The organism is Arthrobacter livingstonensis (genome assembly GCF_003219815.1).
In the GTDB taxonomy this organism is placed as follows: Bacteria; Actinomycetota; Actinomycetes; order Actinomycetales; family Micrococcaceae; genus Specibacter; species Specibacter livingstonensis.
Window position 1 is genome coordinate 1 of the sequence record NZ_QJVD01000031.1, and the last position, 41,006, is coordinate 41,006.

At 62.8% G+C, this 41,006-nt stretch carries 36 protein-coding genes, 3 pseudogenes and 2 riboswitches; of the genes and pseudogenes, 24 read left to right on the forward strand and 15 right to left on the reverse strand.

What is annotated here, in order from left to right; translation table 11 throughout:
• The first annotated feature begins 706 nt into the window (after positions 1 to 706).
• From CVV68_RS23635 to CVV68_RS19665, 4 genes are read left to right on the forward strand one after another with little or no spacing between them, the layout of a single operon-like run.
• The gene (locus tag CVV68_RS23635; RefSeq protein ID WP_170133256.1) at positions 707 to 874 is read left to right on the forward strand and encodes a hypothetical protein; all 168 of its coding nucleotides are present in this window, start codon (positions 707 to 709) and stop codon (positions 872 to 874) included.
• Positions 871 to 1,578, forward strand: a complete 708-nt coding sequence (locus tag CVV68_RS19655; protein ID WP_110502697.1) for a cytochrome b N-terminal domain-containing protein — start codon at positions 871 to 873, stop codon at positions 1,576 to 1,578. The genes CVV68_RS23635 and CVV68_RS19655 overlap by 4 nt, the downstream gene beginning before the upstream one ends.
• On the forward strand, positions 1,575 to 2,528 hold the full coding sequence (locus CVV68_RS19660; RefSeq protein WP_245933668.1) for a hypothetical protein: 954 nt from the start codon (positions 1,575 to 1,577) through the stop codon (positions 2,526 to 2,528). The genes CVV68_RS19655 and CVV68_RS19660 overlap by 4 nt, the downstream gene beginning before the upstream one ends.
• Positions 2,529 to 2,569: 41 nt before the next feature.
• The gene (locus tag CVV68_RS19665; protein WP_110502699.1) at positions 2,570 to 3,292 is read left to right on the forward strand and encodes a VIT1/CCC1 transporter family protein; all 723 of its coding nucleotides are present in this window, start codon (positions 2,570 to 2,572) and stop codon (positions 3,290 to 3,292) included.
• 401 nt (positions 3,293 to 3,693) lie between these two features.
• Here CVV68_RS19665 and CVV68_RS19670 read toward each other — a convergent pair whose 3' ends face one another.
• The 4 genes from CVV68_RS19670 to CVV68_RS23640 form a co-directional block, all read right to left on the reverse strand.
• Complete coding sequence (locus CVV68_RS19670) at positions 3,694 to 3,999, reverse strand: XRE family transcriptional regulator (protein ID WP_110502700.1); 306 nt, start codon at positions 3,997 to 3,999, stop codon at positions 3,694 to 3,696.
• Positions 3,999 to 4,283: a type II toxin-antitoxin system RelE/ParE family toxin gene (locus tag CVV68_RS19675; protein WP_170133257.1), complete on the reverse strand. Its 285-nt coding sequence runs from the start codon at positions 4,281 to 4,283 to the stop codon at positions 3,999 to 4,001. Before CVV68_RS19675 ends, CVV68_RS19670 begins: the two co-directional genes overlap by 1 nt.
• A gap of 1,119 nt (positions 4,284 to 5,402) precedes the next feature.
• Positions 5,403 to 6,890 (reverse strand): aldehyde dehydrogenase family protein, encoded by a 1,488-nt coding sequence (locus CVV68_RS19680; protein WP_110502701.1) that lies wholly within the window; start codon positions 6,888 to 6,890, stop codon positions 5,403 to 5,405.
• A gap of 25 nt (positions 6,891 to 6,915) precedes the next feature.
• The gene (locus tag CVV68_RS23640) at positions 6,916 to 7,077 is read right to left on the reverse strand and encodes a hypothetical protein (RefSeq protein WP_170133258.1); all 162 of its coding nucleotides are present in this window, start codon (positions 7,075 to 7,077) and stop codon (positions 6,916 to 6,918) included.
• A gap of 417 nt (positions 7,078 to 7,494) precedes the next feature.
• On the opposite strand from CVV68_RS23640, the gene CVV68_RS19685 reads away from it, so the two are divergent.
• Positions 7,495 to 9,444 carry a primary-amine oxidase gene (locus CVV68_RS19685; protein ID WP_110502702.1) on the forward strand — a complete coding sequence of 650 codons (1,950 nt, stop codon included), beginning with the start codon at positions 7,495 to 7,497 and terminating at the stop codon, positions 9,442 to 9,444.
• A gap of 91 nt (positions 9,445 to 9,535) precedes the next feature.
• The gene (locus CVV68_RS19690; protein ID WP_110502703.1) at positions 9,536 to 10,141 is read left to right on the forward strand and encodes a TetR/AcrR family transcriptional regulator; all 606 of its coding nucleotides are present in this window, start codon (positions 9,536 to 9,538) and stop codon (positions 10,139 to 10,141) included.
• On the opposite strand, the gene CVV68_RS19695 is transcribed toward CVV68_RS19690, so the two are convergent.
• Complete coding sequence (locus tag CVV68_RS19695; protein ID WP_110502704.1) at positions 10,134 to 11,060, reverse strand: LysR family transcriptional regulator; 927 nt, start codon at positions 11,058 to 11,060, stop codon at positions 10,134 to 10,136. The genes CVV68_RS19690 and CVV68_RS19695 overlap by 8 nt on opposite strands.
• Positions 11,061 to 11,215: 155 nt before the next feature.
• Here CVV68_RS19695 and CVV68_RS19700 point away from each other — a divergent pair, with 155 nt between their 5' ends.
• From CVV68_RS19700 to CVV68_RS19735, 8 genes and pseudogenes are all read left to right on the forward strand, one after another.
• Complete coding sequence (locus CVV68_RS19700) at positions 11,216 to 11,629, forward strand: RidA family protein (protein WP_110502705.1); 414 nt, start codon at positions 11,216 to 11,218, stop codon at positions 11,627 to 11,629.
• A gap of 2 nt (positions 11,630 to 11,631) precedes the next feature.
• Entirely contained in the window at positions 11,632 to 12,303 is a 672-nt protein-coding gene (locus CVV68_RS19705; protein WP_110502706.1) for a DUF1028 domain-containing protein, read from the forward strand.
• Positions 12,293 to 13,483: a M20 family metallopeptidase gene (locus CVV68_RS19710; protein ID WP_110502707.1), complete on the forward strand. Its 1,191-nt coding sequence runs from the start codon at positions 12,293 to 12,295 to the stop codon at positions 13,481 to 13,483. The genes CVV68_RS19705 and CVV68_RS19710 overlap by 11 nt, the downstream gene beginning before the upstream one ends.
• An 11-nt stretch (positions 13,484 to 13,494) precedes the next feature.
• Positions 13,495 to 14,952, forward strand: coding sequence for an aspartate ammonia-lyase (locus CVV68_RS19715; protein WP_110502708.1), 1,458 nt, complete (start codon positions 13,495 to 13,497; stop codon positions 14,950 to 14,952).
• Between the two features lie 274 nt (positions 14,953 to 15,226).
• Positions 15,227 to 16,558, forward strand: coding sequence for a flavin-containing monooxygenase (locus CVV68_RS19720; RefSeq protein ID WP_110502709.1), 1,332 nt, complete (start codon positions 15,227 to 15,229; stop codon positions 16,556 to 16,558).
• A 234-nt stretch (positions 16,559 to 16,792) separates the two neighbouring features.
• Positions 16,793 to 17,464 (forward strand): DUF5134 domain-containing protein, encoded by a 672-nt coding sequence (locus CVV68_RS19725; protein ID WP_170133260.1) that lies wholly within the window; start codon positions 16,793 to 16,795, stop codon positions 17,462 to 17,464.
• Positions 17,465 to 17,720: 256 nt separating this feature from the next.
• Positions 17,721 to 19,253, forward strand: coding sequence for an APC family permease (locus CVV68_RS19730; RefSeq protein ID WP_211320922.1), 1,533 nt, complete (start codon positions 17,721 to 17,723; stop codon positions 19,251 to 19,253).
• Between the two features lie 121 nt (positions 19,254 to 19,374).
• Positions 19,375 to 19,611: pseudogene (locus tag CVV68_RS19735) on the forward strand (NAD(+)--rifampin ADP-ribosyltransferase); the annotation flags it as partial.
• Positions 19,612 to 20,045: 434 nt separating this feature from the next.
• On the opposite strand, the gene CVV68_RS19740 reads toward CVV68_RS19735, so the two are convergent.
• Both CVV68_RS19740 and aspT read right to left on the reverse strand, forming a co-directional pair.
• On the reverse strand, positions 20,046 to 21,641 hold the full coding sequence (locus tag CVV68_RS19740) for a bifunctional aspartate transaminase/aspartate 4-decarboxylase (protein ID WP_110502711.1): 1,596 nt from the start codon (positions 21,639 to 21,641) through the stop codon (positions 20,046 to 20,048).
• Between the two features lie 22 nt (positions 21,642 to 21,663).
• A complete protein-coding gene (gene aspT, locus CVV68_RS19745; RefSeq protein ID WP_110502712.1) occupies positions 21,664 to 23,373 on the reverse strand; it encodes an aspartate-alanine antiporter in 1,710 nt (569 codons plus the stop codon).
• A 778-nt stretch (positions 23,374 to 24,151) separates the two neighbouring features.
• Between aspT and CVV68_RS25110 the strand changes: the two are divergent.
• A pseudogene (locus CVV68_RS25110) lies at positions 24,152 to 24,286 on the forward strand (IS30 family transposase); the annotation flags it as partial.
• On the opposite strand, the gene CVV68_RS19750 reads toward CVV68_RS25110, so the two are convergent.
• The 4 genes from CVV68_RS19750 to CVV68_RS23645 form a co-directional block, all read right to left on the reverse strand.
• Positions 24,286 to 25,146, reverse strand: a complete 861-nt coding sequence (locus tag CVV68_RS19750; protein WP_110502713.1) for an SDR family oxidoreductase — start codon at positions 25,144 to 25,146, stop codon at positions 24,286 to 24,288. The pseudogene CVV68_RS25110 and the gene CVV68_RS19750 overlap by 1 nt on opposite strands.
• 207 nt (positions 25,147 to 25,353) lie before the next feature.
• A complete protein-coding gene (locus CVV68_RS19755) occupies positions 25,354 to 26,517 on the reverse strand; it encodes an Aq_097 family APC-type transporter (protein WP_110502714.1) in 1,164 nt (387 codons plus the stop codon).
• 1,008 nt (positions 26,518 to 27,525) lie between these two features.
• Complete coding sequence (locus tag CVV68_RS25150) at positions 27,526 to 27,936, reverse strand: DUF8462 domain-containing protein (RefSeq protein WP_497707314.1); 411 nt, start codon at positions 27,934 to 27,936, stop codon at positions 27,526 to 27,528.
• Entirely contained in the window at positions 27,933 to 28,094 is a 162-nt protein-coding gene (locus CVV68_RS23645; protein ID WP_170133261.1) for a hypothetical protein, read from the reverse strand. Before CVV68_RS23645 ends, CVV68_RS25150 begins: the two co-directional genes overlap by 4 nt.
• 327 nt (positions 28,095 to 28,421) lie before the next feature.
• Between CVV68_RS23645 and CVV68_RS19760 the strand changes: the two genes are divergently transcribed.
• The 6 genes from CVV68_RS19760 to crcB all read left to right on the forward strand — a co-directional run bounded on the left by CVV68_RS19760 (position 28,422) and on the right by crcB (position 32,815).
• Entirely contained in the window at positions 28,422 to 29,120 is a 699-nt protein-coding gene (locus tag CVV68_RS19760; protein WP_110502715.1) for a hypothetical protein, read from the forward strand.
• 59 nt (positions 29,121 to 29,179) lie between these two features.
• Positions 29,180 to 29,258, forward strand: a riboswitch (Fluoride riboswitch).
• A gap of 20 nt (positions 29,259 to 29,278) precedes the next feature.
• Complete coding sequence (locus CVV68_RS19765; protein WP_110502716.1) at positions 29,279 to 30,031, forward strand: 2,3-bisphosphoglycerate-dependent phosphoglycerate mutase; 753 nt, start codon at positions 29,279 to 29,281, stop codon at positions 30,029 to 30,031.
• Positions 30,032 to 30,050: 19 nt separating this feature from the next.
• The gene (gene eno, locus CVV68_RS19770; protein ID WP_110502717.1) at positions 30,051 to 31,346 is read left to right on the forward strand and encodes a phosphopyruvate hydratase; all 1,296 of its coding nucleotides are present in this window, start codon (positions 30,051 to 30,053) and stop codon (positions 31,344 to 31,346) included.
• Positions 31,339 to 31,884 carry a universal stress protein gene (locus CVV68_RS19775; RefSeq protein ID WP_245933669.1) on the forward strand — a complete coding sequence of 182 codons (546 nt, stop codon included), beginning with the start codon at positions 31,339 to 31,341 and terminating at the stop codon, positions 31,882 to 31,884. Before eno ends, CVV68_RS19775 begins: the two co-directional genes overlap by 8 nt.
• Positions 31,884 to 32,450, forward strand: a complete 567-nt coding sequence (locus tag CVV68_RS19780) for a fluoride efflux transporter FluC (protein WP_110502718.1) — start codon at positions 31,884 to 31,886, stop codon at positions 32,448 to 32,450. The genes CVV68_RS19775 and CVV68_RS19780 overlap by 1 nt, the downstream gene beginning before the upstream one ends.
• The gene (gene crcB, locus CVV68_RS19785; RefSeq protein WP_110502719.1) at positions 32,447 to 32,815 is read left to right on the forward strand and encodes a fluoride efflux transporter CrcB; all 369 of its coding nucleotides are present in this window, start codon (positions 32,447 to 32,449) and stop codon (positions 32,813 to 32,815) included. Before CVV68_RS19780 ends, crcB begins: the two co-directional genes overlap by 4 nt.
• A 26-nt stretch (positions 32,816 to 32,841) precedes the next feature.
• Here crcB and CVV68_RS19790 read toward each other — a convergent pair whose 3' ends face one another.
• Both CVV68_RS19790 and CVV68_RS19795 read right to left on the reverse strand, forming a co-directional pair.
• Positions 32,842 to 34,128: an MFS transporter gene (locus CVV68_RS19790; RefSeq protein ID WP_110502720.1), complete on the reverse strand. Its 1,287-nt coding sequence runs from the start codon at positions 34,126 to 34,128 to the stop codon at positions 32,842 to 32,844.
• A gap of 213 nt (positions 34,129 to 34,341) precedes the next feature.
• Complete coding sequence (locus CVV68_RS19795) at positions 34,342 to 34,890, reverse strand: inorganic diphosphatase (RefSeq protein WP_110502721.1); 549 nt, start codon at positions 34,888 to 34,890, stop codon at positions 34,342 to 34,344.
• A gap of 162 nt (positions 34,891 to 35,052) precedes the next feature.
• Positions 35,053 to 35,133: riboswitch (Fluoride riboswitch) on the reverse strand.
• Between the two features lie 622 nt (positions 35,134 to 35,755).
• On the opposite strand from CVV68_RS19795, the gene CVV68_RS19805 reads away from it, so the two are divergent.
• The 3 genes from CVV68_RS19805 (at position 35,756) to CVV68_RS19815 (ending at position 39,839) form a co-directional block, all read left to right on the forward strand.
• On the forward strand, positions 35,756 to 36,553 hold the full coding sequence (locus CVV68_RS19805; RefSeq protein WP_110502723.1) for a hypothetical protein: 798 nt from the start codon (positions 35,756 to 35,758) through the stop codon (positions 36,551 to 36,553).
• Positions 36,554 to 36,693: 140 nt separating this feature from the next.
• Positions 36,694 to 38,253, forward strand: coding sequence for a MutS-related protein (locus tag CVV68_RS19810; protein ID WP_211320924.1), 1,560 nt, complete (start codon positions 36,694 to 36,696; stop codon positions 38,251 to 38,253).
• Positions 38,250 to 39,839: a MutS-related protein gene (locus CVV68_RS19815; RefSeq protein ID WP_211320925.1), complete on the forward strand. Its 1,590-nt coding sequence runs from the start codon at positions 38,250 to 38,252 to the stop codon at positions 39,837 to 39,839. Before CVV68_RS19810 ends, CVV68_RS19815 begins: the two co-directional genes overlap by 4 nt.
• Before the next feature lie 197 nt (positions 39,840 to 40,036).
• Here CVV68_RS19815 and CVV68_RS19820 read toward each other — a convergent pair whose 3' ends face one another.
• Positions 40,037 to 40,396 carry a hypothetical protein gene (locus tag CVV68_RS19820; protein ID WP_110502725.1) on the reverse strand — a complete coding sequence of 120 codons (360 nt, stop codon included), beginning with the start codon at positions 40,394 to 40,396 and terminating at the stop codon, positions 40,037 to 40,039.
• A gap of 474 nt (positions 40,397 to 40,870) precedes the next feature.
• Positions 40,871 to 41,006 (reverse strand): annotated as a pseudogene (locus CVV68_RS19825) (IS110 family transposase); the annotation flags it as partial.

Genomic DNA, 41,006 nt, shown 5'->3' on the forward strand with positions numbered 1-41,006 from the left:
CTACAATTATTGGTATAAAAGTGGCCCTTTCCCCGGGATCCAGCGAGAAACCGGGGAAAGAGCCTACGTAACTTCAGTTTAGCCTCCCGTTGTCGTCACGTTTTTCAACTGGCGGACGTGAAATCCCTGAAAATCCGAGGTTTTCCCAAGTCTGGACACATTGAGACAGCGATCGACAAGAATTGGCCCTCCGATTGCCCAACTCCCGACATTGAGCACCGCCAGCCGAGCGAGTAGCTCCCCTGATACTGCGGCGAGTCCAGTCCGGTTTGGCTTCCTCCCGTTCAACCAGACTCAATAAATATTCCGTAGGGGAACCTGCGATGGACTCCTGGCAGAGCCCATCTACTGACCATCTTTTCCCCACCATTTCCGCTCCATAACCATTCGTGACACACCCCTGGCTGGCAGGTCTCCTTTGCGGGATCCGGTGGCCTATGACTCTGCAAAACTCCGGGGCCAAAACCCGCGACCTGGCCTAGGGTGACCCGACTGGTTGGTGGCTCCTAGGCCTACCGGTGGCCCCTCGAGAGTTTCGACCAATGCGACTGCGCCCCCGTCATGGGGCATCGCCTCTCCCCCTGGCTAGATGCGGGGCGCCCTCCCGAACAGGGCACAAAGACTCTAACGACACCCGCACGCGAAAGACATATCATATAAGTAGAACTAAAGCAACTTTTCCGCAATCGCCAGAATGGAGAATCACATGGGTGGCTTGCTCAGCGCTGCTTCATCCTCGATCAACCCTGGAATCTATCTTGGTTGGGGCGATGTGACCATTCAGTTGGGTAACTTGATCGTCATTGTGGTGATGCTCGTCCTGTTCGGCTTAGCGCTGGTGCTGCCATTTCCCGGAGGACGGGAAAGGAAATGAGCACCCACCAGAACCCCTCGCCAGATCCGGAAGTGGAAGGGACCGGGGCCTACACATGGACCGGGAAATCCCGCCGCTGGTTCCTGAAGCATCTTCCCCCGGACAAACTGTTGCCGGAGGACCAACCGAGCTACGTCGCCTCCTGGGCCTACGTCTTCGGCATGGGCGCCGTTGCCGGGCTGATCTTCATCATCGCCTCCGGTGTGGTCCTCAGCCTCAACGGGCCCCAGTGGTACCACGTCTCCTCGTTGGGCCACTTCACCAACAGTGTTCATTTGTGGAGTGTTGAACTGTTCTTCATGTTCCTGGTGGTCCACCTGTGGATCAAGTTCTGGATGGCGGCATGGCGCGGCGGACGGGTGCTGACCTGGATCACCGGCATGGTGGCGTTCCTCGTTTCCGTGATCACGGCATTTACAGGCTATCTATTGCAAACCAACTTTGACTCGCAATGGATTGCCTTCCAAGCCAAGGACGCCCTGAACGCCGTCGGCGTCGGGGCCTGGTTCAACGTGGCCAACCTGGGCCAAATCTTCATGTGGCACATCATGCTCCTCCCCCTGGCCGTCGGCGCCGTCGTCGCACTGCACGTCGTGTTGGTGCGAGCCCACGGCGTGGTTCCTCCCTTGGATGCGGCCGAAACCGACGCCCAGCTGCGCGACGCCACCACCGGTGGTACTGACACGGAGGTGAAACAGCCATGACCAGGATCCCATCCCCGATGTCGTGGCGGAAAGGCGACAATATCGCGGGCAGGCCCTGGCGGGGACGTGTCCGCGACTACGATCTCTTCAAGGAGCTCACCATCGGCCTCGTCGTCGTTGGCCTGCTGGTGATCGGCCTCTCGGCAATTTTCAGTTCCCCGGACGACCCGGGAGTGACACTGAAATCATGGGCAACGGCGGCGCCCTCGGACTTCGTCGCCACGGCCACTGCAGAATTGGGCGGGACCAGCGACACAGCAGGCTACGGCCCACCCTACAACGCGACGCCCGATGCCACACAAAAGCTTGGGTTCATCGACCTGCAGGCCCTCTCCGGGGTGCGCCTTCCGATTGATACGGCCAACGACTTCGTCATCAATCCACTCAAGACCCTGCCCAGCCCGCCGCCGGCCCTGGCTGTCTGGGCAGCCGCCACCGCCGATCAACAGGCAAAATGGGCCGCCGATTACACCACCGCACTGGCCGCCGCACCCAACGGCGACCCGGCACACGTCGCCGGCGGCAACTACGGACCCGTCCCCGCCTTGACATTGGCGTTGCTGGCCATGGCCGGCAACGGAAATCTTGACGGAGTCCTTCAAAATGGGGGGCAGCCGTACAATTTGGACTACACACCCACCATCTTATTCCTCGGCGACGGCGGCTATTTTCCCAACCTGGCCACCACAGCGCACCTGACGGGAGACCAATGGGGGGTAATGAATGAAACAGGGAACACCCCGGGGCAGTCCTGGCTGTGGCTCTTCTCGTTCTTCTACCAGATCCAGCCGTTCAAGTCCTCACCCAACGCCGACATCCTCGTGGTCTCCGTCATGCTGCTCCTCTCGCTGGCGCTGACCGTGCTGCCGTTCATTCCAGGGCTGCGTTCGATTCCCCGCAAGATCCCCGTCCACCGCCTCATCTGGAAGGACTACTATGGCCAACGGTGAGCTCGGGGCCCGGGGCGCGCCAATACTGATAGCTTGGGCCCATGACCAGCGTCCCGGGAGCCCACGGCAATGAACCACACACAGCCAACATCGCAGGACGGCTGAACTGGCTGCGGGCCGCGGTTTTGGGGGCGAACGACGGCATCGTCTCCGTCGCGGCAACCGTCGTCGGAGTTGCCGGCGTGACCAACGCCCCCGCGCCCATCCTGGTTGCCGGAATCGCGGCCGTGGTGGGCGGCGCCGTTTCCATGGCCTTGGGCGAATACGTGTCGGTGAGCAGCCAACGCGACAGCCAGCGTGCCTTGATCGAGAAGGAACGCCGTGAGCTGGCCGATGACCCGGATGCCGAATTGGCCGAACTCACCGGCCTCTACCTGGCCAAGGGCCTGAGTCCCGCCACGGCCGAGCAGGTGGCCCTGGAGCTCACCGGGCACGATGCCCTGTCCGCCCACCTCTCGGCCGAACTCAACATCGACCAGGACGAGGAGGCCAATCCCTGGCAGGCCGCGTACGCGTCGGCGGCGTCGTTTGCCGTCGGGGCGCTCCTGCCCCTGCTTGCCATCATGTTGCCGCCTGCCGAGTGGCGGATTCCGGTGACGTTCGTGGCCGTCCTGATCGCCCTTGCGTTGACCGGGACCCTGAGCGCCGCGATCGGGGGCAGCTCCAAGACCACATCGGCAACACGCCTTGTCATTGGCGGCGCCCTGGCCTTGGCGGCTACCTATGGAATCGGCAGCGCACTCGGGGCAAGCGGGATCATTTAGCGACTGGTGGTCGACAACTGCACCGTCAGGCTGAGCGCCAGCGGAACTGCACAGTTTGACCGCATCGCGGGCCGACTCGGCGTCCCGCGGGCCGATCGCCACCTTGGTGCGGTCGCCGTTGCGGGCCTGCCTGGCCAAGGGATATCCCCAGTCGTCGCGGGCCAACAGTCCTGGCAAAAATCGGGTACACTGCCCCCGTGGCACCTGATCTAGTTGATGTGGAGTGTTTGGCTCGTGCCGTCCTCCCCTCCCGGACCCTATACGGGGCGGATCTGGCCACGGCTTCAGTCGTTGGCCACGGTAGGTTGATCCCTGTCAGCGAGTACGCTCCCAGGCGAAAATGCTGGGGCTCCGGTTGCACCGGTAACTCTGGGGCTCACCCGCACCTGACAATCGCAAATTTAGGCGATTTGGATGCGTTCGTCCCCGAGCTCGACTTCGATGTGCAACGTGCCACCAATGGCCTCGACATATTTGCGCAGCGTGTCGACCTGGGTGCGGTCGATGTCACTGTGCTCGATCCGTGAGACCCGGTTCTGGGTGACCTGCAGGCGACCGGCGAGCTGGACCTGGGTCAGCTCGGATGCCTCGCGGAGTTCACGCAGGCGGTAGGCCCGGACCTCATCGAGCATCCGCTTCTTATGCCCCTCCACGACCGCCCGGTCAACGGGACGCTTCGCCAGCATCTCCTCCATGGACATTGCCATCACGGTTCTCCCTTCAAAGTCTTCAAGTGGCCGTCGAATTGGTCATCGGCGTTCGGAATGTTTTTCGTGTACCACTTTGACCAGTTCCCGGGCTTGTCCCCGGCCACCAGAAAAATCGCCTGGCGCTGCGGATCAAAGGCAAACAACACCCGCATCTCCGACGGGCCACTGGACCCTGGCCGCAGTTCCTTCATGTTCTTGTGTCTTAACCGGACAACCGTATCCACCAGGGAACGGCCAAGCTGCGGCCCACGCTCAGCCAACAACTCCAGGGCGACAACCATTTGCCCACGCATAAGAGTCGTCATTCAGAACGGACAGCCACGCTTCAACCAAACCCACATCGACGTTCCACATCACCACCACAATACAACACCTAAGGTATATAACTCAAGGGTTGTAACAAGCCGTCGCGGTCCTCGACTTGTTGAACCCGTAGCAAACCAAACGCTCGCACTTTCTCGGCCCCGCACTCATTCCAAGGTTCGCAGTTTGGCTCAGGAAAACCATCCATATTCAGGCCCGCGGGGATGGAGAGTTAGCGGCAAATAGCCATCAAATTAAGGTAGGTAATGCTCCAATCACCGAACAAAAGGTCACCCATTTGCAAGTTTCCCAACCGCAGCTGGCCGTTTGCCGGCCGGACCAAAATCACGCCCCTAACAACGAAGTGCGTTGACACACGGCGGCAGTCCTTTCACAACCGGTGGCATGCCGTCCACGATGTCGATGAACCTGCAAACGGCCATAAGGCAGAGGGCCCGGCGCTACGCTGCAGAGCCTCGTCACGTTTTTGCTCACGTTTTTGAACGAAAACCCATGGCAGTCCTTGGTATGTCAACGGGGCACTGTTGTCCCGCGCTCCCCCGGAAACTAGCAGTATTTGATGGGGAACGGAGGCTGTGGCATGAGAGTCCTCAGTTTCTCTTGGCCGTCGGTTCGAGTCCGGCCCGGGGCACAATGCAGTCCTGACCAGCGGTTATGTCTCCAGATCCGGTCCAGTAAGTGCTGAAATTGCCGTAAGTCACATTTTAGTCATCTCATTCGGTAAAATTTTCTTGAACCTGCACTCATCTATTTGAAGACAGCCAACTCATCTTTGTCGACGACCGGACCCAAAAAGTGGCCAGATTCCGCCGTTTCTACGGGCCCGGGCGACTCGGTGGTGTAGCTGCCATAAATCGGCCCTCCGATCGCCGTACTCACGGAACTGACCGACTTCGCGACTTAAGAAATACACCGTACGTCCGGACCTGTTCCGTCAGTGCGTCTGCAAATTCGTTTGCGGAGACGTGGCGTCTTCATATGTGACTACCCCTTGGTCCCACATGTTGAGACGCGACCACTGCTAAAAGGATTTTGCAGACGCCCTGTCAGAGGGCAGGGGCCTCATGCGCCGCACTTTAGCCGAACTGGATCCAGGTTGTCTTGGTGGCAGTGTAGTTATCAAACGCCTGCAGTGACAGGTCTCGGCCGAATCCCGATTGTTTGAAGCCACCAAACGGCGTGGTGTTGCCCACCGCGTCGACGGTGTTCACGGACACCGTGCCTGCGACCAATTCCGAGGCAACCCGGTGGGCCCGCGACAGATCCGAGGTCCACACGGAGGCGGCCAGCCCGTAGGCGGTGTCATTGGCCATGCTGACCGCCTCCTCCTCGGTATCAAAGGGCTGTAGGACGGCGACGGGTCCGAAAATTTCCTCCCGGTGCACGTCGTGACCGGAATCCAGGCCACCGAGCAAGGTGGGCTCAAGGTAGGCATCCGACCCCCGAATGTCCAGCCTCTGCCCGCCGAAGAGCACCGCCCCCTCACGGCGGCCACGATGGATCCACGCCTCGACCGAATCTGCGTGTGCCGTGGAGATCAGGGAGCCGTTGCCTGCCAGCCCGGCCAGCGGATCTGCCGGGGCGTAGGCTTGCGCTGCTTCAGCCAGCAACGACAGGAACTCGTCGTGGACGGAGCGCTGGACCAGGATGCGCGAGTTGGCCGAGCAGACCTGCCCTTGGTTGTAGAAGGCGCCAAACGCCGCCTTTTCGGCCGCAAGGGCCAGGTCCGCGGTATCGGCAAAGACCAGGTTAGAGCTCTTTCCCCCGGCTTCGAGGCTCAGGCGTTTGAGATTGCTGCGCCCGGATGCCTCCAGCAGGGTTCGCGAAACAGCAGTAGAACCCGTGAACGCAAGGGCATCGACATCCATGTGAAGTGCCAACCCCGCCCCGACCTCCCGCCCTGAACCGGTGACGATGTTCAGCACGCCGGCGGGCATCCCGGCCTGGGCCGCGAGTTCGGCAGCGCGCAGTATGCTCAACGAGGTTTGCTCGGCGGGCTTGAGCACCACCGAGTTTCCCGCCGCCAAGGCGGGAGCCAGCTTCCACATGGCTATTTCCAAGGGAAAGTTCCACGGAACGATGGCGGCCACCACACCCAGGGCCTCACGGGTCACCATGGCCGTGGCGCCCCTTGGCACGGCCGGCAGTTCCCCCGACAGTTTGTCGATCGCTTCGGCGTACCAGCGCAGCGTGGCTATCGCACCGGGGACATCCACCGTCGAGGTTTCCAGGATTGGCTTACCGCTGTCCAGGCACTCGAGAAGTGCCAGCTCCTCTGCGTGTGCTTCCAGTAGGCCCGCCCAGGCCAGCAGCACCGTCTTCCGGGCTTCGGCTCCCGAGCGGGACCAGGACGGAAAGGCGCTTCGGGCCGCAGCGACCGCCGCCTCGACGTCCGCCGTGCCACAGGCACTGAGCTGCGCCAGCTCGCGTCCGTCGATGGGGCTCGACGTAATTCGCAGTGAACCGGATGCGGCGCCCCGCCGCTGCCCGTTAACGAAAGCGCGGCCATCGATCTGCAGGGCATCGGCCCGGGCATCCCAGGCGGAAAGGGTTTGGTTGGTCATTTTCTGCTCCATTGCTTGGAAGTGGTTAGTGGACCGGGACCTGGGCTATGCCCAGGGAAATGGAAAGGTTGATGCGCATTACAGCAGATGCCAGGGACAGGGCCACCAGCTCCACGGCGATCAGCACAAGCATGGCTGCCACGGCTGCCGGCGCCGGCAGCCGTGGCGACAGCGGTGCCGGAACCATGGCGCGATTTTCCCGGCAAGACGATCCAACCCATGTGGACCAGGGCCAACGTCGCCGACATGGCCATCAAGTGACGGGTCGACTTTTCCACGCCGCCTGTGGTGGCACCAAGATGCGGCAGGCATGTCAGGCACGACAACGCCATGCCCCCAAGGCGGCCACCATGGCGGCTTGGCCCCCAGCGCCATCAGCACGTGCACCATGGCTGCGGTGACGGCAGTGCAGCCCAGCAGCCAAAGCAGGAGGGGAATTGCGCCCGTCGCTGGAACTTGGTTGCATTCCATTCCTCGCCACGCCTTCCCGCGCCCATTTCAGCGACGTTTCCCAGGCACCCTTTACGAGTTGCGGTGACTTGGGTAACATCAAACTTGTTGATTGAACAGTTGTATCATCAAAACCGCAATTTGAGGAAGCCCCATGACACTCCAGACCGACCGCCGGGCCACGCAGACCACACATCCGCTGGACCAGTTGACCACCGAGGACTTCGATGCCGTGCGCTCCGTGCTGGAGCAGGAAGGTCTCGTTCCGGACACCACCCGGTTCGCCTATGTGGGCCTACTGGAACCGTCCAAGGACGAGTTGTACCCGACACCGGGACCGGGCACCGACCGCCGCGTGCGGGTCATGCTGTGGGACGCGGCACTCTCCCGCTCCCTGGACGTCGCCCTTTCCCTGACGAGCAAGTCCGTGCTCAGACAGATCGAACTGGACCCCTCAGTCGACGGTCAGCTTCCGGTGTTGCTGGAGGAGTTTGACCTCATCGAGGAAATCCTCGCCGCGGACGAGGGCTGGATCGCCTCGTTGGCCTCCCGCGGCCTCACCACCGCCCAGGTCCGGGTAGCCCCGCTCTCCGCCGGGGTCTTTGAATACGAAAACGAGACCGGCAAGCGCCTGCTGCGCGGGCTGGGCTTCCGCCAGGATCACCCCGGGGACCATGCCTGGGCCCACCCGATTGACGGACTCGTGGCGTTCGTTGACGTGGAGAACCGTCGGGTCAGCCACCTGCTCGACGACGGACCGGTCCCAGTCCCGGAGGTCAACGGGAACTATACCGACCCGGCCATCCACGGGGAACTACGCACCGATCTGAAGCCCATAGAGGTCATCCAGCCCGAGGGCGCCAGCTTCACCATCGAGGGCAACCACCTCTCCTGGCTCGGCTGGGACCTGCGCGTGGGCTTCGACGCCCGCGAGGGCCTGGTCCTGCACCAGCTGCACCACACGCTCAACGGAAACCGTCGTCCAATCATGCACCGCGCGGCCATCTCCGAGATGGTGGTCCCCTACGGCGATCCCGCCCCCTACCGCAGCTGGCAGAATTACTTCGACTCCGGGGAGTACCTTGTCGGCCGTGACGCAAACTCACTTAAGCTCGGTTGCGATTGCCTGGGCGAAATCACCTACCTCTCCCCTGTAGTCGCCGATGACTTCGGCCATCCCCGCACGATCCCCAACGGCATCTGCATCCACGAAGAGGATGCAGGGATCGCTTGGAAGCACACCGACGAATGGGCCAACTCCAACGAGGTACGTCGCAACCGCCGCCTCGTTGTCTCCTTCTTTACCACGGTCGGCAACTACGACTACGGCTTTTACTGGTACCTCTATCTCGATGGCACCATCGAATTCGAGGCCAAGGCAACCGGTATTGTCTTCACTGCGGCGTTGCCGTACAAGGGCTATGAATACGCCTCGGAGATCGCGCCAGGACTTGGCGCCCCCTACCACCAGCACCTCTTCAGCGCGCGCATGGACATGATGATCGACGGCAACTCCAACCGCGTGGAGGAACTCGACCTGGTACGCCTGCCCAAGAGCCCGGGCAACCCACACGGGAACGCCTTCACCCAGAAGCGGACCGTGCTGGAGTCCGAGCAACAGGCCATCCGTGACGCGGACGGCACGGTTGGCCGGATCTGGCACATCAGCAACCCGGAGTCGCTGAACAAGATGGACCAGCCCGTCGGCTATACGCTGTACCCGGAAAACTCGCCGACGTTGGCCATGGCCGATGACTCATCCATCGCCTCCCGCGCAGCTTTCGCCCGACACCACCTGTGGGTGACGAAATTCGCCGAGGACGAGCTCTACGCGGCCGGGGACTTCGTCAACCAGCACCCCGGCGGAGCAGGCCTTCCTGCCTTTGCCGCCCAGGACCGCAACGTCAACGGCGAGGACATCGTGGTGTGGCACTCGTTTGGACTCACCCACTTCCCCCGGCCCGAGGACTGGCCGATCATGCCGGTGGACACCACCGGGTTCAAGCTCAAACCCCACGGCTTCTTTGACGAGAACCCCACGCTCAACCTCCCCGCGTCCACGGCAGGGCATTGCAGCCCGACCGGCTGCCACGACGAGAACTGACGCGGGGAACCAAAACCGCGGTGATACAGTGGCGGCGGGCAGGATCCTTGGATCCTGCCCGCCGCGCGTCCCATTAAGGAAGAAGAAACACATGCCCCGCTTGGTTGACCATGCCGAACGCCGCAGCTCCATCATTGAAACGACGTGGCAGGTCATTGCGGACCGGGGAATCGAAAACGCCAGCATGCGCGACATCGCCCGTGAATGCGGCTACGCCGCCCCTGGGATCCTGGCCCACTACTTCCCCAATAAGACAGCCCTGCTGCTGGCTTCCTACGAACTGATCTGCCAGCGGACCAATGAGCGCATCGCCGAATCCACTGTGGGCAAACGCGGACTCACGGCCCTGCGATCACTGTGCATGGAGATTATTCCCGCCGAAGACCTGACCACGGTGGAAGCCAAGGTTGCCGTGTCCTTCTGGCAGCGGGCACAAAGTGATGAAGCCCTCCGCCGGGTGGGCCGGGACGCCCTTTCGCATTGGCATGCGGAGATCATGGGCTGCCTGGCCGAGGCACAGACCGACACGCCGACAGGCAGACCCGCGGATCCGGACTTGTTTACCGACGAACTGCTGAACACCATGATGGGGCTGCACATCACGGCGATGCTTGATCCGTACGCCATGAGCGGTTCACGCCAGCGCAGGTTGATCGAAACGATGCTCCGGCGAGTCTGCGTTTCGGACGCTAGCTAGGTGTCCGGGACGCGGCGGCGGACAAGCCGGCCACCTGTTGGCGGACGGCCTGTCCCACCGCCCGGATTCTTGCCGTGGGACGTTGGGTGCGCAAACGGGCGATCACTGTCTGCAGTTCAGGTACATCACCCTTGATGGCTACGGGCGCGACGGTCCCGCCGTCGTAGGTGAAATCGTGCTGGGGGCGCTGGTGCAGGATGGAATAACCATGGCCGTTGGCCACAAAGGTGCGCACCGTCTCATAGCTGCCGGATTGGAAGCACACGTTCGGCTCCACTCCGGCGTTGGTGAGGATTGAGAGCATCAGTTCCTTGGTGTGGGGAAGGTCCAGCAAAACAAACGGCTCGTTACGCATCTCTGTCAGCGCCACTTCCGCCCGGTGCGCAAAACGATGGTTCGGCGGCAACGCCAAATAGGGGCGCGCAGCGTGCACGGCCGTGGCGGCGATATCGTCCGGAAGCCCCAGGTCGTAGCACAACGCCACGTCCACCTGTCCGCTGAGCAGGGCCGCCGAACAGCCTGCGGCATCGGCCTCAACCACCTCCAGCTCCAAATTCGGGTGGTCGGCCCGCAACCTGACGAGCAGGCCCGGCAATAGAAACGGCGCGAGAGTGCTAAAACACGCCAGCCGCACGTTTCCGGCGATCGTGGTCTGCTCCCCTCTGGCGTGCTCGACAGCTTCTTCCACGTGGGCGAGAACAGCCTGGGCGTCGCGCAGGAACAACTCGCCGGCGGGTGTCAGCACCAGGCCCTTGGAGCGTTGTCGGATGAAGAACTGTGAGCCGATCTGGCGTTCGAGCTGCGCGACCGCGCTGGACACCGCCGATTGGGCAACGTTCAAGCGCTCGGCGGCACCGGTCATCGACAGCCGTGCGGCGGCCTCACTGAAATACCTCAGCTGGGTGAGCGTGACATCCATGCACCGAGCCTACGGCATTGCATCTGCAAAACAGATGTTTTAGTTCGAAAAAAACTGTTCGACAGATTTGGCTGCCCGTTGGATGCTGGAAGCATACGCCGCATTGAACCGGCTGGTTCCTTCCAGACCACACTGCCACAGCTAAGGACGATCTCATGAAACACACCCGTATCCGTGCCTTCAACACCAAGGACACCTACCCCGAACAAAACCTGGACAACGATCTTTGCCAGGCCGTCGTCGCCGGCGGCGTGGTCTACCTGCGGGGCCAGATCGGGCAGGACCTGGACACCCGCGAGTCCGTGGGCATCGGCGACGTGGAGGCGCAGGCCGAAAAAGCCATGGCCAACATCAAGATGCTGCTCGAGGAGGCCGGAGGCACCCTCGAGGACATAGTCAAGGTGACCGTCTACCTTATCGACCCGCGTTACCGCGAGGCCGTGTACCGGACCATGGGCCGCTGGCTCAAGGGCGTTTTCCCCGTCTCCACCGGCTTGGTTGTCACCGCGCTGGCCCGTCCCGAGTGGCTCGTTGAAATCGACGCCACCGCCGTCCTTTCGCAGGAGTGACCATGACGTTCTGTATTGTCGGCACCGACGGGAACGGCCGTTTCGGCATGGCTGTTTCATCATCCTCCCCGGCCGTAGCGGCGAGGTGCGTCCACCTGCGTGACGGCGTGGGGGCCGTCAGCTCTCAAAACATCACCGACCCGCGGCTGGGCACCGCCCTGCTTGACCGGCTGGAAGCCGGCGACAACGCACAGCAGGCCCTGGACGCCGTGGTCGCCACGGCCGATAACATTGATTTCCGCCAACTCGTGGTGCTCGACTCCCGCGGAGGTTCGGCCGTGTACAGCGGTTCGAGGACCCTGGGGGTCTTTGGGCAGGGCAGCGGTCCCTCATGCGTAGGGGCCGGCAACATGTTAGCGGACGCCGGGGTGCTGCAGGCGGCCTGTTCCGCGTTTGAGACCGCCAGCGGCGAACTTGAGGTGCGACTCCTGGCCGGGCTGAAAGGGGCCATGGCCGCAGGCGGTGAGGCAGGGCCCGTGCACTCGGCAGGCCTGTCGGTAGTTTCCGGGCACGGGTGGCGCGACACCGACGTGCGCGTGGACTGGCACGATGATCCGATTGCCGAGCTGGGCAGGGTGATCGAGGTCTGGATGCCGCAGCGCGACGCCTACGTGACCCGTGGGCTAGATCCTCTCGTCTCCGAGGGCTACGGGGTGCCCGGCGATGAGCGATAGCCTCCCCCCGGGATCGGCTCCCTTCCGCGCCGGCCCCGAAACGGCGATCGAGCGCGTCCTTAACTCCGTCCGGGCCGAACACAGCGCCCTGGTAGATTACTCCGAGACCCTCCATGCCAATCCCGAACTCGGCTGGGAAGAACACCGGGCAGCAGCCTGGACAGCCGAGTTCCTGGAAGCCCGCGGCTTCGCCGTCGAACGTGGCTACCTCGGATTCCCCACCGCCATTCGTGCCATACTCGGCTCGGGCAGCCGGCGGATCGGCCTCATGGCCGAATACGACGCGCTCCCCGGACTCGGGCACGCCTGTGGCCACAACATCATTTCCGCTGCCTCTGTCGGTGCGGCGTGTGCATTGGCCGGTTTCGCCGCCGAATACGACCTGAGCATCGAGCTCTACGGAACCCCTGCCGAGGAAGGAGGGGGCGGCAAGATCGAATTGCTCAAGCGAGGGGCCTTTGTGGGCCTGGACCTGGCCATGATGGTTCATCCCAGCCCCGTCGACTCGGCAGTGGCGAACCCTTTTGCCGTCGCCCACCAGCATGTCGAGTACCGAGGCAAGTCCGCCCACGCAGCGGCCTACCCAGACCATGGGGTCAACGCCAACGATGCCTTCCTCATCGCGCAGATGGCCATCGGCCTGCTGCGTCAGCAGCTGCCGAAGGAAACCCGCGTCCACGGCGTCCAGACGCGCGGAGGAGAAGCACCCAATGCAATCCCCGAGACCACCCAGGGCCGCTGGTACGTCAGAGCCGAAACCCTCGCCGAACTGGCGCCACTGAACGAGCGGGTAAACAAGTGCTTTGAGGCGGGCGCCCTGGCCACCGGGTGCGCACTGGAGATCACCGCCGAATCCGAACCCTACTCCGAGTTCCGCACCGATGATCGAGCCCTGGGCATCTACACGCAGCATGCCGTGGCACTGGGGCGCACCTTCGACGCCCCGCCCGAGCAAGCCACTATGAACCGCGCCTCAACCGACATGGGCAACGTCTCGCAGATCGTTCCGTCGATCCACCCCTACATAGGTCTCGGCTGTTTCCCGGCAGCCAACCACCAGCCTGAATTCGCCGCCCACTGCATCGGCGACTCGGCCAACCTGGCCATACACGACGGGGCAGCCGCCCTGGCACTTACCGCACTGGACTACGTCGGGTTCCCCGAAGCCCGCATGGAATGAGTGAACAGAACATGGACAACCAAACATTTGCCGCCACCGACGAGGCGGGTCAGACGGGCCCGTCGGTCCGCCTCGAGCGGGACTCCCTAGGCGAGCGCGAGGTGCCCGCCGCCGCCTACTGGGGCATCAGCACGCTGCGTGCCGTAGAGAACTTCCCCATTAGCGGCCGCCCGGTGGGAAGCATGCGCTCGCTGCTCTGGGCCTTTGGATCGATCAAGTGTGCAGCCGCCAGGGCCAACGCCACACTTGGCCTCCTCGACGCAGAGCGCGGGCTGGCCATCCAAGCGGCCGCGCTGGAAGTCCGCGACGGGGTCTTCGACGCAGAATTCCCCGTCGACCGGATCCAGGGCGGGGCCGGCACCAGCACCAATATGAACGTCAACGAAGTCATTGCCAACCGCGCACTGGAGATCCTCGGGTTCAAAAAGGGCGATTACGCGCAACTGGATCCCATCGACCATGTCAACCGCGGCCAAAGCACGAATGACATCTATCCCACGGCGGTCAAGATCTCACTTCAGTCCGCGCTGATGGACTACTGCCGCGAGCACCAGCTATTGATCGATTCCTTCGCTGCCAAGGGCAGCCAGTTCGCAGGGATCGTCAAGGTCGGGCGTACCCAGCTCCAGGATGCCGTCCCCATGACCCTGGGGCAGGAATTCGGCGCGTTCGCCGAGACGCTGTGCGAAGACTTGGCACGCATGAACGAACTCACCCCCCACCTCAAGGAGATCAACCTCGGGGCGACGGCCATCGGAACAGGCATCACTGCCCATCCGGAATACCGCTCGCGCGTCACACTCGAGCTGAATGAGCTGACGGGCCTCGGGCTGGTCTCCGCCCACAACCTGGTCGAGGCGACATCCGACACTGGTGTGTTCATGCTGCTTTCCGGTGTACTCAAGCGTTCGGCCGTTAAGCTCTCAAAGATCTGCAACGACCTGCGACTGCTCTCCTCCGGACCCCAGGCGGGCTTCAACGAAATTTTCCTGCCAGCCGTTCAAGCCGGATCATCCATCATGCCGGGAAAGGTGAACCCGGTGATTCCGGAAGTCGTTAACCAAGTGGCTTTCAAGGTGGTGGGCGCCGATGCAACGGTCACGATGGCCGTGGAGGCTGGACAGCTGCAATTGAACGCGTTCGAACCTGTCATGGCCGACTGCCTGCTCGAATCCATGGAGTGGTTGACCTCAGCCTGCCGGACGCTGCGCACCAAGTGTATTGACGGAATCGAGGCCAATGAGCCGGTATTGGCCCGACGCATGGCCGAATCCGTCAGCGTCGTGACCGGGTTGGCACCATTCATCGGCTACACGCACGCCGCCGCGTTGGCCAAGGAATCCTTGGCTACCGGCCGCGGCATCAGGGAACTCGTGATCGCGCAAGGGCTCCTTGAGGCGGACCGCCTCGATGCCCTCCTCTCGCCCTCCACCCTGGCAGGGGTCCCAGTCCCGACCCCTGCGCGATAGCGCAGAGCCGCTTGGGCGGACTCGATGGGGAATCACATGGCGTCGTTGATTTCCTGTCGACACGGTGCTGGCGATGGGAGTGGGTCGGCAACGCCAATCTTCATCTGAATAATCGATGCAATTGACCGCTAACGAATGTTTGAAAGATGATCGAAAATGCGGTTTTGTAAAGGTATTCCGATGGACGAATATCCTCCCCACCGGGGAGCCACCCCTAGCACCCACAGGTGCATAGTCACGTTGGAGCAGAGTATCTACAGCAATGGAGGTCGGCATGTCGAAGCAAGAGACTGAAGTCGTAATCGTCGGCGCGGGCCAGGCCGGAGTGGCAATGAGCGAGCACCTGAGTGCCCGCGGCATCCCCCACCTCGTCCTGGAGCGGGACCGTATTGCCGAACGGTGGCGCACCGGACGGTGGGACTCCCTGGTGGCCAACGGTCCGGCCTGGCACGATCGCTTTCCCGGCTTGGAATTTGACGATGTCAACCCCGAAGGGTTCGCACCCAAGGAACGGGTGGCGGACTACTTCGCGGCATACGCCGAGAAGTTCGACGCTCCCATCCATTGCGGCGTCGAGGTGAAGAAGGTACGCAGGAACGACGACAGACCTGGTTTCCAGGTGGACACCTCCGAAGGCACCATCAATGCCCGATATGTTGTCGCAGCAACGGGGCCGTTCCAGCAACCGGTGATTCCCCCAGTCGTCGGCGGAGACACAGAACTCCTGCAGATGCACTCCAGCTCCTACCGAAACCCGCAACAGCTTTCCGAAGGCGGGGTGCTGGTCGTGGGCGCCGGATCATCTGGCGTGCAGATCGCCGAAGAACTGCGGCGGTCAGGCCGCCAGGTCTTTCTCTCCGTCGGTCCACACGACCGTCCCCCGAGGCACTACCGCGGCCAAGACTTCTGCTGGTGGCTTGGCGTCCTGGACAAGTGGTCTGCGGTCGCACCCCCCAGTGGTGCAGAACACGTCACCATTGCCGTCAGTGGCGCCAATGGCGGCCATACCGTGGACTTCCGAGCCCTCGCTGCAAACGGCATCAGGCTGGTCGGACGGACCAATTCGTTTGACAACGGAACCATGCATTTCGCGTCGGACCTTGCACGAAACATCGCCAACGGCGATGCGAACTACTTGTCCGTACTTGATGAAGCCGACGCGTACATCGCGCGAAACGGCCTGGATTTCCCGGAAGAACCCCAGGCCCGCGACCTCGGTGCTGAACCGCAGGACGTGACGAGCCTGATCAGTGAGCTCGATCTCGCTGCCGCCGGCGTCACGACGATCATCTGGGCAACGGGCTTTGCGGTCGACTACAGCTGGCTCGACGTTGATGTCGTTGACGCCAACGGCCGGCCCCGGCACCAGCGAGGCGTCTCGCCGGAGAGCGGCATCTACTTCCTGGGATTGCCGTGGCAGTCACACCGTGGATCGAGCTTCATCTGGGGCGTCTGGCACGACGCCAAGTACCTGGCCGAGCAAATCGTGATTCAGCGCGGCTACCTTGCCCAACTTGGTGACCAACAATGGAACGCACACCACGCTGCCCAGGACAGCGCCATCGATTTCCTTGAGGAAAAACTCTCAGACGTCCAAGCGGTGTAAGAGTCGGGATGGTCAACCGCATCCTCAGCGGCATCAAAAACTCCCAACGCTTCCGGACCCCCAGGGCTTCTCAATTCTTCCGGGACAACGGACGAACAGGACACCTTGGACGACATGAACCTGAGCGTGGAAAGGATCAATCCTTTGACGGGAGGTCCCCGGCCCTGCTCTCCAAAGCAGCATCGGGGACCTCCCGCACTTCACCCCCAACCCCTTAGCGGAAGCATGATCCACGTGTTTAATATCCCGGCAATAACCTGGACCCTCACGGCCGTACTGCTCCTCAGCGGCAGCCACCACCTCCAGCAGGCCGGCAGGTCTCCCCGACGCACGGAACAGATCAATAACAGCCTTCATGCCGTCATGCACCTACTGATGGCCGCCATGTTGTGGCATCTGGCCCGTTCGACCGCGCTGGCTCAAATCACGGTCCTCGCCGGCGCGGCATTGTGGTTTGTCATTCAGGCAGTCGCCCTGCCAGAGTTCAAATTCCTTTGCGCGGAAGGCCCCGGCCGACTCAAATGCATATATCACGGCCTTACCATGGCCGGCGCCGCAGCGATGATCGCCATGACGGGTCCAATATCCACCGGAGTCGGAAGGGCTCCCACCGACGCCATGGCCACAATGGCCGGAATGTCCATGTCTCACGGCTATCACGCAATGACAGACCCAGCCAAAACTAGAACCACAAGCATCGGCCACTCCCCCAACTTGGCCATCTTGCTGACAGCAGTCTTCACAGCAGCAGCCATCATTTTCATCACCCTGCTACTACGAACCCGGACCACACAAACCACCCACCACAATACCGCCGCGCCCAAACTCTCCAAACACGCAGGACACGCACTCGAAGCACTCGGCGCCGCCGTCATGGCATTCATGTTCGCCACCATGATGGCATAAAAACTGGGTCACCGGACGCGCGCCACCGAACCTGCCACAGTGACCGCCGCCTTGGCGGCACTGTCGACACAGGCTTCGGACCCTCGGTATTCGACCCAACACTGCGGGTGAATCAAGAGCAATTTCAAGGGAGACTCTTACCCCTTTTCATCTGATTTGCCGATGCACACTATCTCATTCATGTATTTGCGTGATATGAATCACGTCTTTAGTCTTGGTTTAGCCGCAAAGCGGTTCGCCCGAAAGGAAGCCCCCCATGATGCAAGACCAGCACGCCTCCGCGCTCGCCCAGGAACAGAGCAAACACCTGCAAAAGTCGCTCGGTCGACTCGATATTCTCTTGCTGGTCGTTTCGGCCGTCATCTCCATCGAGGTTCTGGGCCAGGTTTCCGGTTTCGGTGTTGAGACCTTCACCTGGACCTTGGTGATGGCCATAACGTTCTTGATTCCCTACGGTCTTATCTTCGCCGAAGTCGGCGGGACATTCACTGACGAAGGCGGCATCTACGTCTGGACAAAGCTGGCCTTCGGACGCGTCGCGGCAGCCGTGGCGGCCCTCTTAACCTGGGTGACGCAGCCGGTATGGGTGGGTGGCGCCATGTCATTCGTAGCCGTCGAGACATGGTCTACCTACGTGTCGCCGGTTGCCGCCGGCAGCGTGTCGGACTATGTGTTCAAGCTTGCCTTCATCTGGATCACAGTGGGATCGGCCGTTATCAGCCTCAAACGCGGCAAATGGCTGCCAGGGCTCGGCGCCATCCTCAAGATCGCCTTCCTGGCATTCTTCCTCATCGTCACGTCCATCTACGGTTTCCAGCACGGATTCAACCGCCTGAGCCTGAGCTCATTCTCCCCAACCATGGCAGGCTTCCTTGGCGTGACCCCACTACTCCTGTTTTCCTTCCTCGGTTTTGAATCGGGCAACAGCGCCGCCGGAGAGATGAAGAATCCCGGCCGCGACGTGCCCATCTCCGTGGCCCGATCTGCCATCATCGCCGCCGCCAGCTACCTGCTCCCCATCCTGGCCATTCTCTTGGTCGTCCCGCTGGATAAGATCACCGGCATCAACGGTCTGTTCGGTGCGGTGTCCACCGTATACACGATCTTCGGTTCGGCTCAGCACACAATGCTTGGAGTCTCTGCCGTCGTCTTTTGCTTCGTGCTGGTTTCACAGGGCGGTGCTTGGATGATCATCAGCGACCGGATGCAGGCCATGGCAGCTGCCGATGGCTCATTCTTCGGCGGCTTCTTTGGCCGCTTCCACCCAAAGCTAGGAACACCGGTGCGAGTCAACGCACTCTCCGGGATCGTTGCAACCGTCTTCATGCTCGCAGCCATGCAGCTCACAGGCAGCAGTGCCGCACTGTTTCAAGTGGTACTCACCATTGCCATCTCCACATACCTCCTCAGCTACCTGCTCGCCATCCCTGCCGCCGTCAGGCTGCGCACGAAGTTCCCGACCATGCCCCGGCCCTTCAAGGTACCCGTATCCGATCTCGGGTTCCGGATCCTCGGAGTCATCTGCTTTGCATGGGTGCTGCTCGGCTCCTGGGTAGCTATCTTCCCAGGAACTATGGAGGCCACACTCGGCATCGATTACAACTTCAAAAACATCTGGGGCGTCTCACAACTGACCTTCGAACTATTTACAGTCGGCACACTCCTGTGCATCCTGGCCCTAGGGCTCATCGGCTACGCTTTCGGAGGACGGGTTCGCCGCGGGGAAGTCATCACAGACGGCGAACTACCAACCGTTGGACTTGCCGAAATGACATCGGAAACTAACTGACAACGCCTGCTATCGATGCATCAGACGCGTAGACGGGTACGACTCTATTCACGTCGCTCGACAGTATGCTCGCATCCGCTAACACTGATTTCACCCAACTGACCAGCGAAGGCTCGCGGCCGGTGACGGCGCCCCGGGCGTCTATGCCGTCGAGCCGACCGGAGCGTTCGAGGACGACCCGAACGTGACCGACAAGAAGTTCCCCGGCGCCCCCGCCCGGTCATACCGCAGCCCTGTGCCTCTCGGGGTGGTTGGCGAAGTCATCGATTGGACACGCCTGACACCCGATGCACTACAGGCATGGCAAGAACGAATGGCCGCCCTCCGCGCGGCCGATATAGGAGAAATCATCAACTGACGAGAATCACCGCTTCTTCAAGCGCACAGAACACGAACAATCCAATCCCGGCACCGTGACAAGTCCCGTGGAAGGAAGATTCCCTTACTGAAGGACCAGCAGCCGTGCGAACCGCGATTTACTCTCCATACCCGGCCATGGCCAATAGCTGGATGGGTCAATCGAATTCATGTCGGTTGTGGTTCTCTGTATCCAAGTCAAAACGATCCCCGCGAAAGCCGGAGACGGGTCATCCGCCCGCCAGCGCGAGGCGGATGTGAAACGCAGCTAGAAACGTCTCACAGGGCGGATTCGTCTCACATATTAAGACGCTGAATTCTCACAAAAGACTTTGCAATCGCCCTGCGGCATTATTGCCGTGAGCCGCATGCCCACCCTGTTACGTACGGGACCGCTCAGTTCGCGGTCGGGCGTGAAATGCTCGTCGATATGGGTCAGTCAGACGTGTGGGTGAACGTGTCATGGTACTCGTCTACGATACGTCGGGTCGCTGCACCAATCGCTCGATACTCGTGGTCAGTGAGATTGGCTAGGGAGACCCGGGCGGAGGTATCCACAACCTCGAAACCTCTGCCGGGTAGAAGTACCACCCCCGTCTCGTCTGCGAGGCGAAAGAGAAATTCGGTGCCCAGACCTTGTTTGATGAACCAGGCCTCAAAGTCGGCGCCGTAGAGCTGACCTCCCAGCTCCTGAAGGTCGATCAGGCTGTAATAGTTCACATCGTCGGGTTCGAACGCAGCAGTTACACCCATGCTGCGGTAGAGGGTCTGGTAACGCTGGCGGATGAGTTGTTTGGCCGCAGTCTTGTAGTGACCCAGACGGTCCATCAGCCCGTTGAGGGCCAAGAGGCCCATCTGGAACTGCTGTGGGGTCGATAGCCCCGCGGTGTGGTTTAGGGCGACAGCACGGCTGTCGCTGACCAAACGGTCGATGAACGCGAGCTTGTCAGGCTCGGCGGTCAACGACGCGTATCGCATGCGCAATCGCGTTTTCTCGGCCTCCGGCTGAGCCGACAGGATTTCGTCGATGATGTTGCTGGTGTGTAGGGCTATGGTGCCTAACCGCCAGCCGGTAGCCCCGAAGAATTTGGAAAATGAGTAAACAAGGAGCGTGTTGCGCGGTAAGACGGCGAACAGCGAAACGAAGTCGTCTGCGAATGTGCCGTAAACGTCATCCGTCACGATTATGAGATCCGGGCGCTGTTTGGTCACCAACTCGGTGAGTTGATCGAGCCCGGCAGTAGAGATCTTCGACGACGGCGGATTGCTCGGATTCACCACACAGAAAACCTTGACCTCGGGATCAAGAAGTTTATCGATTTCGCTCTGTGGCAGCTGCCAGTCGGCGGTTCGCTCCATACGAATGTCGACGATCTCAAGTCCGTACTCCGCCAGCACTGGGATCTCCAAATAGGGAGAGAAGATGGGAGTTGCAATAGCAATCTTCTCTCCCGGGTGGATCAGTCCGTTGACCGCAAGGCTTTGGAAGATGTAAGCCATCGCGGCCGTACCGCCCTCGGTAGCGAAGAGGGAGAAGTCGCCGTCGGACTTGATCGGCCCGAACATCTCGTGCATCAGATAAGCCTTAACGATCTCTTCCACGTGACGGAGCATCCGCGGCGGGGTCGGATAGGTGCATCCCAGGAATGCGCCGACCATCTCGAAAAGGAATTCGTCACCGTCGAGGCCAAGCTGGTCTTTGACGTAGGAGAGCGCCGACCGCAGGAACGTGATCCCCGGGCTGTGATCCTGGTGGGCGGCGAAGGCTTCGAAACGCTGCACGATGCCGTCCTGTTCGGGCAGCCCGCCGAAGCCGCTATCGAGATAGGAGTACGACCGTTCGGATTCCCTCATGGAAAATTCACCCAGTGCGAGAAAGGCAAAACGCGGAAGAGTGGCAAGAAAGTTGGGATTTCCGCGACCCGCATTGAGCATCAAACGCTGCGCGTCAGAGGAGGCAACTGAGATGAGTTTGTCTTTCAGCTCGAATGGGCTGAGATTGTTGAGGCTGGAGTAGTCCTGCGTGGTCATTGAAGTCCCTTTCTGGGAATGGTTACGCGGAGGAATTTTTGGTGATGATCCCGATGATTACCGGACCCCAGAGGGTGAGGAACACATTGGCAACGGCGTAGGTAATGGTGAAGGAGACCACTGGGGTCGAGTTTCCGGCCTTCTCCAAGAGCGCCGCGAACGCCGGGTTTGAGCTTCGACCTCCGGCCACACACGCCAGCGCTTCGATCGGGTTGCGGATCCGAAGCACGTAGTAGGAGAAGAAGAAAGTCAGGATCGGTGGGATCAAGGTGACGCCTACCCCGAGGAGGAACAGTGTGATTCCGTGCTGCTGGATTGCCACGAGGGCCTGCGGGCCAGCCGTGATTCCAACGATTCCCACAAACACGGCAAGCCCGAAGTCCCGCAGAAAATTGGAGGCGCCAATGGGTAGGGCTGCGTACCGGGGGTGCACGCTTCGTAGCCATCCGAACAACAGGCCGGCGAAGAGGCATCCGACGCCGCTTCCGAGGGAGATTGGTACACCCCACAGTTTGAATGTGATTAGCCCGAGCAGCAGACCGATCGTCATTCCGATGCCGAAGAAGATGAAATCGGCCATGGCGGCCGCACTGATCTTGTAGCCGAGTTTGGACTGGACTCGATCTAGGTCGGTGGGACGGCCCACGAAATGGAGCTCATCGCCTCGGTCAAAAGTGACCTTGTCCAGCAGTGGCAAGTCTTTGCCCATCCGCAAAGCCTTCGTCAGGTAGACACCATGGCGCGTATCCACATTGACATGCTCGTGAATTTCGCTTAGCGACCGGGATGTCAATGCTTTGTTCGTGAGAATGATCTCTCGGGATTCTTCGACCAATCGGAATCCGGTCGGTGCTGGCACTTCGTCACCGAGAAGTGTTCCGCCCACTTTCATCGCTTCAGGTGTTCCAGAGAGCGCGACAACGTCACCGGCTTGGAGAACCGTTTCGTTGGTGAAGGAAATGGCTTCTCCGGAGCGCACAACCGCGTCCACGGCGGCATCGGAGAGAGCCACGTCCAGTTGGAGAGTGGTTTTCCTAGTCGAGCCCTGTGCCTCACTGATACCGAAAAATCGCGTCACCACGGGACGGACAGCGTTGAATTGTCCGGGCTCGAGTTCGGCATGACCGCCGGACATCGCGGCCGCGAGCTTTACCGCTTCCGCCCGAACATTCCAACGTTTGATCGCGGGCAGGAACCAAGTCACCAAAAGGATCGGTCCGAGCGATCCGAAGATATAGGTGACGGCGTACCCGACGGCAACATTGGTCTGCATCGTCTTGGTTACAGCGGACGACAGCCCGAGGTGCGATATGGCATTTCCGGCCGTGCCAATGATCGCGGACTGGGTCAGCCCGCCGCTGGCAAGACCGGCGGCCAACCCACGATCCAGACCGAACATCCACGCACCGACAAGCACGGTGATCAGCCCCACCACAGTCATCACGACGGCGGACACAAGTTGGTTGAGAGAACGACGGTTCAGGGCGTGGACGAACTGCGGTCCGCCCTGGAAACCGACGGCGTAGATGAACAGGGCGAAGAAGATTGTTTTGATGCCAGGGTCTATAGAGACTCCGATTTGGCCGATGACCACACCCACCAGAAGTGTTCCGGCGATCCCACCAAGAACAAAACTACCGATACGAATTTTACCAATTAGGTAACCTAGAGCGAGTGTGATGAACAACGCCAAGAGTGGTTCGGCGGTGAAGAGACCGTTGAGAATGCTCATCGAACTGTCCCCGCGATTGCTGGCAGTATCGGGCCTTCGCTGAGCCGGAACTTTGACAGCACGAACGTAAATGGTTTGGTCGGTGTCGTCATGAGCGACGCCTCGTTTCTATTGGTCCTCAGCTGGCGGTGAGATTGGCGGAGAGGCAGCGGCGGCCACCATGCAAGGGAACTGCTGGCTTGTTCATTGTTGGAAGAACCCGACCAGGCGGGCTCCGGAGTATTGTACCTGGCCCCGAGGTTCGGTTCCTGAGCTTCCCTCAGACCGTCAAAGTCCACCGTTGATTGAGATGGCTGTTGACCCGACGGCCGAATACCACCGTTGGGCTTTTGGCCCAGAACTGCTGTGCAGACAGAGGCTTCTATCAACGCCGAGGTATCCACTCGTTGCGTGGGGAAGGCTGATGAGAGGTTCACGGCCCTGTCGGCCGCTTCTCGTAACCCGTCCTGTACACCGAGGGAGCGAATCGGGGCATTCATGCGTGGTTACCGCTGACGATCTTGTCATCTACTCCCTTTAGACACATTTTTCCCACTCTTAGAACATCTGGTGGCCATATGACTGGCAGCAATTTCAAGGCTGGACCTGTATCGCCCCGAAATACAGGGGCGAAAGACCCTAAAATTGATAGAGACAATGTGAGCTCCGGGTACCTTGGTGGCTTGTATCTCTTCGCGGTTGGTGGGAATCCGCGGTTCGTGCCGTAGCAAGTTAGGTGCCCGTGAATCGTCCCGTAAGAAGAACCTTGGGTTCCTGCAGTGACTGCAACACTTGGCGAATGGGTGTTGACTTGGGAAAATATTCAATAATGTACCGGGCCGATCTTTTGCAGGTCTTTTGGGCCGGGATGCAGGCGCGCGATTTCATCACCAATGGAGTGGTTCCTCTGAATACCAGTAGGCGCACAGAGCGTTAGTGCACTGCCCTCAGGAATGGCTCGATCCGCCGTTCTCCTGTCGGGGTGCCGACGGCATCGACTTTCAGTGATTCGAGGAAGAACCGTGTGAGATTGCTCAGGCGCGGAGAACTTCGATCGGCCGCCCATTGGAGTGGTCGCAGGATCGCCGGCCGGATGCGCAGAATACGCTGACGGCGAGCTGCGACCCTGAAGGCAAGTTCTTCGAGTTCACGGTAGCTGAGGATGTCGGGACCGCCGACGTCCCAGCTCATCGACGGTTCACCAAGATGTTCAACGATGAATTCGGCGAGATCAGCGCCATGGATGGGGTTGATCTTCGCGGCGCCGTCACCGAGGGTGAATCCGAACCCTCGCCTGGCCATAAGCAGGAAATCGGTGACATCAGAGAAGTAGCCGGAGGGGTTGACGATCTGAGCTGCTACACGGCTGCGGCGCAGCGTTTCCGAAAAAGCATGCTTGGAACGCATGGTCACGGACGTGCCGCTCTCGGCGTGCAAGACGTTGACGTAGAGGAAGGAAGCCGCCCCATGGCGCTCTGCGTCCTCGAGTAAACGCAGATTGCCAAGGAAGTCAATATCCCACGGACTCGCGTTCTGCCGGGTGACTCCCAGAGCCGAGACGACGCGGTCGGCACCCTCGCAGGTATCCATCAGCGTCGAGGAGTCCGTATAGTCAACGATTCTCCACTCGGCAACGTGGCCACGCAACGACGGCGCACCAAACGCACCCATGGCTTCCGCCCGATCCCTCGAGCGAACCAGGGCACGCACCCGATAACCTCGCAAGTCCAGCGCCTCGACGACATGTCGTCCGACATAGCCGGTGGCTCCCGCGACAACGATCCTCCCGCTCATAGATCTCACCTTTCCCGTAGTGACTGGTGCACAATTTGATTCTGCGCTTCAGGAAATGTCACGTCCACCCGCCCACATCCTCTCCACACCTACGACCAACAGTGGATGAGACACTGAAACCAATCAGGTGGTGCCGAAGTCTCGCATCGGTGGCGTTCCACAAGGACACCTTCCATGGGACGACACTTCTGTAGATGGGGTACCTCCCTAACTGGCGGGTAGCGCGAAGAGCGTGATCGCGAGGAGGATGAAGGCGAGCAAGGCGAAGCCAGACTTCCGGAAGAACCCCGAGGATGTCCGGAACGCGATGGTGGCCTCAACGGCGTAGTACGCGGCGAAAGCTCGGGAGGCGATCGTGACCAGGGTGAAGGTGGGAACGGTGGCCGCGATGGCGATCGCCGCCACCCCGCTGATCAGATAGGGTCGGGAGCCCGTAAACCAGCTGCCCAGACCGGTCAGATTGCCTCGGGCCGCTTCGGTGTCGGCGATGGCCGCACTGAATTGGCTTAGAACGGCGGAGAGGACCAGGGGAAGCGCCAGCCACGGTGCGATGCGGTCGGTGATGTTCAGCAGTGTGGTGTCCGGACCCGCAGCGGTGCCGAGCCCCATGACGGGGGTCGCAACGGCGACGAACCCGATATAAATCGACGCGGACACCAACTGCGCGGCCCGTGACGCCCGCACACGCGTGACGGCATCATAGCGGTTGCCGAGGTAGCGTACGGTTTCAAACCCTTGAACGGTGATCACCAGACCACCCAGAATCAATAGGGCTTCCAGTGGACCGGCCGGTGGCAGCGGTGGAAGCTTAAGACCCGAGGTGCCGAGCAGGACACCGTCATGAAAGAGCAGGACACCTCCAAGGACCGTGGTGAGCCCGAGCACCGCAACCAACGAGATCCGGTCGAGCCGGTCAAGGCCCTTGAACCCACGGAAGATGCCGATTGCGATGATCAACGCGACAGAAACACAGGCGATGACCGGTTCTAGGATCGCCGAACCACCGGGAATGAAGAAGCCCACCATGTACTGCGCCATGATTCGCAGGTAGAGGGCAACGGAGATAACGTACGCGATGACGATCACCGCATCCGCCAGCCTGCCCAGTCGCCCGGTCATCGCATTGAGGGTGCCGTCCTTCTTCTGCTGCCCAACCACGGTGACATTGTGTCGGATAACGGTGCCCACAAGCCACGCGAACGCACAGATCCCGATCGCACCGAAGACGGCAAAGGCGCCAAGCGCCCGCTCGAGAATGGGCACGATGATCAGAAGGCCCGAGCCAAGAATGGACGCCAATGGGGTCACGGTGACGGTGGCAACTCCGCGGAGCGTGGCCCATTTGCTCGATGGAGCAACGGCCTCAGACACTGTCTGTCAATCGGTAGAGAGGTCTCATCGACGCTCCAGCGCCCGCCACCACCGCTGATGGCCGGTCCGCCAGAGGTGGAGCAGACAGCCGCCGGCTGGACAAGTGAGTTGTGCGAGGAATTGAATCTCGGTTCTTGCGACCAGGGCCCCATCGACTTCATCGAGGCCCGTCCGCTTCCACCAAAACTGACTACCGGATTCACTAGTCATAGCATTCTTCTCTCACTGGCAGACGGCTTAACCATGGACCCACTCACCAGAAGAGCTCAGACGGGAGGCAAGCCCCTACTTCCTGGAAGCCTACGCCCAGATGGTCTCACCCGAGGGCGGAATCCCGACCGAGCACAGAATCCTGCGCTCCCGCATGCGTAAACGCCCTGCAAGACGTGCTGTCATTCCGCAAGCCTGTCCCAAACCGGACGTGCCAAGCCCAGACATGCACCTTTGATTTAGCAGTTCGCGGAGCGTCCATTGACCCCGTCCGGTGACTCGTTCGAGGAGGGGGCTCCATCAGGCACGTTTCTAGACACGGGCTGATTCGCATTCCGGAAAACCTTTTTTGAGTTCGCAGTTTGACCCCTCAAAACGATCGCAGTTCCTACCGCCAGTGCTCCGTTAGCCGTCTTGCGAACACGATGATTGACCGACTTTTCCATCCACTCCCTTGGGCAAAACGTCGCCAAAAGGCGTACGACGTGGAATGCACAGGCAGTCTGGCGAACCAGAGCGAAACAATCCCCGGAACAATGACGTCTGCTAAAGCAATACGACCGTCTCTCGGCAGACGGTGGCATGCCACCAGACATGTCGATGCTCCTGCAAACGGCCAGCAAGGAGATGCTTCGGCCATCCATGGCAGATCCACGTCACGTTCTAATCACGTTTTTCAACGAAACGCTCACCAATCTTTGACATGCCAAGAGAGCACCGTTGTCCCGCACTCCCCCTGAAACTCATCTTTTACCCATCTTTTTCAACAAAATCTTCTTCAAATTTTGCTCATCATTTTCACGAGAACGCACTCATCACTTTCCGTGCAGGCCAGGGGCTTCCCGGAGCAGGCAACCGGTCGGCCGCGGCAGGAAACGTCCATGGGACTACGACCAGGCGAGCAAATAACAGGACACCATACTTTCGCTCACGACTGCGGCGCAGGAGTTCACGGTTTGGTACGCAAGCCCAGCGCAGGCCGGGGACGGCGAAATCCACCCCGCCGTGTCCTGCAGGTTCGATGAGTCCTTCAGCGAGGAGTTTGGTGTGGTAGTTGGCCACGAGGCTTGAGTTGGCCCCGAGACGCCAGCCGCTATCACCGACTGTCGCCGCGTCGTCGCCTTCGACCATCGCATAAAGGAATTCTAGAGTCTCTGGTTGATGAAATGGACAACGCCGCCCCAATGCCTGAAACTGCCGGTCCCTCACCGAAAAATGCTGACCTCGGTGGCCGGCTCCGTCACGACGGTTATGAAGAGCACAAACAGCAGGATCGGCGCAACCCGGTCCACCATCGCCGTGCCGTCGGCCAGGACCGCGAGGGCGCCGACTGCCAGCGAAACCGCTCCCCTAATCGCCAACCGCATACAAGGAATCCATTCCCGGCAGTCGAGAAGGACACGCGGCGTAGAGTTAAAAGCGTTCATGGTCCTCCGGTGGTGTTCCAGCGCGTCCTGAACGCTCCGTGCTTGGTTGCTGCGACGATTGGAGGAGTGTGCTTATGTCTGTCCATAGCCTTCCTTCGGTCCCGGCTGGCGATTTTTTGTCCCCCAGGGCTCTGCATGGGCATCCGGGCTCCGTGGCCCATGACTAGGCGGGCGGCCCCTGCGTCCGGCCGGCCGGTCCATTTGGATCCCCTTTCAGAGCTCCTCCCGATTGGGCCGTTGCGTTTGACGGTGGAGGAGGTTCGGCAGTTGTGGTCCTTTGTACACGGGGACATCATGGACGGCGGTACGCGCCAATACCTGCGGGCATCTTTGGGGCTGTGTCCGCGCCATGCGTGGGGTCATGCCGTGGTGGAGATCGAGTTGTGGCAGGCGGGCGCCGGCGCGCGTGGCGGCCACCAGCCCTTTGATATTTCGGTCCTGAATGAGGACTTGTTGGAGTATGCGGCTGGTGAACTGCGCAAGCCGTTGTCGTGGCTCCATCCAGGCATGGCGCACCAGCCGGCGGCTTCCCGATCGTGTCGGATCTGCGGCGAACTGGCCGGTCCGCTCCCGGAAGGGCTGCGGATGGGGTACGCGAACTCCAACAGTAACGCCCTCGCTCTTGAGGCAAACGAACTGGCGTTCACCACCGCGTGGTGCCGTGAAACGTCCAGCACCTGGTTTTCCAGGGCGTGCCCGCGATGCCTGGGAAACGACGGCGCGGACCCTCTTGCGCTGTGTCGGCGGCATCTGGCGGCCGGCGGTCCCGTTTCCCGGGCGACGGGCCATGCCATCGCCGATCGCCTCCTGGAACTCAGGCAGCGCTTGTTGCGGCTGCTTGATTCGATGACCGACCACGGGAAGCCGGCCACGGCCGCAGAAAATGCGGCGTGGGTGGAGGCGCTGGGCTGGTTCGCCGGTTGGGCCCTGCCACTGTATCTGACCAGCAGCAACCCCGGCTCCTGAGTTGCCGGCCGACACCTCTGGCGTCATGTCATGGCGTGGCTGATGGTGGTGCCTGTAGAGTCGGCCTTGGTGATGGATCCCGCCGGGACCGAGTTATCGGTCCGAACCGCCACAGTGGCTGATGGTTCCTACCTTTGAGGGATGAAGGTAGGTGGGCCATGCCCGGTTTTGGAACACTGGTCCTTCTGCGGCACGGCGAAAGCGTCCTGAACGCCGCGGGCCGTTTCACCGGACTCCTGGACCCGCCGCTCACCGCCCGGGGCCGCTGCGAGGCCAAGGACGCCGCACGCCTTCTTGCCGAGGCCGGCCTTCTCCCGACGGCAATCTTTTCCTCGACGCTGGTGCGTGCCACCGAGACGGCGGACATTGTGGCCCGGACCCTCGGAATGGCCCAACAGCCTGTGCGGCTGTGGAAGCTCAACGAGCGCAATTACGGCTCCCTGACCGGGCGGTCCAAGGCCGAGCTGCGGACCGAATTCGGGGAAGACGTGCTGCATTGTTGGCGCCGCACCCTCTACGGGACGCCCCCGACCATGGATCAGCTCGCACTGGGGAAGCTGCGCAGAAGTCCCGCCCTCGCAGGGGTCCCCGCCGGAGCCGTGCTGGCCAGCGAGTCCCTCATCGCCGTGTCCAAGAGGGTCGGGGAAGTGTGGCTGCACGTGCTGCGCCCGCTGGTGTTGGAAGGCGAGACAGTGTTGTGTGTCGGGCACGGCAACTCCCTACGCGCCCTGTGCTTCCTGCTGGATGAACTCAGTGAGGCCGAGGTCGAAGCCTTGAACATCCCGACCGGACAGCCGCTGCTGTACCGCTTTGATGGCTGGGCCCTGCCCTTCCTTCGCGGTGGGCGTTATCTGAATCCGCTGGCCGCGCGGACCGCTGCCGAACAAGTCGCCGCCGAGGGCGGCACCTAAAAGATGAATGGAGCACCTCATGAGTGAGCTGCGCATTACCGCCATCCGGGCCCTGCAAATCCTGGACTCCCGCGGCTACCCGACCCTGCGCGTGCAATTGGAGATCGATACAGGTGCCGTGTTTGAAGCCTCCGCCCCGTCCGGGGCCTCCACCGGCGCCCACGAGGCCGTTGAACTGCGCGACGGCGGCACGCCCTTCTCCGGGCGCGGCGTCACCGGGGCCCTCGCTTCCGTGACCGGGGAGATCAGCAATCTGCTGACTTCCCGGCCCTGGGTGTCGCAGCGTGAGCTGGATGAGGCGCTGTGCGCCCTGGACGGGACGGGGAACAAGTCACGGTTGGGAGCCAACGCCCTGGTGGCCGTCTCCATGGCCGCAGCCCGGGGATTCGCCGCCGGGACCGGGCACTCCCTGCATACATGGATCTCCCAAGCCCTCGGGCGTGCCGAACGGCTTCCGGTCCCACATTTCAACGTCCTCAATGGCGGCCAGCACGCCGCCAACGCCCTGGCCTTCCAGGAATTCATGATCGCCCCCGTCGGAGCCGCGACCTACCCGCAGGCGCTGGAGTGGGGTGCCGATATTTACCATGCACTGGCCGCCACACTTCGCACGCGTGGCCTGGCGACCGGGCTGGGCGACGAGGGAGGCTACGCCCCGGAGATCTCCTCACCCGAGGAAGCCCTGGACCTGATCGTCTCCGGCATTGACGCCGCCGGGCACCGTCCCGGCATCAGCGAGGTCGCCATTGCCCTGGACCCGGCCGCGAATTCCTTTTTCCAGGACGGCAGCTACCACCTCAACGGCCGCCACTACACCCCGTCCCAGATGGTCAGCTACTACGGCAAGCTCCTGGACAACTATCCGATCCGCAGCCTGGAGGACCCCCTGGCCGAGGACGACGCCGAATCCTGGCCCGAGCTTGTCTCCGCCTTGGGCGGCCGGGCGCAAATTGTCGGCGATGACCTCTTCGTCACCCAGGCGGCCCGCGTCACGGCAGGAATCCGGTCCGGGTCCGCCACGGCGGTGTTGATCAAACCGAACCAGGTCGGCACCGTCACCGAAACCCTGGAGACTCTTGCTGTCGCGTCCGCCGGCGGGTTCACCGCCATGGTCTCCCACCGGTCCGGGGAAACCACCGACACCTTCGTGGCCGATCTGACCGTCGGCTCCGGCTGCGGCCAGCTCAAGGCCGGGGCCCCGGCCCGCGGGGAACGGGTCGCCAAATACAACCGGCTGCTGGAAATCGCCGACTCCAACCCCGCCCTGCCCTACGGACTCGCGATCCTGTCAGGGGAAGGTGACACCGATGCCTGACCACCACCCGCGGCCCCAAACGCAACCGGCCCCCATGCCGCACCAGCGGATGGCCGGTCCCGTCGTCGCCGGCGTCGTGCCGGGCCAGCCGGCCATCGTGATCCGACAGTCCGCCGCCCTGGCCTACAGCCTCGGCGTGGGCCTGGTCTTCGCCTACGTGGACGTCACCCGCTACCTGGTCGAGGACCACGACGGCGGGGACGATACTTCGGCGCCCATCGACCCTGACGGCGTCGACGAGCCCGACGACGTCGAAGGGGCCGCCCGGTCCATCCGGGTACGGATCGGCACCGAACTGGCGGGCGATGACACCAGTTGGTCCTTTGTGACCCTGGCCGGGGAACCGGCCCGCGCCCTGGCCCGGCTGGCCGAGAGCGTCCACGCCTGCGTGATCGTTGTGGGGACACGCGAACGCGGGGTGGGCGCCCGCCTGGAGGAATTCCTCATCGGCTCCGTCGCCGTGCACCTGACCCACCGCCAGCACCGGCCCGTCCTTGTCATCCCCCTGGACCCGCACGCCGCCCAAGGGGGGTCTTGATGGCCCGGGAAACTCCACCCAAGGAAGCCGTGCACGCACCTGGCCTGGAAAATCTTCCCGTGGACAGCGACGTCGACATTCCCGGGCAGGTGCCTGGTCTGGCGCATCGTCCCGTCCACCTGCATCCTGGGTTCGTGCTGCTCGTGGTGGCCGGCGGGTGCCTCGGGGCGCTGGCCCGGTACAGCCTGGGCATGGTCCTGCCGGCTCCCAGCGGGTGGCCGCTGCCGACCCTGCTGATCAACATTTCCGGCGCCTTCGCCCTGGGCGCGTTGTTGGAGGGGCTCTCCCGACGCGGCCCTGACACGGGCCGGTTGCGGTTGATGCGCCTCGTGGCGGGTACCGGGTTCATGGGCGCGTTTACGACGTACAGCACCCTGGCCGTGGATGCCGTGCACCTTTTCGACCACGGCGCGGCGGGATCCGCCCTGCTGTACCTCGCGGCGAGCCTGTTCGGTGGGATTGGTGCCGCGCTGGCCGGGATCTGGGTCGCAGCGCGGCACCACCGCGCAGGGGCGGCCCGCGAACACGCGGCCCTGGATCCGGCCGGCCCCGGGGAGGAACAGTGACGGTGCTGCTGCTGGCCCTGGCCGGGGGTGTCGGGGCCGGGCTGCGGTTCATGGTTGACGGGCTCATCAGGGCCAGGGCCCGCACGGCGCTGCCGGTGGGGACCATGCTGATCAACATCAGCGGATCGCTGTTGCTGGGTTTCTTGACCGGTCTGGTCGCCGGCCACTACACGGACACCGCCGTGGGCCTGATCCTGGGGACCGGGTTCCTGGGCGGCTATACGACGTTCAGCACTGCCAGCTTTGAGACGGTCCGCCTGATCCAGGCCCGCCGCACCGGACTCGCCGTCATCAACGCCGCCGGGACCATGGCGTCGTGCGTGCTGGCCGCCGCAGCCGGCGCCGCGCTTACACTCCTCGTGTAACCACGCCCCTACCCGGGCGACACTGGTCAGGCGGTTTCGACGGGCGCCGTGGGCCGGAGGGCGCCGGAGGCAATGAGCGATGCGAGCATCCAAACGGCCGCGTAGCTGAAGGCCACAGCCGGGGAAAATAGGGCCCACAGGATACCGGCGGTGACGGTGGCCCCGAGGTCCCCGGCTGACTGGACCAGGCCCAGGATGCCGAAGCCGTTGCCGCGGATCCGGTCCGGTAGCGACAGGGCGACGGTGGTGGATTCGGCCGTCTCAGCGAAGCCGATGCCGATCCCGGCCAGCAGGAAAGCTGCCAGCACCGGGCCCCAGCTGTGCGGACTGAAGGCGAAGAGCAGGTAGGCGGCCACGTACACGCCGGCCCCGGCGGCGAAGACGACCCGGGGGCCGGTCCTGTCGATGAGCTGCCCGCCCAGGAGCGAGGCAATGGTGGCGGCGGCGTTGTGGGCTGCGTAGAGGAAGATCGCCAGGGCCGCTGCGGCGGCGAGGTTCCGGCCCTCGCCGGTGAGTAGTTCGGTGGCGCGCAGGATCAGGAGGGTCGTGGCCAAATTGCCGAACTCGAAGAAGGAGACCGGGATCAGGGCCCGGGCGGCGCCGCTGCGGCGCAGCTCGCCGAAGTTGAACGTGAGTGTGGTCCGTCCGGTAGGGGTGGCCAGGACCTGGCGGGCCTGCCGGGCCGCGATGGTGATTGCGACGGCGGCAAAAATGCTCGGAATGAAGGAGAACAGGATGGCGTGCCGGACCCCGACCAGCCCCACCAACAGCCCGGCCAGCAGGGGCCCGACGATGGCGCCGGCGTTGTCCCCGGCTCGTTCTATCCCTGCCGCGCGCCCGTAGGCCGCGCGCGGGGTAATCGACACCAGCAACGTGTCGCGGGCCGGGGACCGGATGCCGCGGGCGGCCCACGCCAGTGCCCGCAGGCCGGCGACCTGCCAGACCATGGTGGTGATCCCGATGAGGGCGGTTGCGACGGCGGTGAGCAGGTAGCCGCCGGAGGCCACCTTGGCCCGGCGGGACGGCTCGTTGGACAGAGGACCGCCGGCCAGCTTACTCAACCCCACCAGCGCATCGGAAACCCCCTCGATCGCTCCGAGCGCGGCCGGGCCGGCATGCAGCGTCGACGTCAGAAAGGAAGGCAGCAAGGACGTGACCAGCTCGTGTCCGGCATCGCTGAAGAACGACGCGCTGCCGACACCCAGGATGCCCTTGTTCAGCCACCGCCCCTCCGCCCCGCCGTCGGACTGCTCAGGGGTCGCGCTCGGATCCTGCGGTTGGGAGCCGGCCGGATTTCCGTGGTTCTCATCCACGGCGGCCTCTGGGGGTTCAGGCCAGCGTAGACCCGATCCGCGGTACCGCAACAACCAGTGCCGTAGGCGCCAGCACCGATACCTTCCTGCCTACAGGGTTGCGGGAGGTGTGTGCAGGCCGTCGTGGGACACAGCCGGCCGCCTCAGAAACGGGAAGAGCCTGCATAGTGAGTCCTTTCAGAATCCTGCGGGGCGGAACACCCGATGGTGGTGTCAGAGGGCCCGCGGGGGTTGGATCCCTTGCCAGCGTTGGCTGCAGTCGGCGACAATATTGATGGCCTCCTCAATGCCGGCCCACCCCAGAACCCTGGTTTGTGTGCCGGCTTGGAAGTCCTTGTAGTGGTTGAAGTGGTGCTCGATTTGGTCCTTCCACCGCTGGCCCACATCCTCCAGGGAGCGGAGCCTGTCTCCGGTGTCCCGGTCATCGGCAGGGACCGTGACGATTTTGTAGTCCATGTCCTCCCCGTCCAGAAAATTCAACACGCCCAAGATCCTGGCCTGGACCACCAGCCCGGTGGGCAGGGGCTCGCCGGTGATGCACAGGATGTCGAGCTCGTCCCCGTCCTCATCCAGGGTCTGGGGGATGAAGCCGTAGTTGACGGGTTTGGCGAAGATGCCCGGGTCCACCCGGTCCAGGCGAAAGAGCCCGGTGGTGCGGTCCCATTCAATCTTGTGGCTGGAACCCTGCGGGATGTCGATAACACCGGTAACCAGGCCCTGGCGGAAATCCCCGCAACCCAGAAGTGTGTTGAAATCAGGCATGGGAAGTCCCCTTTCCGGGACGGGAAAAGTGGATGGACATAAAGGGTCCGGTCCGCATCCGAGCCTGGTTGCCGGGGCCGTCGGACGGTCCAAGCTCTGCTGCGCGGGATTGTCTGCGGCCGTGATGGCTGAAAGTGGTCATGGCTCTCCATCCGTGTCTCACACTGGACAGGAACTATCAGCCGGCATTGGCGGTTCGGACAGTAACCGCCTGCCCCGGCGAGATCCATCGCCGTTACTGTAATCAACCACACCCAAGGGCCCGCTGGCAAGAGCCCGCCATGGTGCGCCCCCGGCTCACGTTATGCCCTCGGCACAGTCATCTGGATGTCTTTGACTTGGTTCGCAGCGTCGACGCTGTAAATTACCTCCCGGAACCGCCCGGACGAGAGGAACCAGGGTGTCCGCATGAGAACCGCAACCCAGCACCGGCCATCCAAAAATTCAGCGGCCAAGCAGGCGCAGGGATGACCCAGCCGCACGGGATGGCGGTCGAGCGGGTCATCCCGTTCGGCACAGACCCGGCCGCCCGCCAGGCCGCGTTCCACGAGGCCAGACGGACCCGGCACAGACAGCCCGCCGCTCGTTCGCTCGGCTCCGGGAGCAGGCCCAGCCAACACCCGACCGGGTGCCAGTCCCACCCAACCACTCGGACCATGAAAAAGGCCTGGCTGTCCCAGACTCCACTGCACCTGGAACGCCCAGGTGCGCAGTCCAACCAGGCCCCGAGCTGAGCAGTAAGGCGGAACGGGCACGTCTCGGGAAGAACTCGGGGGCGTCACCCGTGGCTTAGTGGGAACAGCAGGGGCTTCCCAAACACGGTGAAGATCCCGAGACTGGTGAGTGATGGAGGTGAGGCTGCAACGTGCCTGATGACCCGCTCCCCGGTGGCGAGCTGCCAGCCTGCGTCGCGGCCCCGCGCGCGACGTGGCGGGTGAGCGTCGACGTGCGCGACCTCGACGATCGCCCTCTCGCCGCCCTACGGCTGCTGCTGGTCGCTGATGTGTTACGACGGCTGGTGGAGGATCTGCAGGGCGGACTGGTCCTGCTCGTGCTACTTGAGAGCAGGACCGGGCCATCGGCTATAGCCAGGGAGGACGCGGAGAAGGCGCTCTGGATCCGCCCGCCCATGGCCCGGACGGGCTCACCGACCGAGGTGGCAGCCCTTCTGGGTGCGCCACCAAACATCGTGCTGATACCGACAGTGCCAAGCAGTTCCACAGCGGGTGCCCCGGATCCCGAGTACACCCTTCGGGTCGCCGTTGCGCTCCTCCCCCATCGGGGGACGGGGCTGGCCACTTCCGGCCTGCTCGGCATCTACGACCCGCTCGCGCTGCGGCTGGCGCTGCTACGCTTCCCGTACCCGAGCCCGGCCGTGCTTACGACGGCGCGCCTGCACCGCGCACAGGAGACCCTGCAGCGCTGGCGGTTGAAGGTCGCGGACTGGGAAGACATGCCGCCGGCTCCGATGCCCCAGCACAGTGTCGATGCCATGCGTGCCGCGCTCGTCGCCGGCCTTGACACCGTCACGGTGTTGAAGCTGCTGCATCGAATGGAAGTCGACTTGCACCTTGCCTCGGGCAGCAAGTTCGAAACATTTGCCTATCTGGACCGGGTCCTCGCCCTGGACCTGTGCCATTTAGTGGGCAAGGTACGCAAGTAATGGCGCCCGATCTACGTGGGTCTTGCGCAGCGCCCGCCTCTCTGTTTGACTGGCCATAGGCGACGGCGCCCGCCTTGACCGAGAGGTCAGAACTGCGACACGGCTGATGGCGCCTCCAGTTGAGCTGGAGGTGGCGCCGAGTGCATGCACAAAGCATCCTGTTCCGTGGCCGCGTGCCGGCGGGCATCGAAGAGTGCCCGCAGCCTGGGTTTTTCGTCGATCTGAACCTGGACCAGGTCGTGGCGTCGGTGACCGGCAAGGACGAGTACACGCTCACGCCGTTCTTCTACAGCCCGTTGGGCGACGTCGACGCGGTGCACTACCGGCAGGAGGTGTTCCAGGATCTGGAACGCCCCGAGGTGCGCGAGCCGGTCTCCGCCTTCGAGTCCCAGACACTGACGGCGAACTTCAGCTATCGGACAAAGGAGATGAGTCGCGAGCACCACGGCTCCGGCCACTACCACCGCGCGCTCTGGTTCCTCAACGCCGTCGAGAAGTACTGCCAGGCGGTTACCGCACTGGCGGATGGCCTGGCACAGGTGGGGGTGCGCTCACGCGGCCTCCGCGGGCTGGGGCACTACCTGCAGGACTACCTGGCCTCGGCGGCCTTCACCGGGATGCAGGCCGAATCCCTCCGGCTGAAGGAGGCGATCGACGCAGTGAACTACTGCGTCCTCGTCAAAGGCGACCGGGTCACGGTAGGCCACTATGACGATCAGGTCGACTACAGCGAACAGGTGACCGGGACGTTCGAGCGGTTCCAGCAGGGCGCCGGGAGCGACTACCGGGACACGCGCCCGGACTGGCAGGAAGAAGACTTCGCCGAACTGGCTGTGCTGGACCTGGTCGCGAAGCTGTATCCGGAGCTGTTCGCCGCCCTGGACGCCTTCTGCCAGCAGTACGCCGATTACCTGGATGCGACCGTAGCCCTCGTCGACCGCGAGTTCCAGTTCTATCTGTCCTTCCTGGATTACATCCGGCCGCTGCGCGGGGCCGGGCTCCGGGTGAGTTATCCGCGTGTGTCTGTCGAGTCCAAGGACGAGCAGGTGCTGGACACGTTCGACCTGGCGCTGGCTGCGCAACTGATCGGCCGCGGTGGGCAGGTGGTGTGCAACGACATCACGCTGACCGGGCCCGAACGCGTCCTGGTGATCTCCGGGCCGAACAACGGTGGGAAGACGACCTTGGCCCGTGCTGTCGGCCAGCTGCACCATTTCGCACGGCTGGGCTGCCCCGTCCCAGGGCGGGATGTGCGCCTGTTCCTGTGTGATCAGATCTTCACCCATTTCGAAAAGGAGGAAGACATCACCACCCTGGCTGGCAAGCTGCAGGACGAACTGAACCGGCTTCACGCCGACCTGGCGTTGGCGACACCGGCCAGCCTGATCGTCCTCAACGAGGTGTTCAACTCCACCACCGTCGCGGACGCCGAGTATCTCAGCGCCAAGATCCTGCAGCGGGTCAGCGAGTTGGACGCGCTCGGGGTGTGCGTCACATTCTTGGACGAGCTGTCGACGCTGAACCAGAAGATGGTCAGCATGGTCAGCCAAGTCGACCCGCGCGACCCGGCGATCCGTACGCACAAGGTCATCCGCATCATGGCGGACGGGCGGGCCTATGCACACGCTATCGCGGACAAGTATGGGTTGACCTACGAGCGGATCACGGCCGGCCGTCGCGCCGGACGGGGCACATCATGAAGGCCCTGTTAATGTTCGAGGACCGCGACTTCCAGACGGACACCGCCCTTCTGGAGGCCCTGGAACGGCCCTACGCCCGTCGCGAAGCCCCCGTCGACGAGCCACCGGTCGGTCAGGGTGAGATGATCCAGGACTTCGAACTGGAGACCCTGTGGAAGGCGATGGCACTGGATGACCCGGTGGTGTATGTCTCGGCCCGGACCGCGATGCTCGCCGGCCTGGGAAGCGTCGAGCAGATCCGCTACCGGCAGGCCGTACTCACCGACGCTCTGGCGCAGCCGGACGTCGTTCGCGAGATCTATGGCCTGGCGGTACAGGCAATTATCGGGGAACGGGAGATCTTCCGCAGCAGTTTCGCCCTCACACACAGCAGCTCAGCGCTCCTGAGTACTTCGATCACCAGGCTGGAAGCATTCGTGCCGATCCTCCAGCGGCTGCGCGCGCTCACCGATGAGCACGCCGACCGGTTCACCTCCAAAGGGTTCACCCAGTTCTTCGACGCGCTACGCCACGAGCTGGACGAAGACTACTTCAACGAGATCAGCGAACACCTGGGGTACCTGCGCCTGCGCGACGGGGTGCTGATGAGCGCCCGGCTCGGCTCGGGCGGCCAAGGCATCGGCTACGTGCTACGGGCCCCGAGCCCGGACAACCGTCGCTTCCGGTTCCGGCGCATCATGCTCAACCGGCCCACCCACAGCTACACCGTGCCGCCGCGCGACTACGCCGGCGGGCAGGCGCTGGGCCGGCTGCGCGACCGCGGAGTCAACCTGGCCGCCAACGCACTCGGACAGTCCACCGACCACATCCTGAGCTTCTTCACCGCGCTGCGTACCGAACTTGGCTTCTACGTCGGGTCCCTCAACCTTCACGACCAGCTCACCGCTAAGCGCGAACCGGAATGCCTGCCCGATCCCCACCCGCTGGGGACGACCGTCTGGTCCGCGAAGGCCCTGTTCGACCCGTGCCTGTCGCTGCGCCTGCCCGACCGGGTGCAGGGCAACGACCTGCGTGCCGACGGCACACCGCTGCTGGTCATCACCGGCGCCAACCAGGGCGGCAAGTCGACGTTCCTGCGCAGCCTGGGCCTGGCACAACTGATGATGCAATCCGGCATGGCCGCCCCAGCCGAGTCGTTTGCCGCCACCGTCACCACCGGCGTGTTCACCCACTACAAACGCGAAGAAGACGCCACTATGACCAGCGGCAAGTTCGACGAAGAACTCGCCCGAATGAGCACCCTCGTCACGGCCATCGACCCGGGGGCCCTGCTGCTGTGCAACGAGTCCTTCGCCGCCACCAACGAACGCGAAGCCTCCGAAATAGCCGACGACTTCATCCACGCCATGAACGACATCGACGTGAAGATAGTGTTCGTCACCCACCTCTACACCCTCGCCCACCACTACCACCGGCAGCACGCCGACACCACCGTGTTCCTGCGCGCCGAACGCGGCAGCGACGGGCAACGGCCCTTCCGGCTCACCCCCGCAGCCCCACTACCCACCAGCTACGGCGAAGACCTCTACCGGCGCACCTTCACCGAAACGGACACAACCCACACCGACACCCCCGCGAGTCAGTAGCACGCCGCGACACGGCCGCGCTGCCAGTGACGACCCGTCCGCTACGACCCTCACTACTGGCCGCGCGTGGCCTGGCCCTGCGGCAGGGGTTCGTTTCTGTTCATCCGATCAGTCCAAAGTGCGGTATCCATGGCCCGAATCAGCCCGAAGGGGAGACCTCCCGGGCCAGCGGCTGAGCCCCGTACCGGGGGTGGCTGTCACGGTGTCGGTCCTTGGCGTGGTTTTGGGCTGTTGTTCAGGACGGTGATGAGGACGTTCTCGGCATCGTTGAAACGCAGTGTGGCCACCCAGAGCCGGTACGGTGCGGTGTCTGCGCAGGTGCCGGTGCTGTCGCGTCGGGCCTTGGCAGCCGTTTTGACCGGTGCGGCCCAGCCCGGGATGTCCTGCTCGCGCAGTTCGTTCAGGATGCCGTCGATGGCGCTGTGGGGCAGTTCGGCGATGCACGCCCAGAACAGTGCGTCCAGGCCGTTGCCGTACCCGAAGGGTGGAAGCCACGACGGGCGCCCAAACCGCATCATCTCAACCGCGGAAATCGGGGATTCCTGCGAGAAACTCATCCTGACCACGACGTTTCATCCCGACCAGGGCCCGTTGGCACGGTGCAATTCGACCGGGCAGTGCTTCTTCCCGGTCCGGTGGGGCCCACCACCGTGTGGATCATTGACGATCCTGCCTGCTTATATTCTATCGCCGGCGCCCCGGGACCGCCCGCCCACGGCTGGGCGGGAATGCCTTGGGCAACGACCCCGGGTGGGACGTCACGGCGTGCTGCGTGGTGGTCGCATCCTTCACCAGGACCGCTGGTCCCTGCGGGCAGGGGCGCTCAGGTTTGCCGGGACTGGTTTCTGGTCGACCTCCTCCACCGTCCAGGTGCCGTGGGTCCGGGCGAGGTGGTTCCAGCACCCGAGGGGGTGTCCCTATGTTCTTTGTCAAGCGCTGGGGTAGTTATTTTTCGAGTTTTCCAGGGTGCTGATTTGGGCAGGAATGAGTGGCTGGCGGTGTGTGCCCGCCAGCTGCTTGGCCTTTTGTTGTTAGGCGGTTTTGGTTGCAGGTGCCTCGTAGAAGGTGCCGTCGCGGAGCATCGCGAACAGGACGTCGCAGCGGCGCCGGGCAAGGGCGATCAGGGCTTGGTTGTGCCGTTTCCCTTCGGCGCGTTTCTTGTTGTAG

Bases quoted from the DNA above. Each gene is read 5' to 3' on its own strand.
- CVV68_RS19685 (WP_110502702.1), top strand. From the start codon at position 7,495: ATGACACTCCAGACCGACCGCCGGGCCACGCAGACCACACATCCGCTG.
- CVV68_RS19665 (WP_110502699.1), top strand. From the start codon at position 2,570: ATGACCAGCGTCCCGGGAGCCCACGGCAATGAACCACACACAGCCAAC.
- CVV68_RS19670 (WP_110502700.1), bottom strand. From the start codon at position 3,999: ATGGCAATGTCCATGGAGGAGATGCTGGCGAAGCGTCCCGTTGACCGG.
- CVV68_RS19795 (WP_110502721.1), bottom strand. From the start codon at position 34,890: ATGCCTGATTTCAACACACTTCTGGGTTGCGGGGATTTCCGCCAGGGC.
- CVV68_RS19655 (WP_110502697.1), top strand. From the start codon at position 871: ATGAGCACCCACCAGAACCCCTCGCCAGATCCGGAAGTGGAAGGGACC.
- CVV68_RS19815 (WP_211320925.1), top strand. From the start codon at position 38,250: ATGAAGGCCCTGTTAATGTTCGAGGACCGCGACTTCCAGACGGACACC.
- CVV68_RS19675 (WP_170133257.1), bottom strand. From the start codon at position 4,283: ATGGTTGTCGCCCTGGAGTTGTTGGCTGAGCGTGGGCCGCAGCTTGGC.
- CVV68_RS23635 (WP_170133256.1), top strand. From the start codon at position 707: ATGGGTGGCTTGCTCAGCGCTGCTTCATCCTCGATCAACCCTGGAATC.
- CVV68_RS19820 (WP_110502725.1), bottom strand. From the start codon at position 40,396: ATGAGTTTCTCGCAGGAATCCCCGATTTCCGCGGTTGAGATGATGCGG.
- CVV68_RS19720 (WP_110502709.1), top strand. From the start codon at position 15,227: ATGTCGAAGCAAGAGACTGAAGTCGTAATCGTCGGCGCGGGCCAGGCC.
- eno (WP_110502717.1), top strand. From the start codon at position 30,051: ATGAGTGAGCTGCGCATTACCGCCATCCGGGCCCTGCAAATCCTGGAC.
- CVV68_RS19750 (WP_110502713.1), bottom strand. From the start codon at position 25,146: ATGAGCGGGAGGATCGTTGTCGCGGGAGCCACCGGCTATGTCGGACGA.
- CVV68_RS23645 (WP_170133261.1), bottom strand. From the start codon at position 28,094: ATGCGGTTGGCGATTAGGGGAGCGGTTTCGCTGGCAGTCGGCGCCCTC.
- CVV68_RS19700 (WP_110502705.1), top strand. From the start codon at position 11,216: ATGAAACACACCCGTATCCGTGCCTTCAACACCAAGGACACCTACCCC.
- CVV68_RS23640 (WP_170133258.1), bottom strand. From the start codon at position 7,077: ATGGTTCCGGCACCGCTGTCGCCACGGCTGCCGGCGCCGGCAGCCGTG.
- CVV68_RS19705 (WP_110502706.1), top strand. From the start codon at position 11,632: ATGACGTTCTGTATTGTCGGCACCGACGGGAACGGCCGTTTCGGCATG.
- aspT (WP_110502712.1), bottom strand. From the start codon at position 23,373: ATGAGCATTCTCAACGGTCTCTTCACCGCCGAACCACTCTTGGCGTTG.
- CVV68_RS19690 (WP_110502703.1), top strand. From the start codon at position 9,536: ATGCCCCGCTTGGTTGACCATGCCGAACGCCGCAGCTCCATCATTGAA.
- CVV68_RS19780 (WP_110502718.1), top strand. From the start codon at position 31,884: ATGGCCCGGGAAACTCCACCCAAGGAAGCCGTGCACGCACCTGGCCTG.
- CVV68_RS19660 (WP_245933668.1), top strand. From the start codon at position 1,575: ATGACCAGGATCCCATCCCCGATGTCGTGGCGGAAAGGCGACAATATC.
- CVV68_RS19680 (WP_110502701.1), bottom strand. From the start codon at position 6,890: ATGACCAACCAAACCCTTTCCGCCTGGGATGCCCGGGCCGATGCCCTG.
- CVV68_RS19730 (WP_211320922.1), top strand. From the start codon at position 17,721: ATGATGCAAGACCAGCACGCCTCCGCGCTCGCCCAGGAACAGAGCAAA.
- CVV68_RS19715 (WP_110502708.1), top strand. From the start codon at position 13,495: ATGGACAACCAAACATTTGCCGCCACCGACGAGGCGGGTCAGACGGGC.
- CVV68_RS19775 (WP_245933669.1), top strand. From the start codon at position 31,339: ATGCCTGACCACCACCCGCGGCCCCAAACGCAACCGGCCCCCATGCCG.
- CVV68_RS19765 (WP_110502716.1), top strand. From the start codon at position 29,279: ATGCCCGGTTTTGGAACACTGGTCCTTCTGCGGCACGGCGAAAGCGTC.
- CVV68_RS19710 (WP_110502707.1), top strand. From the start codon at position 12,293: ATGAGCGATAGCCTCCCCCCGGGATCGGCTCCCTTCCGCGCCGGCCCC.
- CVV68_RS19740 (WP_110502711.1), bottom strand. From the start codon at position 21,641: ATGACCACGCAGGACTACTCCAGCCTCAACAATCTCAGCCCATTCGAG.
- CVV68_RS19695 (WP_110502704.1), bottom strand. From the start codon at position 11,060: ATGGATGTCACGCTCACCCAGCTGAGGTATTTCAGTGAGGCCGCCGCA.